Origin of the sequence: Nostoc sp. (assembly GCF_041747015.1) — a bacterium.
GTDB lineage: Bacteria > Cyanobacteriota > Cyanobacteriia > Cyanobacteriales > Nostocaceae > Nostoc.
The window spans coordinates 1-40,841 of sequence record NZ_JBGTFY010000106.1; the positions used below are offsets into that span (position 1 = coordinate 1).

Genomic DNA, 40,841 nt, shown 5'->3' on the forward strand with positions numbered 1-40,841 from the left:
CGCTCCTGAAGGGGACTTGACGCCACGCTCACGTGAGCTAGATCAAATTCTTCGTTTAGCCGCCTAGACCACCAGTTGCAACTTTTTGATACTTAGCTCAGGAATTTAATTTCTGGGTCAATTTCTGCAAAAGTATAGTACATTTATGAATTAGCATGACAGAAAAATGGCTTTCTATCGTCGGCATTGGGGAAGATGGATTACAGGGATTAAGCCCGATCGCTCGTTATTTAGTCGATCAAGCTAAAGTAATTGTGGGAGGCGATCGCCATTTGTCAATGCTCTCTACAGATGACCAACGTGAAAAACTACTCTGGAAATCTCCCATTAGCGCTTCAGTTGAGGAGATTATCCAACGTCGGGGTCAGTCAATCTGCGTACTCGCCAGTGGTGATCCGATGTGTTATGGCATCGGTGTTACTTTGATGCGGCGAATTCCCGGATCAGAAATGACGATTATCCCCGCACCTTCAACCTTCAGCCTCGCCTGTGCCAGGGTTGGATGGTCTTTAACTGAGGTGGAAACCTTGAGTTTGAATGGTCGTCCATCCTCCCTACTCCAGTCTTACATCTATCCGGGAGCGAGGCTATTAATCTTGAGTGAAGGAAAGGACACACCCGCCATTGTTGCCGAGATTTTGACAAATCGGGGCTATGGGTGTAGCAAAATTACCGTATTGGAGCGCATGGGTGGCAATCATGAAAGAATTGTCGAAGGCACAGCTGCATTGTGGAATCAAATCGAAGTGGCTGCTTTGAATGCGATCGCAGTTGATTGTATTGCTGATGCTGGGGTTATCTCTTTACCAAGATTACCAGGATTACCAGATAACGCCTACCAGCACGATGGACAGTTAACGAAGCGTGAAGTTAGGGCAATTACTCTAGCAGCTTTGACACCCACACCGGGAGCGTTGTTATGGGATGTTGGCGCGGGTTGCGGCTCAATTTCTATTGAATGGATGCGGAGCGATTTTCGGTGTCGGGCGATCGCGATCGAGCAAAACTCAGCTAGACTACTCTACATTGCCAATAATGCCGCCACTCTCGGTACTCCAAATCTGCAAATCATTGAAGGTAAAGCGCCTCATGCTCTGAAAGACTTGCCTACACCAGATGCTATTTTTATTGGTGGTGGGGTGACAGCAACCGGGCTTTTTGATGTTTGCTGGGAATCACTGCGTCCAGGTGGGCGTTTGGTGGCAAATGTTGTGACGGTAGAAGGTGAGCAAACTTTATTTCAATGGCATGAACAAGTCGGTGGTGATTTAACTCGTATTGCCATCCAACGGGCGGAACCTATTGGTAAATTTTTGGGCTGGCGAGCAATGGCATCTGTGACGCAATGGATAGCTGTAAAATAACATAATCCGATTCCACAAGGGTGCTGCACCTGTAACGGCTGAAACTTGTCGCATCGGTTCGGCGTTGAAATTGCCTACCCAGGTAGCGACGGTTTAATCTGTCGTGAGGCCAACTGTCTGGAAATTGCTTTGCAACTCTACAAGACGCTCTGCGAACGCTCGCAATGAAACCTTATCAGTCGATGATTCCTCATCTAGATGCCTTTGCCCTTACTCTAGATTCGGTGATAATACTTAAACTTCATAAAAAAGAGTTTTTTTATACTTAATTATAAAAATAAAAATAATTTTTTCGGGAAATATAGACAAATTCAAAGAAAAACAAATACTAATAAGTTAGTTCTTTTGTTACAAGTATATCTATTATGGCTTTTGATTTAGATAAAGCTTTTCAACTAAACATAGCTCAAATGAATTTCAAGGAAGTACATTCAGTAGTATTTAGTTTACATGAACCAAAAATCCCTTTTGTAATTTGGTTACTAGAGAACCCTAATAGTTTATTGGCGTTACCTGGAAAAATTAGTCTGCGTCATCATGATTATATTCACATACTTTTAGGTAGAGGTATTTCTCCTCAAGATGAAGCTTTTGTAATTGGATTTACAATGGGTAATGACTTAAAGACGAATAAATTACATTTATTCATCTTTAAACTTTCCGCTAAATTTATATATCCATATCCTTATAATTTTTCGACATTAGATTTAATAACTTTTAACTTAGGCTTTATATATGGCAGAAAAATTAAAATAAAAAACATAAATGAGATTAACTTTGAAAATTATCAAAATGAAACTATAGGATATTTGAGAAGTATTTTCGGTATTAATACTGATGAAATAAACTTATAAAATAGGATTAAATTTTGTTAATACCGAATTATCATGGATCTAAAAAATACTATCAAAATGCACCTGCCTAATAAACTGAGACTCGTTCCATCTCAAATAGTAATTGTAACAGTATTGCTAACATTACTCTTATTTATTCCTCAAATTTTTCTCAACTGGCAAGCATATTATAACTTTAATAGTATTACTAAATATGAATTTAAACTCCAGACACTGAGTGATGAAATTACATATCTTGATGAAGTATTAACGATGTCAGCACGCATGAATGCTGCTACAGGCAACTTTATTTGGGAAGAACGGTATCGCCAATTTGAACCTAAACTCGATATTGCCATTCAAGAATCTATTAAACTGGCTCCTAAAGTATATGAGAATGAGGATTCCAAAAAAGTTGATGCTGCTAATCAGCGCTTAGTTGCAATGGAATATCAATCTTTTGAATTAGTTAGAAAAAATCAAAAACAAATAGCACAACTACTACTTTTTAGCCGTGATTATGAACATCAAAAACAAATTTATGCTGATGGTATTGCTAAAAGAAAGCGTAATATCTCACTTCAGTTACAGCATAAAATTGATGATTATTACAAAAAAGTATTTTGGGCAATTTTAGAATCTATTATAAGTTTAGTAATACTGATTCCGGCATGGCTTTTAGTATTGCGTTTATTACAGCAATACTTAAAAGCTAAGAAAATTGCTCAAGCTGCTTTAGAAGAAACGAATTATAACTTAGAAATGCAAGTTGCAGAGAGAACGGCAAAACTAAAACACAAAAACATTCAATTACAACAGACACTGCAAGAATTACAACACGCTCAAGTACAACTTATTCAAACTGAAAAAATGTCCTCATTAGGTCAGCTAGTTGCTGGCGTTGCTCATGAAATAAATAATCCAGTTAATTTCATTTATGGTAACTTAATGCATCTTAGAGAATATAGTCACCAATTACTAAGTTTAATTAACCTGTATCAGCAACAAAATTTTAATTACAACCCAGAAATAACTAGTGTGATTAATAAGATAGATTTGGAGTTTCTTATGGATGATATGCCGAAAGTATTATCCTCAATGGCAGTTGGTACTGACCGCATCCGCGAGATTGTGTTAACTTTGCGGAACTTCTCACGTCTTGATGAAGCAGAAATCAAACCTGTTGATATTCATGAAGGAATTGATAGCACTCTATTAATTTTACAGTATCGTCTCAAAGGAAAGGATAAACAGCAGGAAATTGCAATAATCAAAGATTATGGTGATTTGCCTCTTGTTGAATGTTATGCAGGAGGATTAAATCAGGTATTTATGAATATCTTAAGTAACGCTATTGATGCTTTATATGAATGGGAAGCAGAGTGTTTAAAAGGAGAAGTTAAAAAACACCTTAACTCTATTATTGTCCATACTCAAGTTAAGAATAAAGAGTGCGTCATTATTAGTATTAAAGATAATGGGCCAGGAATAACAGATGAAGTTAAGACTAGATTATTTGATCCTTTCTTTACTACTAAACCTGTAGGTAAAGGTACTGGCTTAGGATTATCTATTAGTTACCAAATTATAGTAGATAAGCACAAGGGAAAAATCAAGTGTATTTCTGTACCTGATAAGGGTACAGAGTTTGTGATTGAGATTCCTATCAAGCAGGCACGGTAAACAAATATATTAACAAAGCCAGATAGGATATCTAAATGATGCCGACAACTATGGGCATCTACGCTATCTCTTTAAGAGTTACTAATAGAAAATCCTCGACGTGTAGGTTTAATATTAGCCAACTCCACTTGAAAACTTACCTTGTCGGTCATTTCCCCACTTCTGGCTTCCAAAGTCCAATTACCAGGACGTAGATACCAAAATAAAGAATTAGCTGAGTTTGTATCTAACTTTTCACCATTCAGCCACCACTCTACAGGCGCAGATTTATTTCCTACTAGCTTAAATTCGAGTTTTTGCTTGGCTTCTTCACCTGGATACACTAAGAATAAATCGCCATGATGCGGAGATAAAATTCTCAAATTGGTAGAAGTAAAATTCGATTGCTGTTGTTTTGCTAACCACTCATTATATTCTGGTGGCAAATTGAATTGATTTTCACCTTCGTAGGCAATTTTATCTTCTGGATAGAAATATTCTTGCACTACTGAGGTACAATCTGGTGTTGGTCGTAACCCAGAAGTTGCACATACAGATAACTGCACTAAACCTTCTGGAGATGGAAAATCTGCTGGTTCTTGATGTTCGTGCAGATGTAACATAATTCGATTCCATAATGGTGCTGCACCTGTAACGCCTGAAACTTGTCGCATCGGTTCGCCGTTGAAATTGCCTACCCAAGTAGCGACGGTGTAATCTGTGGTAAAGCCAACTGTCCAAGTATCACGAAAATTGGAAGAAGTGCCAGTTTTGACAGCAGAAGGAAAGGGTAAATTTAACACTGAGTCTACACCAAATGCCGTTGCACGAGCATGGCGATCGCTCAATATATCAGTAATTATTTCCCACGTTGTCGAATTTGAGATTTTAGGTTTTGAATGTTGGATTGGGGAATTGGAAAATGTGCTTACTAAAGGGATCGCATCTCCAAGTCGTGCTATGGTCAGGTAGGCACGGGCTAATTCCCATAAACTGACTTCGCCACTACCTAGAGTTAAACCCAAACCATAATGTTCTGGAGTTTGATTGAGGTGTTCAAATCCTAGTTGATGCAGACGTTCTAAGAAAGTCTGTACACCTACCTTTTCTAACACCCGCACTGCTGGTACATTCAAAGAATTTGCTAAGGCAATTCGCACCCGTACAGGGCCAAGAAAGCTTTCGGTATAATCTGTGGGGCTGTAAAGTTTTGCGCCGGGAATTGCATAATGGGCGGGGACATCTGCTAATATAGTATTTGGACGAATTAAATTTTTTTCTAAAGCTAATTCATATACAAAAGGCTTGAGTGTTGATCCTGGTTGACGTAGCGCCTGCACTCCATTATTCCGTCCTAGTTGGATTTCATTAAAGTAATCAGGTGAGCCGACATAAGCCAAAACTTCACCAGTACGGTTGTCAATCACCAACGCAGCTGCATCATGGACGTTGTTAGCGGTTAGAGAAGAAATTACCTGTTGCACCTGTGCTTCGACAAACTGCTGCAAAGGACGATTTATAGTTGTGCGGATAGGGGAAATTTGTTCTGCTTGCGTCTTATCAAACTGATTGGCGAACCAAAATAAAAAGTGTGGTGCGGCGATAATTCCCCGTTGGCGAGATTGAAACACAACTTTTTCGGTGTATGTTCGTGCTGCGTTCGTAGAAGACTCACTAATATAGTTTTCCTGTACCATACGATTGAGGACGTATTTTTGTCGCTGCTTCAGCCGTTCCCAATGCTGGTAAGGGTTAAAGTATGTGGGATTATTAGGAATAGCAGCCAATAAACTAGCTTGAGCAAGATTCAATTCACTAGCTGGGATAGAAAAATAAGTCTGCGCGGCTGCTTCTACACCATATATATTGCCTCCCATTGGCAGCCGATTAATATATGCAGCCAGGATTTCATCTTTATTCATCCCTGCTGCTAACCGCCAAGATAGCCAAATCTCTTGTATTTTACCAGAGAAGGTGCGAGGCACAGGATCTAACATCCGCGCCAACTGCATAGTAATAGTGGAAGCACCGGAAACAACTCTTTTCGCGTGGATGGCTTCTTTGCTGGCGCGGATAATAGCTTTCATATCCAACGCCCCGTGATGGTAAAAGCTGCTATCTTCGGCAGCTAAAATAGCATGGATAAACTGAGGAGAAACTTGATTTAGTGGTACTACTGATGTATGCTCTTGGTCACGAGTGAGCAATGTTCCTAATGGTAAACCATTGCGATCGCTAAATTGCATTGCCAACTGATTTTGGGCAATGTCTGCGGCACGAATGGGTGCAAAATAAGGTAGTAGGCGTACTAATAGACAGATTAGCAGCACAGCTAGGATAACTTTACTCGTGTGCTTAATTTTGAGTAGCGATCGTGAAATTAGCTTCATCAGGGAATCCCTGCCCAAGAAAACCTACCTTAATTTTGACGCAGCGACTACATTTAATGAGTAAATATGTCAAATACTTAATAAGTTATTCAAAATACCTTACCATCTGTAAATTAATTTTTACAGAAGTTAAATAATTATTTATAGTTAAGAATTGTAGTTATTTTTTAGAATAATCACACCAATTAGTTATCTATGTAAATAAACATAGTTAAATTCAAACTTTAAGCGACAATAATTAATTATCTTGCCTGCTTTATTAGTCTTGGCATTGCCAACTTAATCAGGGAGTACGAACTTTTTTTAGCTATAATTTGTGAATTTTGAATTATTAAAAATATGATTATCAGAGTTCTACTTCGTTCCTACCATAAATTTCTCTATCGCGTCCTTGGCGGTAGCCTGCGGCAAGCCGAAGCGTCTATGTTAAAAAAAATTAGTCATTCTTCGAGCCATAAGAGAAAAATACAGTTTCTTCTTCTCTTTACATTTATGCTAGGAATGGCAGGATGTAATTTATTAGGTATCAATTCAGCTAAAGAACAACTCCCAACAGTTTCCTCACTCACACCGCCGAAACTACCAGACTGGATTGAACAAATTAGCCCCATTGGGGATGCAAAATCTCTTAACCAAATCCGCATCCGTTTCAAAGAAGCTTTAATACCAGTTGAAAGTCTTGATAATCCAGAACAGCAAAAATTATTACAAAAACTTGCACTGTCGCCGCCTCTACCCGGCCAATTTCGCTTTTTAACACCACGCATGGTAGGATTTCAAGCTGATAAAGCATTGCCAATAGCGACAAGATTTCAAGTCACTCTTCAAGCAGGTTTAGCCGATTTAAAAAATCATCGCCTAGACAAAGATTTACCTTGGACTTTCAATACCGAATCTATCAACCTAACTAATCTCCCTGGTGTCAATCCTGTTGAAAAGGCTGACATTGAACCAATTGATTTACAAACAAAGTTACAATTTACTTCCAATGTAGAATTGGATTTAGCTTCTGTACAAGAACATTTACAGTTAATTCCCGAAGGACAAAATAAAGGTACAGGTTTTAAAGTCGAATTCAACAAAGAAGAAAAGCTATTAAAAAATGAAGAAGACCCTTTAGAAAAATTTGACCCTTCAGCACGGAATTGGATTTATAATCTCATCCCACAGCAAAATCTCGAAAAATCGACAAGTTATCGCTTAGTATTTTCTCCCGGAATCCGTCCTGCTTATGGCAATCTACCTACAGAGAAAGAATTTGTCACTAAGTTAGCAACTTATTCACCTTTGGCATTTCAAAAAATTAACTTTTATGGACAGCCAGATGCCGGTGGAACTTTTGGAAGATTTCTTAAAGGCAGTCCGCAGCTAGAATTTAATAATATCTTAGTGCCAGATTCAGCTAAAGAAAATATTACTATTAATCCAGCACCAAAAGCCATTTCGAGGATTATTCAAATAAATGATGAAGATAAAATTGTCAGTATCAATCCTTATGCGCTAGAACCTGCCAAGACTTATACAATTACTATTGGCGCTAATCTCAAAGATAAGTTTGGGCAAACTTTGGGTAAACCTGTCACACTTAAATATGATACTGGAGATTTAGCTGGGGATATCTGGGTACCATCCGATTTAAATATTTTCCCCACAAGTAAAAATTTACAGCTAAATATTAGTGTAGGAAATCTACCAGAATCTAAATACAAAGCAGCTTATCGAGTAGTTAACCCGACAGATTTAGTTTATTTTAATTATGGTAATGACTTATTACCAAAACCTTCTGATTGGCAAAGTTTTAAAGTCTCAGGTAAGAAAAATCAAACAGTTGACATTGCTGTTCCTCTCCGGGAAAAAATAAGTGCCGCGACGGGAATGTTAGCTTATGGAGTGCAAGCCCGGACTAATAAATATCAAGAGAATGGTAAGGAACTGTGGCGAGAACCTACCACTTATGGCTTTGTTGAATTGACGAATTTGGGCGTATTTACTCAGTGGTTTCCTGAGTCAGGCTTAATTCGCGTTAATCATCTTATAGATGGTTCGCCAGTTAAAACGGCTACTATAGATATTTATCAATCAAAATTAGAGGCAAAATCTCGCCCCGAACCTGTACCTTGTGCAACGGGTAAAACTGATGAAAATGGAACTTTTAGACTTATTCGTGAAGGATTACAGCAATGTTATTCTGGAAATCAAAATTCTAGTAAATCACCACAATTATTAGTAATTGCCCGTGAAAATCAAGATTGGGCATTTGCTAGAACAGAAGAATATAGCGGTGTTTATGGCTATGGTATTGATGCAGGTTGGCAAAATGGGAAGCCAGAATCACGCGGGGTAATTTTTTCAGACAGACAGTTGTATCAACCAGGAGAAAAAGCTTGGTTTACTGGGTTTGCTGACTATTTACAAAATGGTGCAATCCAGCAAGATAAAAATGCTGTTTACCAATTAACTTTGGTAAATCCTGATGGACAAAAGACCAATTTAGGTACGCAAACTACAAACGAATTTGGCACGTTTTCTCTGGAAATGCCAATCACAACTACTCAGCGCTTAGGCTACCATACAATCCAGGCTAAGGGAAAGAACGGGCAAGAGATTTCTGGAGAATTTCGAGTTGCTGAGTTTAAGCCACCCAACTTTAAAGTCGAACTCAACTTAGATAAAGAATTTGCTCTCATTGACGAGAAAGTTGATATTAATGCTACAAGTAATTATTTATTTGGTGCGCCTGTAGAAGGTGGAGAAGCAAAATACTTTATTACTCGCCAGCAATCTAATTTTATTCCTAAAGGTTGGGAGGAATTTATTTTTGGTAGACAATGGTTGTGGCCTGAGGAAACTCCGACTATATCTAGTGATGTGTTGCAAACTAATGCCCAGCTAGATGCTAATGGTAAAAGTAGTCAACCTGTGAATGTAGCTAATGATTTACCATATCCCATGACTTACCGAGTGGATGTGCAAGTTGCAGATGTTTCTAATCTATCTGTAGCGAATTCCAAAACTTTTACAGCTTTACCAAGTAATCGTCTTATCGGGTTAAAAAGTAATTTTATCGCTGATGCTGGTAAAGCTTTTCCTGTTGAAGTGATTGTTACTGATCCTACAGGAAAACCGATAACAGGTCAACGGGTACGCCTGGAATTACAACAGATAAAATACAGCAGTGTCACGCAATTAGTTGAAGGTAGCCGAACACCAAAAAATCAAGTTGAATATAAAACAGTCGGACAAGCAGAAATTACATCTGCTAGCAATCTGCAATCGGTAAATTTGACAGCGCCGGAATCTGGTTCATATCGGATTAGAGTTAATTTTAGCGATGCAAAAAGTGAATTAAGTGCCACAGATTTACAAATTTGGGCAACTGGAGGAAATTCAGTATTTTGGGGTTCGGGAGAAAAAGATGTCTTAGAAGTTAAATTAGATAAAAAAGAATTTAAACCTGGTGAAACCGCTACTGCACTAATTCAATCTCCCTATCCAGATGCAGAATTGTATTTTGCTGTGATTAAAGACAAACCCCTTTATCAGCAAATTACCAAAGTTCAGGGAGGCGCACCACAAATTCAGTTTCAAGTTACGCCAGAAATGCTGCCAAATGCAGCCATCGAAGCTGTCTTAGTAAGACAAGGTAAACCCATAAACCAAGTGGAAGCACCCAGTTTAGATAACTTGGTGAAGATTGGTTTTACACCTTTTAAAGTTAACTTAGAAGATAAGTATTTAAAACTACAAGTTAAACCTGTGCAAGCATCATTAGAACCTGGTGCAGAGGAAACAGTACAACTAGAATTGAAGGACAATCAAGGAAACCCCACCCAAGGACAGTTTACAGTCATGGTGGTAAATGAAGCGGTGTTACAACTTTCTGGTTATCGTCCACCGAATTTAGTAGATACAGTTTATGCAGAACAGCCAATTTCTACCCGCTTTAGCGATAATCGACCAGATGTAATATTACAATCACAGGATGTAGCTAAACCAAAAGGTTGGGGTTATGGCGGTGGTTTCTCAACTGGTGCAGCAAATACTCGCACTCGCACAGATTTTCAAGCCTTAGCTTACTATAATGGTTCTGTCCTCACCGATGCAAATGGTAATGCACAGATAACCTTTAAACTCCCGGATGACTTAACTACATGGCGGGTGATGGCTGTGGCCACCGATGGAAATCTGCGTTTCGGGAATGGCGAAGCGACGTTTATCACCACAAAGCCACTGCTAACTAATGCCATTTTGCCACAGTTTGCGCGTCCAGGCGATCGCATCCTTGCTGGTTTATCTGTAACTAACAACACTGGGAATACAGGAAATCTCTCAATAAATGGCGAACTTAGCGGTACTGTGAAGTTTGCCGATAAAAATCCCACAACGACTTCTTTGCAAACCAAAGCTGAATCTGCAACTCATGCTTATCGCTTTCCAATGGTGGCGGATAGTCTGGGAATTGCGAAAGTTCGCTTTACCACTCAGCTAAATACAGCCGCAGATGCTTTTGAAGTACCTTTGGAAATTAAGCCAATTGAAATTACAGAACAAGTCGTTGAAACTGGTGTCACTGAAAAACAAGTGAAAATTCCCCTGAATGTTGATAAAAATACCTTCCCTGATGCGGGAGGTTTAGATATTCAGTTGGCGAGTACTTTGATAACGGAGATTAAAGCACCAGCAAAGCAGGTTTTAGAAGATGATGATTTGCCGTTTACCGAACCCGCGGCTAGTCAATTAATCATTGCGGCTAATTTGCAAACTATTGCCCAAAAATATGGACAGGCATTTGCAGAATTTAATCCTAGCCAACAGGCAAGTAAAGCAATTGAAAAGTTACAAAAACTCCAAATAGCAGATGGTGGTTTTGCTGCTTTCCCCGGACAAGAAAAATCCGACCCTTGGGTTTCTTCATACACGGGTGAGTCTTTGGCTAAAGCCAGTCAGGTATTCCCTAATTTAGTCGATTCTGCAATGCTGTCTCGCCTGAAAGCTTATTTGCAAAAAGTTCTGGCGAATCCTGGAGAATACGATTTTTGCAAACAGCAATTATGTAAAAGGCAACTGCAACTTAATGCTTTAATCGCACTGGCACAAATTGGGGAAAAACGCAATACCTTTCTTGCAGATATTTATGGACAACGCAATAACTTTGATGTCGTAACTCAAATTAAACTAGCGCGATACTTATCTCAATTCCCAGAATGGCAAGACGAATCTCAACAACTGGTGAACAAACTACAACAGAATATCTATGAAACTGGTCGCACAGCAGTTGTAAGTTTACCAGATAGTTGGGGATGGATGAGTTCATCTACCGCGACGCAGGCGGAAGCTTTACGTTTATTTATTGCCAAGCAGAGTAAACCCGAAGTTATAGATAAGTTATTCCAAAGTCTTCTGGCATTACGACGGAATGGCACATGGCAAACTAACTATAATAATGCCCAAGCCTTAACAGCTTTGGTAGAATATAGCCAACTGCAACCAATACCGCCTAATTTTGTTGCCACAGTGCAATTAGCTGGTAATAAGTTAGGAGAAAATAGGTTTAATGGCTATCAAAATCCTAGTTTACAACTTAATGTGCCGATGAATAAATTACCTCGTGGTCGTAATGATTTAACGCTGCAAAAATCAGGTAATGGGACTTTACACTATCTAGTTGCTTATAATTATCGCTTGCAAGGAAATCAATCAGGTAGATTTAACGGCTTACGCATAACACGAGAAATTAGTCAAGTAAATGAAGAGAAAGTTTTACAAAAAACAGGTCTTTACGCTTTCGATAAACCCTTGACTTTAGCCTCTGGACAGGTGTTTGATATTGGTTTAGAAATCATTTGCGATCGCACCGTGGATCATATAGTGATTAAAGATCCACTACCAGCAGGTTTTGAGGCGGTGGATGCAAGTTTTCAAACTACTACAGCTGCATTACAAGCAAAAGCCGATAGCTGGGAACTTGGCTTTAAAAATGTGTACCGCGATCGCATTATCGCCTACGCCGACCACCTGGAACCAGGAGTTTATAGCCTGCATTACTTAGTCCGTTCTGTGACTCCTGGTACATTTTCTTGGCCTGGTGCCCAAGTTCACCTGCAATATGCGCCAGAAGAATTTGGCCGTACTGCTGAGTCTACGTTAATACTGGAGGAGCATTCCTGATGATTTATAGCGCCTATGCAATACTTTTCACCAATAAAAATCATACTGTGTCTGTCGAGCTTTGTTTAAATTACTAAACAAGGGAAAAACTCTGAAACCTACTAAACCTCATCTCAGGGTAGGGCTGTTTTATTTAATAAGATGATGATTTTGTCAAGAGGATGAGCGAGAAATTTCGGGAAGTAGGAAAAAGAAAAAGTACCACTTCAACGGATAAATTTAAGTGCGATCGCTGCTATAAAATTGCTGCTGAGTTTGATAGTTTCCTTTTGCGTTCCTCGACCCTTGCCCAAGATAGAGATCGGCTAATCGCCATTCATTATCTGTTAGAACAAACTCAACGGGAAATTTCGGTGATGCTGTTGGAGAAATAGCAAAGCCATTCGTCCATGAAGAAACTGCTCAAACGTATCTTGGCGCTGATCCGGCAAATTTTTCAGCAGTTCTTATCCACTGATAAACCAATTTCTCCTGCTTCTGATCACCCGCCAGAGACTCCTATTCCTCCCATTCCCACTTTCGTTCCCCAGTGGGACGGGTTGGTGTTAGTTTGTTCACAGTGTACAGTAGAGCAATTTTCTGGGAGTTCTCATCGAATTAATAGAGGTGTAACAGCCTCAGAAGAGTTACAAAACTGGCTGAAATCTCGTCTAAAATTTGATGGATTGTGGGGTAAATATCGGGTTGTCAGCACCAGCTGTTTGGGAGTTTGCCCACAAGAGCGCGTTGTTGTTGTTCTGCGTCATGATGCAATTGGACAACAGTGCTTTATTGTCTCTCCTCAAGGCGATCGCAAAATTCTCTACTCTTATATCAAACAGATTTTTCAGCTAAAGTCAATATAGCCAGTCAGGTCACAAGTTGAATCTAGATTAAACTCGCGTCCAGAGAATAAACTGAGTCTGACGATTGCGAATACGCCTGACTTCCTGGAGCATTGGATAAACAATGGTTTCAGAGCGAGCCTTTTCTGAACCGACAGCGATCGCCCAAGGTAAATCTTCGAGTTCACTCGCTAATCTGGGGCTGGGAGAAATGGATTCAATCTCTGGAAAGAACCGAGAATCTTCAACGATAGTGAGATCAAACGCCTTCTTTGCCTTGCTAAGAGTGAACTGACTATATGGCATGGAATTTGTCTGATGATAACATGGCGACTTATCATTTAGTTTAACTAGATTTTATCGTCAAGTTATATCCAAAAGTAACAAACTCAAACTATGACTCAGCAACCAACTGATCTAGATAATAAGGCTGTATTTGATCAATTGTGGGGAATTACCAACGAACTGCGTCAGAAAATAGACGCTCGTTTTGAATTAGATCCAGATCCGTCTACCAAGAACTTACAAAGCTATGCCGCCATGACGGGAAGCGCTCACGGATCGCTCAATACCTTCTCTGGCTCAGAAATTGATTGGTTAGTGCATTCATGGTTGCGTGACCCCAAATCCGGCTTTTGCAATATGCACTTAACTATTTGGCTCAAGTCACAGATCCGTGTTCCACATTTAGCTTTTGCGTTTGCCACGGTTCCCTACTTGTTCTTCTACATGGATTACATTCCTCGGAGCGATCTATTTGTTGATCTGGAATATTTGGATCGCTACTATGAACCGATGAACCAGACATACTTGGCGTTGCGAGAAGATGCTCAATTTAAGCAGTATACCAGCAAAACTCTGTACATCCGTCAAGCTCAATCCCATACTAGCCTGTGTTTCACCAGTCCGGTTACAGCAGAGACACTAGCTCGTCTTCGCACGGTGGCTCATGAGATGATCGATCGCTGGTTGAAGTGGGTAGATGAAGCTGAATCAGTACCAGATGAGCAGCGTGTTGCTTTGTCTAACCGTGATTTAATTGTGCGCCAGGCGATCGCAGAACGTGATCCAGACAACCAAATCGCTGTGCGCCTATTTGGGGCAGAAATGACAGATAAATTAGTGCGATCGCTCTGGGGTGGCGATCGTATTCTATAAATTAGTCATTTGTCCTTTGTCAGTTGTCCTTTGCTAATGACCAATAACCAATGACCAATGACCAATGACAACTAATTTAGAATCCTACCGCGCTTTGGCACTGCAAGTTACCTGTCATGCAGTCAACCAAGTAAGCGATTACCACGAAGCGCGATCGCTAATGCAAAACTCCATCAACCGCCTAGCACAACAAATTGCTGCCAGTATCGCTTTCATTGGCTTCGACTGTCGTTTAATTGTACTGCCAGAATACTTTCTCACTGGTTTTCCGATGGGAGATTCTCTCTTAGGGTGGGCAGAAAAAGCTTGTCTGGAGATGGCTGGCGCGGAGTATGAAGCACTTGGTAAAATCGCTCAAAAGCATAAAATCTTCTTGGCTGGCAATGCCTACGAAGTTGACCCCAACTTTCCCGGATTGTACTTCCAAACCTGCTTTATCATTGACCCCTCTGGCTCAATTGTCTTACGGTATCGGCGGCTGAATTCTTTGTTTGCTCCCACTCCCCATGATGTTTGGGATAAATATCTCGACTGCTATGGTTTAGATGGGGTTTTCCCCGTTGCCAAAACTGCGATCGGTAATTTAGCAGCTTTGGCATCAGAGGAGATTTTATATCCAGAAGTGGCGCGGTGTCTGGCGATGCGAGGAGCGGAGATTTTTCTGCACTCGACATCAGAGGTGTATAACAAAAACCTTACGCCTAAAGACGCAGCCAAAATCACTCGTGCCGTTGAAAATATGGCATACGTAGTTTCTGCCAATACCGCAGGCATAGCTAATATTGCCATCCCCATTGCATCTGCTGATGGTGGCTCTAAAATCATTGATTATCGGGGAATCGTATTAGCAGAAACAGCTACAGGCGAGAGCATGGCAGCATTTGCAGAGATAGACTTAGCCGCATTACGCCGCGATCGCCGCCGACCAGGGTTAAATAATTTACTTGCACGTCAACGGTTTGAACTATACGCCGAAAGTTATCAGCAGTCACACTTTTACCCTGCTAATACTATGCTGGAGGGTGAAGTAGACCGCAAACACTTCCTCCAAACTCAGCAAGCCACCATTGAGCGCTTAGTTCAATTGGGGATAATTTGAATTGGAGCATTGGGCATTGGGCATAATACTCTCTGCGTCTGTGCGCGATGCCAGGTGCTTCAAGTCGGGGAACCCGCCCAACGCACTGGCTCCTCTGCGTGAGATAAATCATCCGCAAATATGCAACGCCTAATAAATAACTCTTGACAAATGACAAATGACAAAAACAATAGAAGTCCGCAACCCCCGAACTGGCAAATTTGATTACGTCATTATCCCGCCGCCCCCAAGGCTGCTGGTACAGCAATGTAACCGCAGCCGCAGATCGCAAGTTCACTGGCAACAGTTGGGTATAGAGGGGAGAATTGCAGCCTTACAACAGTGGAAGCAAGCGATATTATCAGAGCGCGATCGCTTAACAGAGGCTTTAGTAAATGATACAGGCAGATTATCAACCTCGGTACTAGAAATAGACTCCTTCCTCTCCAGCGTTGATCGCTGGTGTAGGTTAGCACCAGAGTTGCTGCAAGAATCTACAAAAAATACAGCAATTCCCTTTATTGCATTACAACAAACATCGGTTCCTTACCCATTGGTTGGGGTAATTAGTCCGTGGAATTTCCCGTTATTACTATCTACAATTGATACTATTCCGGCATTGCTGGCAGGTTGTGCAGTTATTGTTAAACCCAGTGAAATTGCTCCCCGTTTCGTCGCACCACTGATAACAGCGCTCAACGCTGTACCCAAATTGCGTGACGTATTAACTTTTGTGGAAGGAGCAGGCGAAACCGGATCTGCTTTAATTGAAAATGTAGATTTAGTGTGCTTTACAGGCAGCGTAGCGACGGGACACAAAGTAGCACAAGCGGCTGCTAAACAGTTTATTCCAGCTTTTTTGGAATTAGGGGGAAAAGATCCGGCGATCGTTTTAGAATCAGCAGACTTAGAATTAGCAACCTCAGCAATATTGTGGGGTTCCGTCGTCAACACCGGACAGTCATGCCTGTCCATTGAGCGAATTTATGTTGCTGAATCGATATTTGAAAAGTTTTACCATCAACTAGTAGCCAAAGCACATCGCCTTCAGCTAGCCTACCCCACAGTTGAAAGTGGAGAAATTGGCCCGATTATCGCCGAAAGACAAGCAGCAATTATTAGCGACCATCTCCTAGATGCAGTCGAAAAAGGAGCAGTAATTCACTGCGGCGGTGTAATTGAAGACTTAGGTGGGGGTTGGTGGTGTCGTCCCACAGTTCTCACGCAAGTTGACCATTCGATGAAAGTGATGACTGAAGAAACTTTTGGCCCGATTATGCCAGTGATGCCTTTTTCCACAGTTGAGCAAGCAGTGTCTTTGGCAAACGACTCAATTTATGGGCTGAGTGCTGCTGTATTTGCCAAGTCGGAAACAGAAGCCTTAGAAGTCGCCCACCAAATTGATGCAGGTGCCATCAGTATCAACGATGCTGCACTCACCGCCATCATGCACGAGGGAGAGAAAAACGCCTTCAAATTCTCCGGTTTGGGAGGCTCACGCATGGGTGCAGCAGCGCTGAAACGGTTCATGCGAAAAAAAGCTATTTTAATTAAAACTAATACTACCAATGACCCTTGGTGGTTTGATAATGAAGCATAAATATTTTTGGCGTTGCGCCGCACCAAAGTAATGTATGAGCCTCTATCTTACCATTTAATAAACTTCATCATGGCTACCAATATCAATCAATAGAATTACCATTTCTAACAAATTATTATCATCAGAGAAATTAAAGATAATTCTACAATCATAAGCAACAGAACAAGACCACAACCCCGCTAAATTTCCTGTTAACTTATGAGACTTCAAAGATGGTGTAAATGGATCATCTGCCAAAAGCCTTAATACCTCGACAATTTGATTCTTTGACTGCGGGTTTTTCTTTGTAATCTTCCTAAAAGATCGCTTAAATCCACTACTCCAGACAACTTCCATCATCATCTCTTAGTAAATCAGCGATCAAATCATCAACGCTTCCCCTATGAGCCGTCCCATCCTTAAAAGCCTGCATCACTTCCTGAGCATTAGCCAAAATTTCAACCCGCCGATTCTCAATTCGTTGCTGGCGAAGAAACTCAAATAAATACTCTCGATCTTCTGTGGGCAAACTTTCAATAGAATTAATAATTTCTTGTAAAGTCATCATAGAATCTCCTAATAAAGTAAACCCCTACCTTTACTAACCCTATTTTAATCTCTATTTCCATTGCCTCAGCCTCTTACATTTAGCCAATTTACGCGAAAATATGATACAGTATCGGGCGCAGTGGAGGCAAATGTTTCTGGAGGGCAGAAGCAACGATTCTGGTGCTGGTGTTAAGTATTTACTACCAGTAATTCTCAGTATTAGCAGGTTATTAAAGTTAACTTAATCAGCATAAAGTTGAATACTAATTTTTGATTTTGGATTGTATATTTGATTTATGTCTAAAATCTAAATCAGTTATTTAAGTAAGTCGGATTAACCACTCCTCCCTAAGATTAAAGTAAAATAAATTCTGATTCGTTAGCTTTTCAAAAATTTCATAAATTCAGCAAGTTCCACTTGATTGGAATAGTCAACTCGTTTTTTATCTCTTAGCAAAAGTGGGATATCGTTATCCTCGCAGTTCTCTAGTTTTAGAGGAATAGTAACTCTTTCTGAATTACCGCTAAACTCGGCATTGAGAATTGCGCTATACTCTCCTCTTGTCCAACTAGACTGTTTGAGATTTTCGCTCAAACATGGCATGACATATTTGCTTTTTTGCAAACCCTCTTCTATTTTTTGAGTGATTGGATCTCCATACGTAATTTGTTCCGCATCAAACCAGTAAGTTATTCCTTGCTGCTGAAATACTGGGATGATCTTGTCTATAATAAATGGCTTATCTTTAGACGAATGACAGATAAAAATATCGTACTCAAATTTCTTCATTTTCAGGCTATACTTTTCTTCAAAAGGAAGTTCTGTCTTTTCAATTCTTACATTTTTTACAGAAACGCCAGTTCCATAAAATTTGACTAATCCTACATATCCTGGAAATGCGATATGCGGACAGGTGTAGGTAAGTTCATAGATTTTTTGTGAGGTTTTTATTTCACCTCTGACTTTACCAGAAAAGAATTCTAAGGAAAATTGATTGAATCTTTCATCTAAATGTACTTCTTCAGTGGAGGCAAATATCTCCGAAAACATTCCTTGCTTAAATAGACTAATTCTTGCTGAAGTAAAATCACCTTCCTTAGCACTGGGTGCGGTATGAAAGGCAAGGAAAGTCCAAAGGTTGTCTGCTCGACAGATTAACCCTGCACCTGTTGAGTGACGATTTGATATGTTTAAATCAGCAGAGATTTTTCCATTTAAAATAAATCCGCTTTCTTGATTGATGGCGTAGGAGGTTTTGTAAACACCAATCCCACCGCCATATCCTACGATTAGCTTTTTTGTAAATGTCCAAGAATCTTTATTGATATCGCGCCAAGTTCTCACGAATTTTCCTCTGATAATTTAATAACTCATTTGCCTTATCTGGAAATCTCTGTATCAAAGTATCGGCTAATTCAATAGCATCTTCCAATAGAGATGCTTGTAAATCTTCATCAATTTTATTAATACTGCCCTGCATGAAATTGTTCTGTCGCATTGCGTTCCTTTGGTTTCCCTGCATTGTAACTTTTTGCCATCGCTTTAGAAAATCTTTAACTCCTTGAAGTTCTCTAAAATTTTCTAGCATTTCGCTAATCACCAGTGCATTCTCTTTGCCGAATAATTCTTGCTGAAAATCCCTTATTTCCTGTATAAATCTTTCATCTTCTCTCTCCTCATCAAGTGCATCTCTCACCTTCCGCATTCCTTCGACATCTTCTATAAGCATTTTCTTCATCAATTCAAAACCACCTTTTGACATCTGTTCCATTAATCTTTCATTCGTGATAGTGGATTGGAATTGTTGAACAACACTTTGAACTATCGGATTAATCTTACTAGAAACATATTCTTGATATGATTTCAGATAAACTACCATTTGAGTATCAACAATGCTTTTTTCTCCATCAAATAAGATAGCCTGAAAATTTACATTATCTGTTTCAATCTTTTCTGGATTGATTTCAAGTCGAATTGCAAAATTGAATTGATCTTCACCTTTAATCGGTCGAGTTCGATATTTATCATTTATCTTCTTACCCAGATTATTTAATTCTTCACTAACTGTCACCCCGGTAGGTAGTTTTAGCTCTATCCTGGGTCGATCTATAATAATAGACATAGCTCCTTTGAACTCTTCGTTGATAATATCTTCAATTCGGGATTCTTGAATATACCAAAATCTACCACCAGACTCGGTTGCTATAGCAGTTAAAATATCTACTTGGAAGTCATCTCCTATACCAATAGTAGATGTAGTAATTCTAAGCTCTCTTGATTTAGAAGCTTCTTTGGCTAAGGTAGTAACTTTGGTTTCGCCTTGATTTGCCTGTCCATCAGATAAGAGAAAAAGTCTATTATTGTGGTTATCGGTCATGTAAGTTTGCAGTTCTAACAACCCTAAATACCAACCTAATGAAAGATTAGTTGAACCAGCCGTGTTTATTCTATTTATTTTTTCGATAACTTCAGATTTGGGAACTTGAGGATTAACAACTACCTCAGCTTGGTCATCAAATACTACGACAGTAAATAAATCTTTCTCGTCTAACTGGTTAAAGATATCTATACAACCTTTTTTGGCAGCTTCGAGTTTTTCTCCGCTCATACTCCCACTTCTGTCTATGACAATGCATAGATTCAAAGCTTTTTTTCTATCAAGTTCATTGGTTGACTGTTCAGAGCGCACTTCTATGACAACATCCAACTCGGATATTGCATCATTTCTAACTATTGGTCTTTCCGTCAAAATATCAAGCTTGACCTGATCTTTTTTCATCTTTTGAGGCTCCTATATGTATTGGTAATGACAACAAATAATTCGGTATTTTCTCTCAGAATTGTTTGTGCGATATCTTGTTGTATACGCCCTTGTAAACAAGGGGGGCTAACAGAAGTATCACTGCACATCTGTAGCTCCAAAATTTCTCTTTGCTGTTCCTGAAATCTAATAAAATATTTGAAAAATTGCTATTAATATTTTGATTCAGGTGACACCAAGCGAGAAATATAGAGTTTTAGCCTTCAGAGTGCGACACTGTTATGAGCCAAGAACACATTGAATTTTGAGTGTCGGTCATCTAGAAGCTTCTCCTATTATTCATTCACACCAGCAATCTGCGCTAAGGCATTAGCATATTGCTCCAAGTCTTTTCTGAGCGATTCCAGTTCATCCCGTAATTTTAGTTCCTCAGACCAATTGCGCTCATGTCCTTTAGGGCTGAGATGAGGAGGACGCTCTGCTTCCCATGTCTGTAACAGCGGATGCCACTTTGCAAGGAAAGGGCGTAAACCATTATTCAATACTGCGATCGCAATACCCCCAACTGAATCACGGGATGCTCCCACATCTGGCCCAGCCTCTTTGAGGATTTGCCGTGTTACAGGAAACAAGTTGTATAGAGAAGTCAAAGCTTCTCGCAGAAGTCCTTGGTCAGTTTCCAAAGGCTGAACAGCTATGCGGGTAACAAGTTCAATGTAAAGTGACCAAGCTGCTTTACGTTCCGTTGGATCAGCTTCCCATTCAGCAGAACCAATGCCAAATGGAAGGCTTACAGATACTTTTTTTAATTTTGCGGGGTCGAATTTAGCCATTATTTTTCGCAATTACTTTGTAAAAGCCGCTATCTTACCTTTTAATTAACATATCTTGCGGGGTGTATCTTAACATTTTTGTCCTTATTATCCCTCAGCAGAAAAACCCAACCTGGCTTGAATTCTTAGCTAATCTCAGTGCATAGCCATTTCTATGTAATTAAGAACCGCTATAACAATCAGCATTCAGGATATGAGAACATAATAATTAAGTTGCAGCTGAATACTTATATAGAGGTTTTAAGTGGATACCATTGCAATCCCTGCTTTGAATCGCCCAATAGATGCCACGGTAGAGATTCCTGGTTCTAAAAGTATTACCAATCGGGCGTTACTCGTTGCTGCTTTAGCACAAGGCAACTCAATTTTAGAAAATGCCTTATTTAGTGACGACAGCGATTATTTTGCTAAATGTTTAGAGCAATTGGGCATTCCCATTACTCTAAATCCTCATCTGGCTCAGATTCAAGTGGCAGGAAGGGGAGGCGAAATTCCAGCGAAGCAAGCAGATTTATTTGTGGGTTTAGCAGGTACAGCAGCAAGGTTTATCTCGGCGCTGGTGGCATTGGGTAACGGCGAATATCGCCTAGACGGTGTTCCTCGGATGCGAGAAAGACCGATGGGTGATTTGCTGACGGTGCTGCAAACAAGCGGCATAACCGTTAACTTCGAGGGAAATCCTGGATTTATGCCTTACACCATCTACGGTGGGCAGTTTTCTGGGGGAAATTTTTGTTTGCAAGCCAACCAAACAAGTCAGCAACTTTCGGCATTACTGATGATTGCGCCTTATGCTCAACAAGACACAATTATTGAAGTTGAAGGTACACTGGTTTCCCAGTCTTACATCAAAATGACCAGTCGCCTGATGGCAGATTTTGGCGTAGAGGTGATTGAAATCGGTGAAAATCAATTTCAAATTAAAGCAGGTCAGCGTTACCAAGCTCGTCATTATACAATAGAACCTGATGCGTCAAATGCTTCTTACTTTTTTGCCGCCGCCGCCGTCACTGGTGGACGGGTGCGGGTTAAGCATTTGACTAAACAATCCTGTCAGGGTGATATTCTTTGGCTCGATGTCTTAGAACAGATGGGTTGCCAAATTCATGAATCTGATGATTACACCGAAGTAACAGGGCCAGAGCAATTGCAGGGTATAGATATTGACATGAACGATATGTCAGATTTGGTACAAACTTTAGGAGCGATCGCACCCTTTGCCAGTTCACCTGTTACCATTCGCAATGTGGAACATATTCGCTATAAAGAAACCGACCGTATTCACGCTGTTGTTACCGAGTTGCGGCGCTTAGGAGTCCAAGTTGAAGAATTTGCCGATAGACTCAAGATTGAACCAGGCCCGATTACTCCAGCTGCGATCGAAACTTATCACGATCATCGCATGGCAATGTCCTTTGCTGTCACTGGCTTGAAAGTTCCAGGCATTGTAATTAAAGACCCCGGTTGTACAGCAAAAACCTTTCCAGATTACTTTACCCGATTTTTTCAAATGTTAGAACAATAAAAAGTGAATAAAAATGTCTAATATTCTTCGAGAAGGAATGCCCGTGCTGGCTCGTCATGAAGGTGATTGGGCAGGAACTTATACATTAATTGATACAGCAGGCAAAATCCTCGACAGCCATGAGTCTCATTTAACTTGTCAATTCCCAGAAAATGACCCTAATACCTACTACCAAATCAATCGCTATAAGTGGTCTAATGGTAAACAAGAAGAGCATGAATTTCCGGGAATCTATAAAGATAATAAACTATGGTTTGACACCGAGCGCATTCTAGGTAAAGCTTGGGAAGCCGATGACTCGATTGTGATTTTGTGGTTTGCTTATAAGACAAACCCAGAAATGAGCTTATATGAAATGATCTACATTAGTCCAGACAATAACAATCGTGCCCGCACTTGGCATTGGTTTAAAAACAATCAAATCTTTCAACGCACCTTAATTCAAGAACAACGGCTAAGATAAAACAATCGGCGTTGCTGAGTCAAAATATGAATTAGCTTCATTTAGCAACGCCAAACAATCTTATCTTTAGCTGCTCTAACTTAAAAGCGAGAAACAACAATGACCGAAGTAAAACCTATACCCACGTTACACAGAAGAAGAATATTTCCTGAGCTTCAATGGTCACAAGAGCAGAAAGCCCAACGTCAAGCTGAACGAAAAAATTTTCACCAGCGCTGCAAAGAGGTTTTTGACCGAATTCAACCAGAGTTAATCAAAAATCACTACAACTGGTATATAGTAGTTGAACCAGATAGCGGTGATTATATCAGCGATCGCAATAAAGAAGTAGCTATGCAGATGGCGCATCATAAATACCCTAATATTGTACCATTGTTTCTCTTCAGAATTAACGAGACAGGGATTTCTGGGACGATATGATTCAGGGTAGATTTGAGGATAATGATGAATTCTTATTGCTTAGAGTAATTAATTAGCAAATTAGCAATTTTTTTGTTGATAATTAGTAATATTTGTGATTATTATTTATTACCCGTTACTTCTTTAAAATATCTCAAAGCTCAACTTAGTAAGGTACACGCGTGGCCAAAGGTGACAAAATAAACTTTTCTACTCCTAGCGGTTTCCCAGAATTTCTGCCTAGCGAAAAGCGTTTAGAATTATATTTGCTAGATATCATCCGTAAAGTTTTTGAAAGCTATGGATTTACACCCATAGAAACACCTGCTGTCGAACGTTTAGAAGTACTGCAAGCCAAAGGGAATCAAGGCGACAATATCATTTATGGAATTGATCCTATTCTGCCACCAAATCGACAAGCCGAGAGGGATAAATCAGGCGAAACTGGTTCAGAAGCGAGAGCTTTAAAGTTTGACCAAACAGTTCCTCTAGCGGCGTATATTGCTCGTCACCTCAATGAATTGACCTTTCCCTTTGCTCGCTACCAAATGGATGTGGTTTTTCGGGGAGAACGGGCAAAAGATGGGCGTTTTCGTCAATTCCGTCAGTGCGATATTGATGTAGTCGCTCGTCGTGAACTCAGCTTGCTCTATGATGCTCAAATGCCTGCAATTATCAGTGAGATATTTGAAGCAATTAATATTGGTGATTTTCTGATTCGCATTAATAATCGTAAAATTCTGACAGGTTTTTTTCAATCTGTGGGAATTACTGAAAATCAAATTAAATCCTGTATTGGCATCGTTGATACCTTAGAAAAAATTGGTGAAACTAAGGTAAAACAGAATTTAGAAAATGAGGGTATTCTAGTAGAACAAGCTCAGAGAGTTATTGATTTTATTAAAATTGACGGTTCAGTTGATGAAATATTAGATAAACTCAAGCACCTTGCACAAAATCTATCAGAAACCGAGCAATTGAGCCTGGGAATTACTGAAATAGAAACAGTAATTGCAGGTGTTCGCAATCTCGGAGTTGCCGAAAATCGTTTTTGTATTGATTTATCTATTGCGCGCGGTCTTAATTACTATACTGGCACAGTTTACGAAACAACTCTATTAGGACATGAAGCATTAGGTAGTATTTGTTCTGGCGGCAGATATGAAGAATTAGTGGGGGTATTTTTGGGCGAAAAAATGCCAGGTGTCGGCATTTCTATAGGCTTAACTCGCTTAATTAGCCGATTGCTCAAAGCTGGTATTCTTAGTACCTTAGCCGCTACACCAGCCCAGGTGATGGTAGTAAATATGCAAGATGATTTAATGCCCACTTATTTAAAAGTTTCTCAACATCTGCGTCAGGCGGGAATTAATGTTGTAACTAGCTTTGATAAGCGTCCGTTGGGTAAACAATTTCAGCTAGCAGACAAACAGGGAATTCAATTCTGTGTAATTATTGGTTCTGAAGAAGCAGCCGCACAAAAGTCCTCGCTCAAAGATTTAAAAACAGGCGACCAAATAGAAGTTTTATTAGAAAATTTAGCTGAGGAAGTTAAAAGCAGACTTGCCTAAAAGTTGATTTATCTCTTCTGCATCCTTAGCGGTACCCTGCGGGTTCGCTCTTAGCGTTCTCGTAGAGTAGCCGCTCCGCGTCTACGTTAAAAAAATTGACATTGACAAAGAGTTTTAGTCTTAACTAAATTGAACAACTTTATAGGTGCTAGAAATATGACGCAACTCACTTTGATAATTGGCAATAAGAATTATTCATCTTGGTCACTTCGTCCCTGGCTAGCGATGAAGCAATTTGGTTTGGAATTCAATGAGATTCGGATTCCTCTTTACAGCCCAGACTATTTATTAAAAACTCGGCAATACTCACCATCAGGAAAAGTACCTGTACTATTGCACGATACGCAAACTGTATGGGATTCTCTGGCTATTTGTGAATACTTAGCTGAGGCATTTCCGACTATGCAATGGTGGCCAGAAGATAAGGCAGCAAGGGCATTAGCTCGTTCCATTACTGCCCAAATGCATTCAGGGTTTCAAAAGTTGCGTCAGAATATGCCGATGAACTGCCGTAATAAATATCCTGGTAAAGGTTTAGCATCCGGTGTACAACAAGACATTGACTACATCACCAGTATCTGGCGAGAATCTCGTCAAAAATTTGGGGCTGGCGGTAATCTATTATTTGGTAATTTCACAATTGCTGATGCGTTTTTTGCTCCAGTTGTCCTGCGCTTTGTAACCCATGATGTGCAGTTAGATACTGTTTCTAAAGATTATGTTGAGGCAGTTTTGGTACTTCCAGCAATGCAAGAGTGGATAAAGGCAGCACAGAATGAAACAGAAATTATTCCCCAATACGAGTTTTAAGGAAATAGCAAAAATAAGATGATTTGCCCAAATATTTTAATACGAGATGCCAACAAGAGCGACATTCCTGCCATTATAGAATTAATCCATTTGAAAGCTGAATTTGATGGTTGTCCTGAATCTGTAGAAGCAACTCCGAAAAAGTTAGAAATAGATTTATTTGGAGACAAGCCCCTTGCTTTCGTTCTTTTAGCTGAGGTTGATAGAAATCCTATTGGGTTGGCGACCTATCACTTTATCTATTCAACTTTTTTAGCAACCCCTGGAATTTGGCTTGATGATTTATATGTCAAAGCTGAACATCGAGGCCACCGAGTTGGTGAGGCGCTGATGCTACGGTTGCGCCAAATAGGGCAGGAAAAAGATTGTGGCAGAATTGATTGGACTGTAGCTGTATCTAACGAGCGGGGAATCAAGTTTTATGAAAGGATAGGTGCGAACATCATCAACAAAGTAAAATTGTGTCGCTTAGATAGTCAGGCATTACAGTAGGGTGGGCATTACAATGCCTACCCTACAAGCTAATAAAAATCAATTTTCATTTTAAAAGACATTCCGCCAATTCGGTTAATTGTTTCGCTTCCAGCAACCACTTCAAAACCTAATCGTTTATATAAACCTAAAGCTGGATTCGTCGCTCTGATGCTGAGTGAGACTGATGAGTAAAATGTTTTGACTGCTGCTAACAAATGCGTTAGTAATTGCGTTCCTATGCCCTGATTTCTATATTGGGGAAGAATAGCTATTGCTAATTCAGGAGTTTGATCATTAAGATAACCATATCCTTTATTTTCACCTATCAGTAAACGCAGCCATGCTGCTCCTACTGGCTGATTATTAGTTTTCAAAATAGCGATGAAACCAATATCATCTTTAAGCCCCCAATTTTTAACATATTTTGTTAAATCAGGATGATTCATCGCATCCTGCATTGTTAAATTACCTTCTTCTGCCATGTGCGCCGCTTCGTACAGCATTTGCCAGAGAAAAAGCTCGTCTTGCTGTGTAACTAGACGAATAAAATAATCCATAACTTCTGTCTAAGAATTTGCTTGTGTCAAAGTTAAAATAATTTACTCAGTGGTGTCGCTAAACCGTCAAGGCTGACGAGATTTTTCTGTTGTTGAAATTCTCGAACTCCCTCTTCACCTCTTTTACTAGCCCAGTTCACTAAAATTTGGCGCTGACCTTGATATTCATAAAGTGGTACGCCAAAACCACAGGAGGTCTGTACTTTTTGGATATCAGCGACGATAATTTGACGAGTTCCAGGTATTGGCGAAAATAGAGAATATAGGGAGTTCCAGTCTGGAGAACTCGGTAAAATTGTGTTTCCTTGACCGAAGAGACGCAGGATACACGGGGGTTCTGCAAAAGCGCAAAACATGAAGGTTATCCGCCCATTTTCTTGCAAGTGGGCTGAGGTTTCGTTACCACTGCCTGTGAGATCGAGGTAAGCTACTTGGTTAGGGGAGAGGATACGAAGGCAGTCAAAACCTTTAGGAGAGAGGTTAACATGACCCGTAGGACTCAAGGGTGCAGAGCCAACAAAGAAAAGCTGTTGGGCAGCAATAAAGTCTTGCAGTTCCTCAGTAATACAGTCAAAAATTTTAGCCATAGACTGTCTGACTTAAATATTTGTAAATATACTATCTTCTCAGCCTATGTCTTAGCTAAACATCTAGCAAGTCCTAATTGCCGATATCTTAGGACGAGCTATTTATCATCAGAGAGTGGAAAGAAAATTATTACCGTCTTATATGTTGACTAGCCATTTGGATGGCATCAGCGATATCGACATCACCATCGCCGTCAGCATCCAAGAAGGAATTGAGTACAGAATTACCACCAGTTTGGGGATTTTGGGCATTGGCACCTGATTGTAAAAACTTAAGTACCAAAGGTACTGCTACTGGCAGCAATTGTTGAACTATACCAGCATCCAATCCAGTGCGTTGGGCAGCTACCTGAGCTACCTGCTGTTGTATACCAGGAGAAAACAGCGAATCGACGGCTTGGGGGTTGGAAGAAGTACCAGCATATTGATTCACCAAAGTTTGTGCGGCTTCATTACCATCTGTGGCTTGCTTTTGTTGTAAAGCAGAACGCACTTGACCACCCACAATTGACAAAACTGATTGGATAGTAGAAGGGTTTGCGCCAGTATGATCGCTCATCTGCTGTACAGTGTTAACAATATTTCCCAGTTGACCTAAGCTACCTTGTTGATTAGGATTAGCGACGGCACCGAGAATTTGATCAAAAAGTCCCATAAGTTTGTTTCTCCGTTTGTTCACAAAAAGCTGGCGAAAATTGGCTTGAAGTGTTTCAATAGGCATTTCGTAAGTCCCCAAAAGATTTAAACACACAAGCTTCTACCTGCTGCCGACTATTATGAAAAAATTAACTTTTAAAAGCTAGGATCTTAAGGATGAGAAATTGGTAGAGCGATTGCAAACTCTGTACTTCGATTTAACTCAGACTGACAAGTAATCTTACCCTGATGCTGAATAGATAGAGGATGTGGGAGAAAAAATTGATGCGGCGATTTTTCCGTGAATTCAACCGCAAGTGCTAGAATCCAACTAAAAGCTTTTTTGGCGAACCCCTGAGCCCCTGTGAATTTCGGGTGGTCTTGGGTTAAAAAAGAAACATGAATTTCATTAAATCCATCACTAATTGGTTAGAAACCCACGCTTGTGTCCCTACATACGGCGGTTGGGTACTAGCAGCAACCGCGATTTGTTTTTTTGGCGCAGGTATCAATACGATGGCTGGTTGGCTGTATGCCATTAGCGGCATCAGTTTTGCTCTTTTGGGTGTAGCAGCTATCTTACCACCGCGATCGCTCACAGGTCTATCCATTACCCGCCGTCCCATCCAACCTGTGTCAGCAGGCGATGATCTGATGATGGAATTAGAAATCCGCAATCAGACACAGCAGCCCGTAAGCTTGTTGCAAGTCGAGGATATCCTGCCCTTCGTCTTAGGGAAACCAGTACAAAAAGCAATCGAAACAATTCCTAGCCAAGGCAGTTACCGTTGGGTATATTATCACCCAACTGTGCGCCGGGGTGTTTATCGCTGGCATACAGTCGAACTTGGTTCTGGTGCGCCTTTAGGATTGTTTTGGTGTCGCCGTCAGCGTGATTGTGCTGCAATGGCGATCGTTTATCCTACAGTGTTACCATTGGCTACCTGCCCTCTAGTAGACGAAATGGGGCAAGAAGAGAGCAAAAGGGGCGATCCTCGTGGTAGACCCTTGCAGACAGCGACAACGGGGCTGGTGCGATCGCTCCGTCCCTACCGCACTGGAGATCCCACCCGTCTGATTCACTGGCGGACTAGCGCCCGCTATGGCGAATTAAGGGTGCGAGAGTTAGAAATGGTGACAGGTGGACAAGAAATAGTTATTGCCCTTGACAGTGCTAGCAATTGGGAAGAAGAAAACTTTGAACAAGCAGTAATTGCCGCAGCTTCGCTGTATTTTTATGCACAGCAACAGCAATTAGAGGTGCAACTCTGGACAGCATCAACAAATTTAATTAAAGGCGATCGCTTTGTCTTAGAAACCTTAGCAGCAACGACTAGACTAGAAGATGACAGTACACAAGTTCCTAAAAGCTATCCTTTGATTTGGCTGACTCAAAACCCCCTGAGCCTTGCTACTCTTCCTCAAGGCAGTCGCTGGGTTTTGTGGCCAAATATTTCCTCACCAGTAGAACCAGAGGTAATTAACTGGGAACACCCTGGTATAATTTTGCAGCGCGATGTCTCCGACGGGCGTAGCTGCGGCGCACTGCAACCCCAACTGCAAAAAACATTACGTTCATAAATCAATTCAAATTTGATAACTTTAAAAGACTGCTAACAAGTTAAGCTTCTGTGATTTCTGAGATTTTGTCTGATCCCAGCCCACCGGACATATCAGCCTTTGAGCAAAGTAAAACAATTTCAACAGGTAAGTTTGGGGAAATACACCCAGTGATCCCCACATGACGCTGAGGTACAATGCAAAGAAATATTTAAATTATGAGCGACATGATCACATCAGAACATAACACAAAATCCAGCGATAAAAGCCTAGAGGCAATGCGGCATTTTTCTGAACAATACGCCAAGCGTACTGGAACCTACTTCTGTTCTGAACCTTCTGTCACCGCAGTTGTGATTGAAGGACTAGCCAAACATAAAGACGAACTAGGTGCGCCTTTATGTCCCTGTCGCCATTACGAAGATAAAGAAGCTGAAGTTCACGCCACATATTGGAACTGCCCCTGTGTGCCAATGAGAGAACGCAAAGAGTGCCATTGTATGTTGTTCCTCACCCCTGACAACGAGTTTGCTGGAGAAAAACAAGAAATCTCTGTTGAAACAATTAAAGAAGTAAGAGATAGCATGGGATGAGCGAAACCATCCCCCAAGAGTTTTGGCAAGGCGTAGAACAGTTCAATTCTGGTCAGTTTTACGCCTGTCACGACACTTTAGAGGCTCTGTGGATGGAAGCTGGCGAACCGGAAAAAACCTTTTATCAAGGCATTCTCCAAATTGCTGTGGCACTGTATCATTTAGAAAATCGGAACTGGCGAGGTGCAGTAATTCTATTGGGAGAAGGCAGCAATCGCCTGCGGCGTTACCCATCTAGTTACGGCGGCGTTGATGTAGATGAGCTATTGAGTCAGAGTGCAGTCTTGTTGACGACATTACAACAAATAGGAATAGACAAGATTACTGGCGGTGATTTGGGTGAAAATGAAGCCTTATCTTTACCTAGAATTATGCTAGCTAGCGATTATTGACATACTCCCCCGTTTTCCAAACGGGGGATTCTAAGCTCAAACAGCAATTGCAAGCACTGCCAGACTTACATCACCTAACTTAATAGTCGATGCCCCGACTACTTGGATACAGCACTTCCGGCTATTATGCAATACAGTTTTTATCCCTGCCTCTCTCCTATCATCACTTTCAGCTATGAGGATGTACCTCATAGCTGCCGGAAGTGCTGTATTCTTGGCGGCGTTTTCATCACGTCCATTCACTGACTGACAACAAGGACAACGCCACTCTCTAACTGACAAATCTAAACTCTCTAAAACGTGCTCACAATTTGAACAAGTTTTACTAGATGGATACCATCTATCTATATATACAACTTGCTTACCTTTCTTTTTAGCAATCCATTCTAGGATTTTTAGAAATTCTCCAAAAGCTAAGTCTGATATTTTTCGCCCCCAAAGTCGCTGCATCCCGTTGAGACTTAACGTTTCAAAGCATAGAACATCAAATCTGTCGGTTAACTCGTGTGCTAGCTTCCAAAATCAATCACGACGAGAGTTGGAAATATCCTCATACTTGCGTACTAGATTTTTCCTTGCTCGTTCGCGGTTAGCTGATCTCTTTAACTTTTTGGAGTGATGGCGACTAGCTTTTTTAATCGCATTGAGGGATTGCTTAAAGAATTGGGGTGACTCAATTTTGGGAAAAACGTGGTCTTGGGGAGCCAGTCCGTGTAGAAGTTTATGAATTAATTGGTGGACAATATGAGTTATTAGCAGCAAATGAGCGCGGACATTATCCGATTACGCCGTTGGGAGTTGAGTTAGGTTTGTGTAACAGAATGTAGATTTGAAGCTAGGATCTGCCTGAGATTGTCAATGTACTAAATTCGGAATCTGCAAGTAAATTTGTCTGTTATAAATGTTGTGCAACTAATTAGAGAAGCATACGGCGATGCCTTCACAGTAGGCATCGCGGATTTTAGATGCAATCTAAAATCCCAAATCGAGTTACCGATTCACCGCCGCAGCTTCCCGTGCTGCTGTTGCTTGATCTGGGTGGATACCCAAACGTGTGAGATTAATCCGACCTTTGTTATCAATTTCGCGCACTTTGATAATCACTTCATCGCCCACTGCTACTTCATCCTCAACTTTGCCAACGCGGTAATCAGCAAGTTGAGAAATGTGGATCATGCCTTCTTTTCCAGGCAAGAATTCCACAAATGCACCTATCGGTATAATCCGAGTGATGCGTCCTGCGTAGACATCCCCTTCGTGCAGTTTGCGAGTCATGCCTTGGATAATATTACGGGCTTTCTTGGCCTTGCCCTCATCCACAGCGGAAATTGTCACAGTGCCATCATCTTCGATGTCAATTTTCGCACCAGTTTCCTCTGTGATCCCCTTAATCGTCTTGCCTCCGGGGCCAATGACCAGACCAATCATGTCTGAATCAATCTTGATCGTTAACAGACGTGGGGCATAGGGTGAGGTTTCAGGGCGTGGCGTGTCAATGCAGGCGAGCATTTTCTCCAGAATGTGCAACCGGGCTGATTTGGCTTGGTGGACGGCTTGGGCAATAACCTCCAAAGATAAACCGGAGATTTTCATATCCATTTGCAAGGCGGTAATGCCAGTATCCGTCCCAGCAACTTTAAAGTCCATGTCGCCCAAAAAGTCTTCAATGCCCTGAATGTCGGTCAGGATTCGCACTTCGTCCCCATCCTTAATCAGACCCATTGCTGCGCCACTAACGGGTTTAAGAATTGGTACACCAGCATCCATTAGGGCTAGGGTGGAACCGCACACTGAACCCATTGAGGTGGAACCGTTGGAGGAAAGTACTTCCGATACGATGCGAATCACGTAGGGAAAATCTTCTTTTGACGGTAGTACAGGGATTATTGCTCGCTCGGCCAATGCCCCGTGACCAATTTCGCGCCTTCCTGGGGCACGCATTGGCTTGGTTTCCCCGACTGAGAAAGGCGGGAAGTTGTAATGATGCAGATAACGCTTGTGTTGATCTAACTGCATATCATCGTTGAGGTTTTGGGCATCCCCCGGTGTACCTAGAGTACAAGCGGATAATACCTGAGTTAGTTCCCGGTTAAATAAACCGCTACCGTGGACTCGCTTTGGTAAGACATCAACTAAACAAGAAACAGGACGCACTTCATCGAGTTTGCGACCATCAACGCGAACGTTATCTTCGATGATTTGCCGCCGCATGAAGTATTTGGTAATGTCTTTAAAGGTGTTCCCAAGTGCTTTACTATTTGCAGTTGCGGCAACTCGAATTGGGTCTTCTTGTGGCATCTCGGTAATCGTCGTGGCAATTTCATTCTTGACGACATCTAAAGCTGCATCGCGTTCGGGTTTGGTGAAATGAAATTGAGAGAGGATTTTCTTAATCTGGCTACTAGCGCGATCGCGGATATAATTTTCTAGCGTCTGGTCTACTTCTGGTGCTGTTGCTTGCACGATTACCAGACCCAATTCTGCTATTAAATCTTGCTGCGCTTTGATTAAGTCTCGTACTGCTTCGTAACCAAAGTCGATCGCTTCGAGAATATCTCGCTCTGGCAACTGATTGGCTCCCGCCTCCACCATAATCACGCCATGCGGTGAACCTGCTACTACTAGATCCAAGTCTCCGGCTTCAGTTTCTGCATAAGTGGGGTTAATAATAAAATCATCTCCCACTAAACCAACCCGCACTGCTGCCATTGGCCCATTAAAAGGAATCTGGGCAATTAGAGTAGCAATGGAAGCACCTGTAACTGCTAGCACATCGGGTGGAACTAACTCATCCATCGATAGTGTTAAAGCAATAATTTGCAGGTCATCTCGCAACCATGAAGGGAACAGAGGACGCATTGGACGGTCTATAAGACGGCTGGTAAGAATTGTTTTTTCTGGTGGACGACCTTCCCGCCGCATGATCCCGCCGGGAATCCTTCCAGCAGCATATAGCCTTTCTTCATAATCTACTGTGAGGGGAAGAAAATCAATGCCTTCTCTGGCTTGCGATCGCGTAGCCGTCACTAGAACGGATGTGTCCCCTGATTCTATCAAAACCGACCCACCAGCCTGGGGAGCTAGTAGACCTACTTTCAGTCGAATATCCCTTCCATCGAAGGATATTGACTTATCAACTTCTGCCATTCAGTTTTTTTTCCTTCTTTTTGGCTATTCTCTTTCTGTGGCAATCCTAACATTTATGCACTATGGCTGACTCCTGGTACATACAAAGATAAACAAGTCGTTCAATGCACAGTGCGATAAAAAGTCAACGCGTCTGCCACCTGCCCATTCCCTAGCTTCGCCGCACTCGGAATTCGCCCAATAATCTCCAATCCTAACGACTGCCAAAGTGTAATTGAAGGTATATTAGTTTCAAAGACCAAATTAAACATTACTGCTTCGTAGCCAAGGTTAGCTGCTATCAAGAGCATCGCCTCTTCCATGAACCGCCCTATCCCCTGACCGCCAAAGCCAGGTTGCACAATAAAACCAGCGTTACAAATATGGCTACACCGACCAGGAAAGTTTGGTTTTAAATAAAATGCTCCTAATATTTCTTTTGGCTTGTGTGTAGCATCCTGAACAGATATCCTGACAACAAAGGCATCCTTACTCAAGTAGTAAGCTAAAATTCTGCCGGAGATAGAGGTGACTTTTGGGGATAGGTTTTAACTTCAATAATTACAACATTTAGTAATATTCTTACAACCTCCTGTTCTTGAGGATGCATATCATCTAGTTCCACTACTAGCTCATTTTTTTAAACTGGAACAAATGGAAAATCCATTATTGATAATGTTTAGATTAACTGATTGTTGGAAGATTTATTATATGCAAGACGTATTATTAGTAAAAAGATGTAAAGATTAAAATGTTTACAATTTAAATTCTTTAATTTCAAGAAAATCTGAGTAGTTAGCAAATGGCGATTTTACACGGGAATTGGTTACTAAAAAATTCAAATAGTTGTTTATTTATTTGGGGAGAAACGTGGCGATCGCCACGAGTGAATTTCGAGTTCAGTGGCTCTGGAGACATACCACTACATCCATTGGCAATGACATCAGTTGAGTTGAGTGAGTGGTTGCGATGGCTCCGCCCGCCGCAGGCATCGCCAAGTGTCGCCTTTGGCGATTCGCAGAAGATGATCATTGCCAACTTCATCCAGCAACCCCAAGTTGCGTTCGCTACTGCTGGGCGAACACGCAAAGCCGCAAGTGCTACTGAGATAAATTTGCCAACGCATTCGCAAATAATTGCCCTGCCAACTTATATCCCAGAAGGCAGCAAAGAAGGAACAGCAGAGATTTTTCCAGTGTATTCTGCTAGCTTGGAGCTAGATATAGACTCCCCACAATATTTGCAGCCGTGGCGCGTTGAGGGTTTTTGTCTCAACCCGACCGAGGCAATAAAATTTCTCACTGCTGTTCCCCTAAATGCTACTAACGGAGAAGATGCCTTTTTGGGAGGAGATTTACGCTTTTGGTCGCAGGTTGCCCGATGGAGTTTAGATTTAATCTCGCGGTGTAAGTTTTTACCAAGAATTCAGCGACAATCAGATGGTGCGATCGCGGCTAACTGGCAAGTACTTCTAGATAGTGCTGTGGATGGAACCCGTCTAGAAAAATTTTCTGCGAATATGCCGTTGGTTTGCCGCACCTATCAAGAGGGAGTGGGGGAACAGGGGAGCAGGGGGCAGGGAGCAGGGGAGCATGGGGAAATAACTAATGCCCAATGCCCAATCTATGTAGACTTTCCAATCGAACCTCAAGAATTACTTTTGGGATTTCTCAACAGTACCATAGATGCCCAAGTGCGAGAAATGGCGAGTTCCCAACCTCCAATTGAAGCTAAAGCGATGGCATCCGCATCACCATCTGCGGTGCGACAGTGGTTGCAAGCCTTAACTAGTGCATCTCATACAATCAATGCAGATGCAATTGAAGTGGAACGACTGGAAGCGGCACTAAAGGCATGGACTCTGCCGCTACAATACCAATTAACTCTTAAAACTCTATTTCGTACCTGTTTTCAACTGCGTTCTCCGCAGTCTGGCGAAACAGATTGGACATTGGCGTATTTCCTGCAAGCGGCTGACACTCCTGAGTTTTTGGTGGATGCGGCAACTATTTGGAATAATCCAGTTGAACGATTGGCTTATGAAAATCGGACAATTGAACACCCACAAGAAACATTTTTGCGAGGTTTAGGGCTAGCTTCCCGATTATATCCAACAATAGTAACCAGTTTTGAAACCGAATATCCCCAATCTTCTCGTCTCACACCCATCCAAGCTTATGAATTTATCAAGGCTGTAGCTTGGAGATTGGAAGACAGTGGTTTAGGAGTAATTTTGCCTCCCAGTTTAGCAAACCGGGAAGGATGGGCGAACCGTTTAGGTTTGAAAATTACTGCCGAAGCCCCAAAGACAAAGCAGGGACGTTTAGGGTTGCAAAGTCTACTAAATTTTCAATGGCAATTGGCAATTGGTGGACAGACTATTTCCAAAGCTGAGTTTGATAAACTTGTGGCTTTAAATAGTCCGCTAGTGGAAATTAACGGTGAGTGGGTGGAATTGCGATCGCAAGACATCAAGACAGCCCAAACTTTTTTTACCACTCGCAAAGACCAAATGGCACTTTCCTTGGAAGATGCTTTGCGTTTCAGTACAGGGGATACCCAGGTAATTGAAAAATTACCTGTGGTTAGCTTTGAGGCATCTGGGGCGTTACAAGAGTTGATTGGGGCGCTAAACAATAACCAAGCGATCGCACCTTTGCCCACACCAGAAGGTTTTCAAGGACAGTTACGACCTTATCAAGAACGTGGTGCTGCTTGGCTATCTTTCTTAGAACGTTGGGGTTTGGGTGCGTGTCTCGCCGACGACATGGGACTCGGTAAAACTATCCAGTTCATTGCCTTTCTCCTGCACTTGAAGGAACAAGATGTACTAGAAAATCCAACTCTATTGGTTTGTCCGACTTCGGTTTTAGGCAACTGGGAAAGGGAAGTCAATAAATTTGCACCAAGCCTGAAAATTTTGCAATATCACGGTGACAAACGCCCCAAAGGTAAGGCGTTTTTAGAAGCAGTCAAAAAGCATGATTTAATCGTCACTAGCTACTCACTTCTTCATCGAGATATCAAGTCATTGCAAAGTGTCTCTTGGCAGATAATTGTTTTAGATGAAGCCCAAAATGTGAAAAATCCAGAGGCGAAGCAGTCTAAAGCAGTGCGGCAATTATCAGCTACATTTCGCATTGCATTGACGGGGACACCAGTAGAAAATAGACTGCAAGAATTATGGTCTATTTTAGACTTTTTGAATCCTGGATATTTAGGCAATAAGCAATTTTTTCAGCGTCGGTTTGCCATGCCAATTGAAAAGTATGGGGATACAGCTTCTTTGGCTCAGTTACGTTCATTAGTACAACCCTTTATACTGCGGAGATTGAAAAGCGATCGCGACATCATTCAAGACTTGCCAGATAAGCAAGAAATGACAGTATTCTGCGGACTAACAGGTGAACAAGCTGCACTTTATCAACAAGTTGTAGAAGCATCTTTAGCAGAGATAGATTCTGCTGAAGGATTGCAACGTCGGGGGATGATTTTGGCTTTACTAATCAAACTCAAACAAATCTGCAATCACCCAGCCCAATATTTGAAACAGGCGACATTAGAGCAACATAATTCGGCTAAACTTCTGCGGTTAGAAGAGATGTTAGAAGAAGTTTTAGCAGAAGGCGATCGCGCTTTAATCTTTACACAATTTGCTGAGTGGGGTAAATTACTTAAACCCTATTTAGAAAAACGATTAGGGCGAGAAATATTCTTTTTATATGGTAGCACCAGTAAAAAACAAAGAGAGGAAATGATCGACCGTTTCCAACACGATCCTCAAGGACCCCCAATTATGATTCTTTCTCTAAAAGCCGGTGGGGTAGGACTGAATTTAACACGAGCAAATCATGTATTTCACTTTGATAGATGGTGGAATCCAGCCGTAGAAAATCAAGCCACAGATAGAGTATTTCGGATTGGTCAAACCCGCAATGTGCAAGTACATAAATTTGTTTGCACTGGCACTTTAGAAGAGAAAATTCATGACATGATTGAAAGTAAGAAACAACTAGCTGAACAAGTTGTAGGTGCTGGTGAAGAGTGGTTAACCGAAATGAATACAGACCAACTCCGCAACTTACTACTACTTGATCGTAGTGCATTAATTGACGATGATGCAGAATAAGTTTGTAGTCAGGACTTTAATCCTTGATTTGAGTGCTAAAGCCCTCACTACGAACCAGTCCAATAAAATTTTGAATTGACTTATGACTAATTACACATTACAAGCAAGCCGCGAATGGTGGTCACAACAATGGCTAGATTTGCTAGATTCCTATCGCTTTAAAAAGCGTTTGGAACGTGCAAGAAACTATGCCCGTCAAGGAAATGTTTTGAGCATTGAATTTAAAGGTGCAAAAGTATTAGCTAGGGTGCAAGGTAGTGAAGTAGAACCTTATAAAGTTTCCCTTTCTCTGGAACCATTTAGTGATGAACAGTGGGGTTATGTAATTGAAACCATGTCCCAAAGGGCAATTTTTGCTGCCAAGCTACTAGCAGGAGAAATGCCACAAAATATTGAAGAAGTATTCACAGCTAATGGTCTTTCGATATTTCCTTTTACACTTGGCGATGTCCAGAGTAAATGCTCTTGTCCTGATAAAGTAAATCCCTGTAAACATATTGGTGCGGTATACTATCAGTTAGGCGATCGCTTCAGTGAAGACCCCTTTGTACTATTTCAATTGCGCGGACGCACCAAAGAGCAAATTATTAGCGATTTACGTAAGTTACGTAGTGCCAAGATTGAACCCACTACTACAGAAACGCTTGATGTTCAACAGTCAATTCCTAGCGACCAATACTCAGTAAAAATTGACTCATTCTGGCAATATAATGAGCCATTAGAGTCCTCCTTGGTAGTGATTGTGCCGTCTAGTAGCGAGACAGTATTAGATGTATTAGGAGCCATTCCCCTAGCGAAGGAAGAGGAAAATGCAGTAAATCCAACTTCGAGTGATGTGGCGATGAAATATTTAAATACAGTTTACAGAGATGTGAGCCAGAAGGCTGTTTTAGCAGCAATGAATGTAGGAGGAAGTTGATACTAATTCGTAATTATGAATTAGGTTGACTCGCAGTTAAATCTTTGGCTCTTCAGTTCTTTTTATGGAGTCAAATAATAAATAAAATCTAATCAGAGCCTATATTCCTTGCTATGACTGGATTTTAAATTTTTGAGCCTTTCTATAAAATGGCTATTTTAATGCCTTACCATAAAACCAACGCAAGAGCCAAATCTTTACCCTTCCCGCCTTCCCTCACCCATTCCCGCACCGCCCGACGGATTGCCCGTCTGCCATCTGCCCGATTTTCCTATAAAAAAAGCCCTTGCTTTTACGCAAGAGCCTCTAAATTATTTAATTTTCAGTGATTAAACAAAGCTTACAACCTAATCTAGGTCGTCCATGAACATCACTGGCTCAGTATCACGGTTAATACCTTTCTCAAAACCACCAGCAGCAGCCCGTGCGCGACCAGCGTGCCACAAGTGACCAACTAAGAAGAAGAATCCTAGTACGAAGTGAGAAGTTGACAACCAAGCGCGAGGAGATACGTAGTTGAAGGAGTTGATTTCGGTAGCCACACCACCCACGGAGTTCAGAGAACCCAGAGGAGCATGGGTCATGTATTCAGCAGCGCGACGAGCTTGCCAAGGCTGAATATCGTTCTTGATTTTTTCCAGGTCAAGACCGTTGGGGCCACGCAGAGGCTCCAGCCAGGGACCACGGAAATCCCAGAAGCGCATGGTTTCACCACCGAAGATGATTTCACCGGTGGGAGAACGCATCAGGTATTTACCCAAACCTGTGGGGCCTTGGGCAGAACCGACGTTAGCACCTAAGCGTTGGTCACGAATCAAGAAGGTCAAAGCCTGAGCTTGAGAAGCTTCCGGACCCGTAGGGCCAAAGAATTCGCTTGGGTAAACGGTGTTGTTAAACCAAACAAAGATTGAGGCAATGAAGCCCATCAGGGAGAGAGCGCCCAAACTGTAGGAGAGGTAAGCCTCACCAGACCAGATGGATGCCCGACGTGACCAAGCAAAAGGCTTGGTAAGAATGTGGAAAATACCGCCAGCAATACAGATAAAGGCAATCCAGATATGACCACCGACCACATCTTCCAAGTTATCGACGCTAACAATCCAACCTTCGCCACCGAAGGGAGACTTGATTATATAACCGAAGATAACCGCTGGGTTCAATGTCGGATTGGTAATAACCCTAACGTCACCACCGCCTGGTGCCCAGGTGTCATACAAACCACCAAAGAACATTGCCTTTGCGACTAAAAGCAGCGCACCGCATCCCAAAATAATCAGGTGGAACCCGATGATGTTGGTCATCTTGTTCTTGTCTTTCCAGTCGTAACCAAAGAAAGAAGAATATTCTTCTAAGGTTTCTGGGCCACGGACGGCATGATAGATACCGCCAAAGCCAAGGACGGCTGAGGAAATTAGGTGAAGTACACCGACAACAAAGTAGGGGAAGGTGTCGATAACTTCACCACCAGCACCAACACCCCAACCCTGAGCGGCCAGGTGAGGTAACAGGATCAAGCCCTGTTCGTACATGGGCTTTTCAGGAACGAAGTGAGCGACTTCAAACAACGTCATCGCTCCAGCCCAGAATACAATCAAACCAGCATGGGCAACGTGAGCACCCAGTAGTTTGCCAGATAGATTGATTAAACGTGCGTTACCAGACCACCAGGCAAACCCAGTAGATTCTTGGTCGCGTCCAGTGCCGCCTAAGATATTTGGTCTATTAGAGAGCGTTACCACGAGGTAATACCTCCTCAGGAAATACAAATTGTTCGTGGGGTTGATCTTGAGGAGCCATCCAAGCGCGGATACCCTCATTCAGCAAAATGTTTTTGGTATAGAAAGTTTCAAACTCTGGGTCTTCCGCCGCCCGTAATTCTTGGGAGACGAAATCATAAGCC

At 41.4% G+C, this 40,841-nt stretch carries 32 protein-coding genes and 4 pseudogenes; 21 read left to right on the forward strand and 15 right to left on the reverse strand.

The window, feature by feature from the left end; genetic code table 11:
* The first annotated feature begins 155 nt into the window (after positions 1–155).
* The 3 genes from cbiE to ACEW80_RS07920 all read left to right on the forward strand — a co-directional run bounded on the left by cbiE (position 156) and on the right by ACEW80_RS07920 (position 3,880).
* Positions 156–1,364, forward strand: coding sequence for a precorrin-6y C5,15-methyltransferase (decarboxylating) subunit CbiE (gene cbiE / locus ACEW80_RS07910; protein WP_373526066.1), 1,209 nt, complete (start codon positions 156–158; stop codon positions 1,362–1,364).
* Between the two features lie 365 nt (positions 1,365–1,729).
* Positions 1,730–2,218: a hypothetical protein gene (locus ACEW80_RS07915; protein WP_373526067.1), complete on the forward strand. Its 489-nt coding sequence runs from the start codon at positions 1,730–1,732 to the stop codon at positions 2,216–2,218.
* Between the two features lie 57 nt (positions 2,219–2,275).
* Positions 2,276–3,880 (forward strand): sensor histidine kinase, encoded by a 1,605-nt coding sequence (locus ACEW80_RS07920; RefSeq protein WP_373526094.1) that lies wholly within the window; start codon positions 2,276–2,278, stop codon positions 3,878–3,880.
* Between the two features lie 71 nt (positions 3,881–3,951).
* Here ACEW80_RS07920 and pbpC read toward each other — a convergent pair whose 3' ends face one another.
* Positions 3,952–6,249, reverse strand: coding sequence for a penicillin-binding protein 1C (gene pbpC / locus ACEW80_RS07925; RefSeq protein ID WP_373526068.1), 2,298 nt, complete (start codon positions 6,247–6,249; stop codon positions 3,952–3,954).
* Between the two features lie 492 nt (positions 6,250–6,741).
* Here pbpC and ACEW80_RS07930 point away from each other — a divergent pair, with 492 nt between their 5' ends.
* The 3 genes from ACEW80_RS07930 to ACEW80_RS07940 all read left to right on the forward strand — a co-directional run bounded on the left by ACEW80_RS07930 (position 6,742) and on the right by ACEW80_RS07940 (position 13,262).
* Positions 6,742–12,417 (forward strand): alpha-2-macroglobulin, encoded by a 5,676-nt coding sequence (locus ACEW80_RS07930; protein WP_373526095.1) that lies wholly within the window; start codon positions 6,742–6,744, stop codon positions 12,415–12,417.
* A 161-nt stretch (positions 12,418–12,578) separates the two neighbouring features.
* A complete protein-coding gene (locus tag ACEW80_RS07935; protein ID WP_373526069.1) occupies positions 12,579–12,791 on the forward strand; it encodes a hypothetical protein in 213 nt (70 codons plus the stop codon).
* A gap of 15 nt (positions 12,792–12,806) precedes the next feature.
* Entirely contained in the window at positions 12,807–13,262 is a 456-nt protein-coding gene (locus ACEW80_RS07940; RefSeq protein WP_373526070.1) for a hypothetical protein, read from the forward strand.
* Positions 13,263–13,289: 27 nt separating this feature from the next.
* Here the strand turns inward: ACEW80_RS07940 and ACEW80_RS07945 are convergent, their stop codons facing one another.
* Positions 13,290–13,547: a hypothetical protein gene (locus ACEW80_RS07945; protein ID WP_373526071.1), complete on the reverse strand. Its 258-nt coding sequence runs from the start codon at positions 13,545–13,547 to the stop codon at positions 13,290–13,292.
* Between the two features lie 90 nt (positions 13,548–13,637).
* Between ACEW80_RS07945 and ACEW80_RS07950 the strand changes: the two genes are divergently transcribed.
* From ACEW80_RS07950 to ACEW80_RS07960, 3 genes are all read left to right on the forward strand, one after another.
* Positions 13,638–14,399 (forward strand): red chlorophyll catabolite reductase, encoded by a 762-nt coding sequence (locus tag ACEW80_RS07950; protein WP_373526072.1) that lies wholly within the window; start codon positions 13,638–13,640, stop codon positions 14,397–14,399.
* Between the two features lie 64 nt (positions 14,400–14,463).
* Entirely contained in the window at positions 14,464–15,498 is a 1,035-nt protein-coding gene (locus ACEW80_RS07955) for a nitrilase-related carbon-nitrogen hydrolase (RefSeq protein ID WP_373526073.1), read from the forward strand.
* A 157-nt stretch (positions 15,499–15,655) separates the two neighbouring features.
* Positions 15,656–17,077 carry an aldehyde dehydrogenase family protein gene (locus ACEW80_RS07960; RefSeq protein WP_373526074.1) on the forward strand — a complete coding sequence of 474 codons (1,422 nt, stop codon included), beginning with the start codon at positions 15,656–15,658 and terminating at the stop codon, positions 17,075–17,077.
* A gap of 54 nt (positions 17,078–17,131) precedes the next feature.
* Here ACEW80_RS07960 and ACEW80_RS07965 read toward each other — a convergent pair whose 3' ends face one another.
* The 5 genes from ACEW80_RS07965 to ACEW80_RS07985 form a co-directional block, all read right to left on the reverse strand.
* Positions 17,132–17,413: a type II toxin-antitoxin system YafQ family toxin gene (locus ACEW80_RS07965; RefSeq protein WP_373526096.1), complete on the reverse strand. Its 282-nt coding sequence runs from the start codon at positions 17,411–17,413 to the stop codon at positions 17,132–17,134.
* The gene (locus ACEW80_RS07970; RefSeq protein WP_373526075.1) at positions 17,394–17,624 is read right to left on the reverse strand and encodes a hypothetical protein; all 231 of its coding nucleotides are present in this window, start codon (positions 17,622–17,624) and stop codon (positions 17,394–17,396) included. Before ACEW80_RS07970 ends, ACEW80_RS07965 begins: the two co-directional genes overlap by 20 nt.
* A gap of 360 nt (positions 17,625–17,984) precedes the next feature.
* Positions 17,985–18,950 (reverse strand): toll/interleukin-1 receptor domain-containing protein, encoded by a 966-nt coding sequence (locus ACEW80_RS07975; protein WP_373526076.1) that lies wholly within the window; start codon positions 18,948–18,950, stop codon positions 17,985–17,987.
* Positions 18,925–20,385 carry a VWA domain-containing protein gene (locus ACEW80_RS07980; protein ID WP_373526077.1) on the reverse strand — a complete coding sequence of 487 codons (1,461 nt, stop codon included), beginning with the start codon at positions 20,383–20,385 and terminating at the stop codon, positions 18,925–18,927. Before ACEW80_RS07980 ends, ACEW80_RS07975 begins: the two co-directional genes overlap by 26 nt.
* A gap of 317 nt (positions 20,386–20,702) precedes the next feature.
* On the reverse strand, positions 20,703–21,200 hold the full coding sequence (locus ACEW80_RS07985) for a hypothetical protein (protein ID WP_373526078.1): 498 nt from the start codon (positions 21,198–21,200) through the stop codon (positions 20,703–20,705).
* Between the two features lie 244 nt (positions 21,201–21,444).
* Between ACEW80_RS07985 and aroA the strand changes: the two genes are divergently transcribed.
* The 6 genes from aroA (at position 21,445) to ACEW80_RS08015 (ending at position 26,460) form a co-directional block, all read left to right on the forward strand.
* Complete coding sequence (aroA, locus tag ACEW80_RS07990; protein ID WP_373526079.1) at positions 21,445–22,725, forward strand: 3-phosphoshikimate 1-carboxyvinyltransferase; 1,281 nt, start codon at positions 21,445–21,447, stop codon at positions 22,723–22,725.
* Between the two features lie 13 nt (positions 22,726–22,738).
* The gene (locus ACEW80_RS07995) at positions 22,739–23,188 is read left to right on the forward strand and encodes a DUF3598 family protein (RefSeq protein WP_373526080.1); all 450 of its coding nucleotides are present in this window, start codon (positions 22,739–22,741) and stop codon (positions 23,186–23,188) included.
* 99 nt (positions 23,189–23,287) lie between these two features.
* Positions 23,288–23,608 carry a hypothetical protein gene (locus tag ACEW80_RS08000; protein ID WP_373526081.1) on the forward strand — a complete coding sequence of 107 codons (321 nt, stop codon included), beginning with the start codon at positions 23,288–23,290 and terminating at the stop codon, positions 23,606–23,608.
* A gap of 161 nt (positions 23,609–23,769) precedes the next feature.
* Positions 23,770–25,158, forward strand: coding sequence for a histidine--tRNA ligase (gene hisS / locus ACEW80_RS08005; RefSeq protein ID WP_373526082.1), 1,389 nt, complete (start codon positions 23,770–23,772; stop codon positions 25,156–25,158).
* A gap of 156 nt (positions 25,159–25,314) precedes the next feature.
* Positions 25,315–25,968, forward strand: coding sequence for a glutathione S-transferase family protein (locus tag ACEW80_RS08010; protein ID WP_373526083.1), 654 nt, complete (start codon positions 25,315–25,317; stop codon positions 25,966–25,968).
* Between the two features lie 18 nt (positions 25,969–25,986).
* Positions 25,987–26,460 carry an N-acetyltransferase family protein gene (locus ACEW80_RS08015; RefSeq protein ID WP_373526084.1) on the forward strand — a complete coding sequence of 158 codons (474 nt, stop codon included), beginning with the start codon at positions 25,987–25,989 and terminating at the stop codon, positions 26,458–26,460.
* A 29-nt stretch (positions 26,461–26,489) separates the two neighbouring features.
* On the opposite strand, the gene ACEW80_RS08020 is transcribed toward ACEW80_RS08015, so the two are convergent.
* The 3 genes from ACEW80_RS08020 to ACEW80_RS08030 all read right to left on the reverse strand — a co-directional run bounded on the left by ACEW80_RS08020 (position 26,490) and on the right by ACEW80_RS08030 (position 28,241).
* Positions 26,490–26,999: an N-acetyltransferase family protein gene (locus ACEW80_RS08020; RefSeq protein ID WP_373526085.1), complete on the reverse strand. Its 510-nt coding sequence runs from the start codon at positions 26,997–26,999 to the stop codon at positions 26,490–26,492.
* 32 nt (positions 27,000–27,031) lie between these two features.
* Positions 27,032–27,586 carry a pyridoxamine 5'-phosphate oxidase family protein gene (locus ACEW80_RS08025; RefSeq protein WP_373526086.1) on the reverse strand — a complete coding sequence of 185 codons (555 nt, stop codon included), beginning with the start codon at positions 27,584–27,586 and terminating at the stop codon, positions 27,032–27,034.
* 130 nt (positions 27,587–27,716) lie between these two features.
* Positions 27,717–28,241 carry a DUF937 domain-containing protein gene (locus ACEW80_RS08030; protein ID WP_373526087.1) on the reverse strand — a complete coding sequence of 175 codons (525 nt, stop codon included), beginning with the start codon at positions 28,239–28,241 and terminating at the stop codon, positions 27,717–27,719.
* A 380-nt stretch (positions 28,242–28,621) separates the two neighbouring features.
* Between ACEW80_RS08030 and ACEW80_RS08035 the strand changes: the two genes are divergently transcribed.
* The 3 genes from ACEW80_RS08035 to ACEW80_RS08045 all read left to right on the forward strand — a co-directional run bounded on the left by ACEW80_RS08035 (position 28,622) and on the right by ACEW80_RS08045 (position 30,767).
* Positions 28,622–29,803, forward strand: a complete 1,182-nt coding sequence (locus ACEW80_RS08035) for a DUF58 domain-containing protein (RefSeq protein WP_373526088.1) — start codon at positions 28,622–28,624, stop codon at positions 29,801–29,803.
* 206 nt (positions 29,804–30,009) lie between these two features.
* Positions 30,010–30,375: a ferredoxin thioredoxin reductase catalytic beta subunit gene (locus tag ACEW80_RS08040; protein WP_373526097.1), complete on the forward strand. Its 366-nt coding sequence runs from the start codon at positions 30,010–30,012 to the stop codon at positions 30,373–30,375.
* Positions 30,372–30,767 (forward strand): DUF309 domain-containing protein, encoded by a 396-nt coding sequence (locus tag ACEW80_RS08045; RefSeq protein WP_373526089.1) that lies wholly within the window; start codon positions 30,372–30,374, stop codon positions 30,765–30,767. Before ACEW80_RS08040 ends, ACEW80_RS08045 begins: the two co-directional genes overlap by 4 nt.
* A gap of 210 nt (positions 30,768–30,977) precedes the next feature.
* Here the strand turns inward: ACEW80_RS08045 and ACEW80_RS08050 are convergent.
* Positions 30,978–31,448 (reverse strand): annotated as a pseudogene (locus ACEW80_RS08050) (RNA-guided endonuclease InsQ/TnpB family protein); the annotation flags it as partial.
* Between the two features lie 32 nt (positions 31,449–31,480).
* On the opposite strand from ACEW80_RS08050, the pseudogene ACEW80_RS08055 reads away from it, so the two are divergent.
* Positions 31,481–31,579, forward strand: a pseudogene (locus ACEW80_RS08055) (Uma2 family endonuclease); the annotation flags it as partial.
* Between the two features lie 178 nt (positions 31,580–31,757).
* On the opposite strand, the gene ACEW80_RS08060 reads toward ACEW80_RS08055, so the two are convergent.
* Together ACEW80_RS08060 and ACEW80_RS08065 are read right to left on the reverse strand one after the other, a co-directional pair.
* The gene (locus ACEW80_RS08060; RefSeq protein WP_373526090.1) at positions 31,758–33,914 is read right to left on the reverse strand and encodes a polyribonucleotide nucleotidyltransferase; all 2,157 of its coding nucleotides are present in this window, start codon (positions 33,912–33,914) and stop codon (positions 31,758–31,760) included.
* A gap of 101 nt (positions 33,915–34,015) precedes the next feature.
* Positions 34,016–34,503, reverse strand: a pseudogene (locus tag ACEW80_RS08065) (N-acetyltransferase family protein).
* A 192-nt stretch (positions 34,504–34,695) separates the two neighbouring features.
* On the opposite strand from ACEW80_RS08065, the gene ACEW80_RS08070 reads away from it, so the two are divergent.
* Both ACEW80_RS08070 and ACEW80_RS08075 read left to right on the forward strand, forming a co-directional pair.
* Positions 34,696–38,022, forward strand: a complete 3,327-nt coding sequence (locus ACEW80_RS08070) for a DEAD/DEAH box helicase (RefSeq protein ID WP_373526091.1) — start codon at positions 34,696–34,698, stop codon at positions 38,020–38,022.
* 82 nt (positions 38,023–38,104) lie between these two features.
* On the forward strand, positions 38,105–38,941 hold the full coding sequence (locus ACEW80_RS08075) for an SWIM zinc finger family protein (protein ID WP_373526092.1): 837 nt from the start codon (positions 38,105–38,107) through the stop codon (positions 38,939–38,941).
* 347 nt (positions 38,942–39,288) lie between these two features.
* Here the strand turns inward: ACEW80_RS08075 and psbC are convergent, their stop codons facing one another.
* Positions 39,289–40,680 (reverse strand): photosystem II reaction center protein CP43, encoded by a 1,392-nt coding sequence (gene psbC, locus ACEW80_RS08080; RefSeq protein WP_373526093.1) that lies wholly within the window; start codon positions 40,678–40,680, stop codon positions 39,289–39,291.
* Positions 40,664–40,841, reverse strand: a pseudogene (locus tag ACEW80_RS08085) (photosystem II D2 protein (photosystem q(a) protein)); the annotation flags it as partial. The gene psbC and the pseudogene ACEW80_RS08085, both read right to left, overlap by 17 nt.

Bases quoted from the DNA above. Each gene is read 5' to 3' on its own strand.
- ACEW80_RS07950 (WP_373526072.1), top strand. From the start codon at position 13,638: ATGACTCAGCAACCAACTGATCTAGATAATAAGGCTGTATTTGATCAA.
- ACEW80_RS08040 (WP_373526097.1), top strand. From the start codon at position 30,010: ATGATCACATCAGAACATAACACAAAATCCAGCGATAAAAGCCTAGAG.
- ACEW80_RS08070 (WP_373526091.1), top strand. From the start codon at position 34,696: ATGGCGATTTTACACGGGAATTGGTTACTAAAAAATTCAAATAGTTGT.
- ACEW80_RS08025 (WP_373526086.1), bottom strand. From the start codon at position 27,586: ATGGCTAAAATTTTTGACTGTATTACTGAGGAACTGCAAGACTTTATT.
- ACEW80_RS08045 (WP_373526089.1), top strand. From the start codon at position 30,372: ATGAGCGAAACCATCCCCCAAGAGTTTTGGCAAGGCGTAGAACAGTTC.
- ACEW80_RS07985 (WP_373526078.1), bottom strand. From the start codon at position 21,200: ATGGCTAAATTCGACCCCGCAAAATTAAAAAAAGTATCTGTAAGCCTT.
- ACEW80_RS08000 (WP_373526081.1), top strand. From the start codon at position 23,288: ATGACCGAAGTAAAACCTATACCCACGTTACACAGAAGAAGAATATTT.
- ACEW80_RS07955 (WP_373526073.1), top strand. From the start codon at position 14,464: ATGACAACTAATTTAGAATCCTACCGCGCTTTGGCACTGCAAGTTACC.
- ACEW80_RS07970 (WP_373526075.1), bottom strand. From the start codon at position 17,624: ATGATGACTTTACAAGAAATTATTAATTCTATTGAAAGTTTGCCCACA.
- ACEW80_RS07965 (WP_373526096.1), bottom strand. From the start codon at position 17,413: ATGGAAGTTGTCTGGAGTAGTGGATTTAAGCGATCTTTTAGGAAGATT.
- ACEW80_RS07995 (WP_373526080.1), top strand. From the start codon at position 22,739: ATGTCTAATATTCTTCGAGAAGGAATGCCCGTGCTGGCTCGTCATGAA.
- ACEW80_RS08035 (WP_373526088.1), top strand. From the start codon at position 28,622: ATGAATTTCATTAAATCCATCACTAATTGGTTAGAAACCCACGCTTGT.
- ACEW80_RS07915 (WP_373526067.1), top strand. From the start codon at position 1,730: ATGGCTTTTGATTTAGATAAAGCTTTTCAACTAAACATAGCTCAAATG.
- ACEW80_RS08060 (WP_373526090.1), bottom strand. From the start codon at position 33,914: ATGGCAGAAGTTGATAAGTCAATATCCTTCGATGGAAGGGATATTCGA.
- ACEW80_RS07945 (WP_373526071.1), bottom strand. From the start codon at position 13,547: ATGCCATATAGTCAGTTCACTCTTAGCAAGGCAAAGAAGGCGTTTGAT.
- ACEW80_RS08030 (WP_373526087.1), bottom strand. From the start codon at position 28,241: ATGGGACTTTTTGATCAAATTCTCGGTGCCGTCGCTAATCCTAATCAA.
- ACEW80_RS08015 (WP_373526084.1), top strand. From the start codon at position 25,987: ATGATTTGCCCAAATATTTTAATACGAGATGCCAACAAGAGCGACATT.
- ACEW80_RS08020 (WP_373526085.1), bottom strand. From the start codon at position 26,999: ATGGATTATTTTATTCGTCTAGTTACACAGCAAGACGAGCTTTTTCTC.
- ACEW80_RS07920 (WP_373526094.1), top strand. From the start codon at position 2,276: ATGCACCTGCCTAATAAACTGAGACTCGTTCCATCTCAAATAGTAATT.
- ACEW80_RS07960 (WP_373526074.1), top strand. From the start codon at position 15,656: ATGACAAAAACAATAGAAGTCCGCAACCCCCGAACTGGCAAATTTGAT.
- ACEW80_RS07940 (WP_373526070.1), top strand. From the start codon at position 12,807: ATGAAGAAACTGCTCAAACGTATCTTGGCGCTGATCCGGCAAATTTTT.
- ACEW80_RS08075 (WP_373526092.1), top strand. From the start codon at position 38,105: ATGACTAATTACACATTACAAGCAAGCCGCGAATGGTGGTCACAACAA.
- ACEW80_RS07935 (WP_373526069.1), top strand. From the start codon at position 12,579: ATGAGCGAGAAATTTCGGGAAGTAGGAAAAAGAAAAAGTACCACTTCA.
- ACEW80_RS08010 (WP_373526083.1), top strand. From the start codon at position 25,315: ATGACGCAACTCACTTTGATAATTGGCAATAAGAATTATTCATCTTGG.
- ACEW80_RS07980 (WP_373526077.1), bottom strand. From the start codon at position 20,385: ATGAAAAAAGATCAGGTCAAGCTTGATATTTTGACGGAAAGACCAATA.
- cbiE (WP_373526066.1), top strand. From the start codon at position 156: ATGACAGAAAAATGGCTTTCTATCGTCGGCATTGGGGAAGATGGATTA.
- ACEW80_RS07930 (WP_373526095.1), top strand. From the start codon at position 6,742: ATGCTAGGAATGGCAGGATGTAATTTATTAGGTATCAATTCAGCTAAA.
- pbpC (WP_373526068.1), bottom strand. From the start codon at position 6,249: ATGAAGCTAATTTCACGATCGCTACTCAAAATTAAGCACACGAGTAAA.